53 protein-coding genes, 1 tRNA gene and 1 pseudogene (2 of these 55 running past the window's edge) are annotated in these 56012 nt (G+C 62.0%); 28 read left to right on the forward strand and 27 right to left on the reverse strand.

Annotated elements, in window-relative coordinates:
* The 5 genes from cmoB to lon all read right to left on the reverse strand — a co-directional run.
* Positions 1-190, reverse strand: partial view of a tRNA 5-methoxyuridine(34)/uridine 5-oxyacetic acid(34) synthase CmoB gene (gene cmoB / locus LIX93_RS06805; RefSeq protein WP_226503250.1) — the 5' end (the start) only. 767 nt of this gene lie to the left of the window's left edge; the window shows 190 of its 957 coding nt (coding positions 1-190); it begins with the start codon at positions 188-190; its stop codon lies off the left edge, out of view.
* Positions 187-930, reverse strand: a complete 744-nt coding sequence (cmoA, locus tag LIX93_RS06810) for a carboxy-S-adenosyl-L-methionine synthase CmoA (RefSeq protein WP_226503251.1) — start codon at positions 928-930, stop codon at positions 187-189. Before cmoA ends, cmoB begins: the two co-directional genes overlap by 4 nt.
* Before the next feature lie 202 nt (positions 931-1132).
* The gene (locus tag LIX93_RS06815; RefSeq protein WP_226503252.1) at positions 1133-1525 is read right to left on the reverse strand and encodes a protease inhibitor I42 family protein; all 393 of its coding nucleotides are present in this window, start codon (positions 1523-1525) and stop codon (positions 1133-1135) included.
* Positions 1526-1638: 113 nt separating this feature from the next.
* Positions 1639-2550 carry an RHS repeat-associated core domain-containing protein gene (locus LIX93_RS06820; RefSeq protein WP_226503253.1) on the reverse strand — a complete coding sequence of 304 codons (912 nt, stop codon included), beginning with the start codon at positions 2548-2550 and terminating at the stop codon, positions 1639-1641.
* A gap of 171 nt (positions 2551-2721) precedes the next feature.
* Positions 2722-5142 (reverse strand): endopeptidase La, encoded by a 2421-nt coding sequence (gene lon, locus LIX93_RS06825; protein WP_226503254.1) that lies wholly within the window; start codon positions 5140-5142, stop codon positions 2722-2724.
* A gap of 314 nt (positions 5143-5456) precedes the next feature.
* Here lon and LIX93_RS06830 point away from each other — a divergent pair, with 314 nt between their 5' ends.
* The 4 genes from LIX93_RS06830 to LIX93_RS06845 are packed head-to-tail and all read left to right on the forward strand — an operon-like array spanning position 5457 to position 9771.
* On the forward strand, positions 5457-6134 hold the full coding sequence (locus LIX93_RS06830) for a methylamine utilization protein (RefSeq protein WP_226503255.1): 678 nt from the start codon (positions 5457-5459) through the stop codon (positions 6132-6134).
* Positions 6118-8472, forward strand: a complete 2355-nt coding sequence (locus tag LIX93_RS06835; RefSeq protein WP_226503256.1) for an EAL domain-containing protein — start codon at positions 6118-6120, stop codon at positions 8470-8472. Before LIX93_RS06830 ends, LIX93_RS06835 begins: the two co-directional genes overlap by 17 nt.
* A gap of 1 nt (position 8473) precedes the next feature.
* Complete coding sequence (locus tag LIX93_RS06840) at positions 8474-9337, forward strand: DUF3034 family protein (protein WP_226503257.1); 864 nt, start codon at positions 8474-8476, stop codon at positions 9335-9337.
* Positions 9337-9771 (forward strand): group 1 truncated hemoglobin, encoded by a 435-nt coding sequence (locus LIX93_RS06845; protein ID WP_226503258.1) that lies wholly within the window; start codon positions 9337-9339, stop codon positions 9769-9771. Before LIX93_RS06840 ends, LIX93_RS06845 begins: the two co-directional genes overlap by 1 nt.
* Before the next feature lie 12 nt (positions 9772-9783).
* Here the strand turns inward: LIX93_RS06845 and LIX93_RS29705 are convergent, their stop codons facing one another.
* The 3 genes from LIX93_RS29705 to LIX93_RS06860 form a co-directional block, all read right to left on the reverse strand.
* Positions 9784-10734 (reverse strand): RHS repeat-associated core domain-containing protein, encoded by a 951-nt coding sequence (locus tag LIX93_RS29705; protein ID WP_346015218.1) that lies wholly within the window; start codon positions 10732-10734, stop codon positions 9784-9786.
* Between the two features lie 157 nt (positions 10735-10891).
* Positions 10892-13312, reverse strand: a complete 2421-nt coding sequence (locus tag LIX93_RS06855; protein ID WP_226503259.1) for a glucose/quinate/shikimate family membrane-bound PQQ-dependent dehydrogenase — start codon at positions 13310-13312, stop codon at positions 10892-10894.
* Positions 13313-13798: 486 nt separating this feature from the next.
* Positions 13799-16231 carry a glucose/quinate/shikimate family membrane-bound PQQ-dependent dehydrogenase gene (locus tag LIX93_RS06860; protein WP_226503260.1) on the reverse strand — a complete coding sequence of 811 codons (2433 nt, stop codon included), beginning with the start codon at positions 16229-16231 and terminating at the stop codon, positions 13799-13801.
* Between the two features lie 294 nt (positions 16232-16525).
* On the opposite strand from LIX93_RS06860, the gene LIX93_RS06865 reads away from it, so the two are divergent.
* Together LIX93_RS06865 and LIX93_RS06870 are read left to right on the forward strand one after the other, a co-directional pair.
* Positions 16526-16750 carry a VF530 family protein gene (locus LIX93_RS06865; RefSeq protein ID WP_226503261.1) on the forward strand — a complete coding sequence of 75 codons (225 nt, stop codon included), beginning with the start codon at positions 16526-16528 and terminating at the stop codon, positions 16748-16750.
* Positions 16751-16768: 18 nt separating this feature from the next.
* Positions 16769-17419, forward strand: a complete 651-nt coding sequence (locus LIX93_RS06870; RefSeq protein WP_226503262.1) for a Pr6Pr family membrane protein — start codon at positions 16769-16771, stop codon at positions 17417-17419.
* Positions 17420-17483: 64 nt separating this feature from the next.
* Here the strand turns inward: LIX93_RS06870 and LIX93_RS06875 are convergent, their stop codons facing one another.
* From LIX93_RS06875 to LIX93_RS06890, 4 genes are all read right to left on the reverse strand, one after another.
* Positions 17484-18272 carry a siderophore-interacting protein gene (locus tag LIX93_RS06875; protein WP_226503263.1) on the reverse strand — a complete coding sequence of 263 codons (789 nt, stop codon included), beginning with the start codon at positions 18270-18272 and terminating at the stop codon, positions 17484-17486.
* Positions 18269-18832, reverse strand: a complete 564-nt coding sequence (locus tag LIX93_RS06880; RefSeq protein WP_226503264.1) for a PadR family transcriptional regulator — start codon at positions 18830-18832, stop codon at positions 18269-18271. Before LIX93_RS06880 ends, LIX93_RS06875 begins: the two co-directional genes overlap by 4 nt.
* 215 nt (positions 18833-19047) lie before the next feature.
* Positions 19048-22146, reverse strand: coding sequence for a transglycosylase domain-containing protein (locus tag LIX93_RS06885; RefSeq protein WP_226503265.1), 3099 nt, complete (start codon positions 22144-22146; stop codon positions 19048-19050).
* Between the two features lie 205 nt (positions 22147-22351).
* Complete coding sequence (locus LIX93_RS06890) at positions 22352-23779, reverse strand: M48 family metalloprotease (RefSeq protein WP_226503266.1); 1428 nt, start codon at positions 23777-23779, stop codon at positions 22352-22354.
* A gap of 144 nt (positions 23780-23923) precedes the next feature.
* Here LIX93_RS06890 and LIX93_RS06895 point away from each other — a divergent pair, with 144 nt between their 5' ends.
* From LIX93_RS06895 to LIX93_RS06905, 3 genes are all read left to right on the forward strand, one after another.
* Positions 23924-24163: a sulfurtransferase TusA family protein gene (locus LIX93_RS06895; RefSeq protein WP_226503267.1), complete on the forward strand. Its 240-nt coding sequence runs from the start codon at positions 23924-23926 to the stop codon at positions 24161-24163.
* Between the two features lie 31 nt (positions 24164-24194).
* Positions 24195-25265: an AI-2E family transporter gene (locus LIX93_RS06900; protein ID WP_226503268.1), complete on the forward strand. Its 1071-nt coding sequence runs from the start codon at positions 24195-24197 to the stop codon at positions 25263-25265.
* A 104-nt stretch (positions 25266-25369) separates the two neighbouring features.
* On the forward strand, positions 25370-26176 hold the full coding sequence (locus LIX93_RS06905; protein ID WP_226503269.1) for an RHS repeat-associated core domain-containing protein: 807 nt from the start codon (positions 25370-25372) through the stop codon (positions 26174-26176).
* A gap of 55 nt (positions 26177-26231) precedes the next feature.
* Here LIX93_RS06905 and LIX93_RS06910 read toward each other — a convergent pair whose 3' ends face one another.
* Positions 26232-26705: a peroxiredoxin gene (locus tag LIX93_RS06910; protein WP_226503270.1), complete on the reverse strand. Its 474-nt coding sequence runs from the start codon at positions 26703-26705 to the stop codon at positions 26232-26234.
* 41 nt (positions 26706-26746) lie between these two features.
* Positions 26747-27307 (reverse strand): glycine cleavage system protein R, encoded by a 561-nt coding sequence (locus LIX93_RS06915; protein ID WP_226503271.1) that lies wholly within the window; start codon positions 27305-27307, stop codon positions 26747-26749.
* A 328-nt stretch (positions 27308-27635) separates the two neighbouring features.
* Here LIX93_RS06915 and dapA point away from each other — a divergent pair, with 328 nt between their 5' ends.
* The 5 genes from dapA to LIX93_RS06940 all read left to right on the forward strand — a co-directional run bounded on the left by dapA (position 27636) and on the right by LIX93_RS06940 (position 31332).
* The gene (dapA, locus tag LIX93_RS06920) at positions 27636-28514 is read left to right on the forward strand and encodes a 4-hydroxy-tetrahydrodipicolinate synthase (RefSeq protein WP_226503272.1); all 879 of its coding nucleotides are present in this window, start codon (positions 27636-27638) and stop codon (positions 28512-28514) included.
* A 17-nt stretch (positions 28515-28531) separates the two neighbouring features.
* Complete coding sequence (gene bamC / locus LIX93_RS06925) at positions 28532-29647, forward strand: outer membrane protein assembly factor BamC (RefSeq protein ID WP_226503273.1); 1116 nt, start codon at positions 28532-28534, stop codon at positions 29645-29647.
* Positions 29648-30406: an MBL fold metallo-hydrolase gene (locus tag LIX93_RS06930; RefSeq protein WP_226503274.1), complete on the forward strand. Its 759-nt coding sequence runs from the start codon at positions 29648-29650 to the stop codon at positions 30404-30406. It begins immediately after the preceding gene.
* A 28-nt stretch (positions 30407-30434) separates the two neighbouring features.
* A complete protein-coding gene (gene purC, locus LIX93_RS06935; RefSeq protein WP_226503275.1) occupies positions 30435-31148 on the forward strand; it encodes a phosphoribosylaminoimidazolesuccinocarboxamide synthase in 714 nt (237 codons plus the stop codon).
* A 94-nt stretch (positions 31149-31242) separates the two neighbouring features.
* A tRNA-Ser gene (locus LIX93_RS06940) sits at positions 31243-31332 on the forward strand.
* A gap of 134 nt (positions 31333-31466) precedes the next feature.
* On the opposite strand, the gene LIX93_RS06945 is transcribed toward LIX93_RS06940, so the two are convergent.
* Positions 31467-32750: a HAMP domain-containing sensor histidine kinase gene (locus LIX93_RS06945; RefSeq protein WP_226503686.1), complete on the reverse strand. Its 1284-nt coding sequence runs from the start codon at positions 32748-32750 to the stop codon at positions 31467-31469.
* On the reverse strand, positions 32750-33490 hold the full coding sequence (locus LIX93_RS06950; protein WP_226503276.1) for a response regulator: 741 nt from the start codon (positions 33488-33490) through the stop codon (positions 32750-32752). Before LIX93_RS06950 ends, LIX93_RS06945 begins: the two co-directional genes overlap by 1 nt.
* Positions 33491-33734: 244 nt before the next feature.
* On the opposite strand from LIX93_RS06950, the gene LIX93_RS06955 reads away from it, so the two are divergent.
* The 4 genes from LIX93_RS06955 (at position 33735) to LIX93_RS06970 (ending at position 40053) form a co-directional block, all read left to right on the forward strand.
* Positions 33735-34517, forward strand: a complete 783-nt coding sequence (locus LIX93_RS06955; RefSeq protein WP_226503277.1) for an alpha/beta hydrolase — start codon at positions 33735-33737, stop codon at positions 34515-34517.
* 228 nt (positions 34518-34745) lie between these two features.
* Positions 34746-35624, forward strand: coding sequence for an MBL fold metallo-hydrolase (locus LIX93_RS06960; protein ID WP_226503278.1), 879 nt, complete (start codon positions 34746-34748; stop codon positions 35622-35624).
* Between the two features lie 147 nt (positions 35625-35771).
* A complete protein-coding gene (locus LIX93_RS06965) occupies positions 35772-38312 on the forward strand; it encodes a glycosyl hydrolase family 28-related protein (protein ID WP_226503279.1) in 2541 nt (846 codons plus the stop codon).
* Between the two features lie 157 nt (positions 38313-38469).
* Positions 38470-40053, forward strand: coding sequence for a lactate dehydrogenase (locus tag LIX93_RS06970; protein WP_226503280.1), 1584 nt, complete (start codon positions 38470-38472; stop codon positions 40051-40053).
* A gap of 39 nt (positions 40054-40092) precedes the next feature.
* Here the strand turns inward: LIX93_RS06970 and LIX93_RS06975 are convergent, their stop codons facing one another.
* Positions 40093-40797 carry a hypothetical protein gene (locus LIX93_RS06975; protein ID WP_226503281.1) on the reverse strand — a complete coding sequence of 235 codons (705 nt, stop codon included), beginning with the start codon at positions 40795-40797 and terminating at the stop codon, positions 40093-40095.
* A 467-nt stretch (positions 40798-41264) separates the two neighbouring features.
* Here LIX93_RS06975 and LIX93_RS06980 point away from each other — a divergent pair.
* From LIX93_RS06980 to LIX93_RS07000, 5 genes and pseudogenes are all read left to right on the forward strand, one after another.
* Positions 41265-41420, forward strand: a pseudogene (locus LIX93_RS06980) (DUF6021 family protein); the annotation flags it as partial.
* Between the two features lie 214 nt (positions 41421-41634).
* On the forward strand, positions 41635-41847 hold the full coding sequence (locus tag LIX93_RS06985; protein ID WP_226503282.1) for a hypothetical protein: 213 nt from the start codon (positions 41635-41637) through the stop codon (positions 41845-41847).
* Between the two features lie 176 nt (positions 41848-42023).
* The gene (locus LIX93_RS06990) at positions 42024-42641 is read left to right on the forward strand and encodes a flavin reductase family protein (RefSeq protein WP_226503283.1); all 618 of its coding nucleotides are present in this window, start codon (positions 42024-42026) and stop codon (positions 42639-42641) included.
* Between the two features lie 119 nt (positions 42642-42760).
* A complete protein-coding gene (locus LIX93_RS06995) occupies positions 42761-42952 on the forward strand; it encodes a hypothetical protein (RefSeq protein ID WP_226503284.1) in 192 nt (63 codons plus the stop codon).
* The gene (locus LIX93_RS07000) at positions 42945-43088 is read left to right on the forward strand and encodes a hypothetical protein (protein ID WP_226503285.1); all 144 of its coding nucleotides are present in this window, start codon (positions 42945-42947) and stop codon (positions 43086-43088) included. Before LIX93_RS06995 ends, LIX93_RS07000 begins: the two co-directional genes overlap by 8 nt.
* 21 nt (positions 43089-43109) lie before the next feature.
* Here the strand turns inward: LIX93_RS07000 and hutH are convergent, their stop codons facing one another.
* The 10 genes from hutH to rutA form a co-directional block, all read right to left on the reverse strand.
* Entirely contained in the window at positions 43110-44687 is a 1578-nt protein-coding gene (gene hutH, locus LIX93_RS07005) for a histidine ammonia-lyase (RefSeq protein WP_226503286.1), read from the reverse strand.
* A complete protein-coding gene (locus LIX93_RS07010; protein ID WP_226503287.1) occupies positions 44684-45475 on the reverse strand; it encodes an ATP-binding cassette domain-containing protein in 792 nt (263 codons plus the stop codon). Before LIX93_RS07010 ends, hutH begins: the two co-directional genes overlap by 4 nt.
* Positions 45476-45491: 16 nt before the next feature.
* Complete coding sequence (locus LIX93_RS07015; protein WP_226503288.1) at positions 45492-46235, reverse strand: ABC transporter permease; 744 nt, start codon at positions 46233-46235, stop codon at positions 45492-45494.
* Between the two features lie 15 nt (positions 46236-46250).
* Positions 46251-46967 (reverse strand): ABC transporter permease subunit, encoded by a 717-nt coding sequence (locus tag LIX93_RS07020; RefSeq protein ID WP_226503289.1) that lies wholly within the window; start codon positions 46965-46967, stop codon positions 46251-46253.
* A gap of 95 nt (positions 46968-47062) precedes the next feature.
* The gene (locus LIX93_RS07025; RefSeq protein ID WP_226503290.1) at positions 47063-47926 is read right to left on the reverse strand and encodes a transporter substrate-binding domain-containing protein; all 864 of its coding nucleotides are present in this window, start codon (positions 47924-47926) and stop codon (positions 47063-47065) included.
* 316 nt (positions 47927-48242) lie between these two features.
* Complete coding sequence (gene rutF, locus LIX93_RS07030) at positions 48243-48767, reverse strand: NADH-dependent FMN reductase RutF (protein ID WP_226503291.1); 525 nt, start codon at positions 48765-48767, stop codon at positions 48243-48245.
* Positions 48768-48780: 13 nt separating this feature from the next.
* Positions 48781-49560, reverse strand: a complete 780-nt coding sequence (gene rutD / locus LIX93_RS07035; protein ID WP_226503292.1) for a pyrimidine utilization protein D — start codon at positions 49558-49560, stop codon at positions 48781-48783.
* A gap of 51 nt (positions 49561-49611) precedes the next feature.
* Complete coding sequence (rutC, locus tag LIX93_RS07040; protein WP_226503293.1) at positions 49612-49995, reverse strand: pyrimidine utilization protein C; 384 nt, start codon at positions 49993-49995, stop codon at positions 49612-49614.
* An 18-nt stretch (positions 49996-50013) separates the two neighbouring features.
* Positions 50014-50739 carry a pyrimidine utilization protein B gene (rutB, locus tag LIX93_RS07045; RefSeq protein WP_226503687.1) on the reverse strand — a complete coding sequence of 242 codons (726 nt, stop codon included), beginning with the start codon at positions 50737-50739 and terminating at the stop codon, positions 50014-50016.
* The gene (gene rutA, locus LIX93_RS07050) at positions 50739-51821 is read right to left on the reverse strand and encodes a pyrimidine utilization protein A (RefSeq protein ID WP_226503294.1); all 1083 of its coding nucleotides are present in this window, start codon (positions 51819-51821) and stop codon (positions 50739-50741) included. Before rutA ends, rutB begins: the two co-directional genes overlap by 1 nt.
* A 516-nt stretch (positions 51822-52337) precedes the next feature.
* Here rutA and rutR point away from each other — a divergent pair.
* From rutR to LIX93_RS07075, 5 genes are all read left to right on the forward strand, one after another.
* The gene (gene rutR, locus LIX93_RS07055; protein WP_226503688.1) at positions 52338-52952 is read left to right on the forward strand and encodes an HTH-type transcriptional regulator RutR; all 615 of its coding nucleotides are present in this window, start codon (positions 52338-52340) and stop codon (positions 52950-52952) included.
* 243 nt (positions 52953-53195) lie between these two features.
* Positions 53196-54209 (forward strand): 2-oxoglutarate and iron-dependent oxygenase domain-containing protein, encoded by a 1014-nt coding sequence (locus LIX93_RS07060; protein ID WP_226503295.1) that lies wholly within the window; start codon positions 53196-53198, stop codon positions 54207-54209.
* The gene (locus tag LIX93_RS07065) at positions 54209-54595 is read left to right on the forward strand and encodes a VOC family protein (RefSeq protein ID WP_226503296.1); all 387 of its coding nucleotides are present in this window, start codon (positions 54209-54211) and stop codon (positions 54593-54595) included. The genes LIX93_RS07060 and LIX93_RS07065 overlap by 1 nt, the downstream gene beginning before the upstream one ends.
* Before the next feature lie 112 nt (positions 54596-54707).
* Positions 54708-55733, forward strand: a complete 1026-nt coding sequence (locus LIX93_RS07070; protein WP_226503689.1) for a BMP family ABC transporter substrate-binding protein — start codon at positions 54708-54710, stop codon at positions 55731-55733.
* Positions 55730-56012, forward strand: the start of a protein-coding gene (locus LIX93_RS07075; protein ID WP_226503297.1) for an ABC transporter ATP-binding protein. 1232 nt of this gene lie beyond the right edge of the window; 283 of the gene's 1515 nt are visible here — the first part of the coding sequence; its start codon is at positions 55730-55732; its stop codon lies off the right edge, out of view. The genes LIX93_RS07070 and LIX93_RS07075 overlap by 4 nt, the downstream gene beginning before the upstream one ends.

A 56012-nucleotide genomic window follows, 5' to 3' on the forward strand; every position in this document is an offset into this window, starting at 1 on the left:
GGCGCAAGCCGTCGAGCAGGTCGATGTCGCTGGGTGTGACCTCGGGCAGCGCATCGAGCGCGCCTTGCCAGCGCTCCAGGTCGCCGTGGCCCTTGTCCATCTTCGCGTCGAGTTGGGCTTGCAGGGTGTTGGCCCAGTCCTGCAGTGGGGTGCCCGCCAAGCGGCGGACCAGAGGAGCGAGATCAATCATGGCAGGGCGATCATCGAGGCGAAGTTGAGGCATTGGAACCAGGGCACCACCTTGGAGAAGCCCGCGGCCAGCAGCAGGTCGCGGTTCTCTTCGAGGCTGGCGGGTTTCATGACGTTTTCAATGGCGCTGCGCTTCTGGGCGATTTCCAGCTCGCTGTAGCCGTTGGCCCGTTTGAAGGCGATGTGCAGATCGGTGAGCAAGGCGTGCTGCTCGGCATCCTCGAAACGCAGTTTCTCCGACAGGATCAGCGCGCCGCCGGGCACCAGTGCCTGACGGATGCGCCCGAGCAGGGCCAGGCGCTGCTCGGGGGCGATGAACTGCAAGGTGAAGTTGAGCGCCACGACGCTGGCGGGCTGGAAGTCCAGCGCGAGAATATCGCCGTCGATGACGTCTACGGGCAGCAACTCCTGAAACATCGAGTCCTGGGCGTTGAGGTATTCTCGGCAGCGCTCGACCATGGCCGCCGAGTTGTCCACCGCCACCACGCGGCAGTCGTCCTGGCGCACGTGGCGGCGCAGGGCCTGGGTCACGGCCCCCAACGAAGCGCCGAGGTCGTAGAGTGTGGTGTGCGGCTGGGCGAACTGCGCCGCGAGCACACCGAGGTTCTCGACGATGGTCGGGTAGCCCGGCACCGAGCGTTTGATCATGTCCGGAAACACCCGCACCACGTCTTCATTGAAGGCGAAATCGGGCACCTGGGGCAGGGGCTGGGCGAAGAGGCGATCGGGTTGTTGGCTCACGGCGGTTCCAGACGGTCACGGAAAACGGTCGCGGATTTTAGCGCAAGCGCGGCTGGGCTGCATGGATTACAGACGGGCGCCGAGCCTGCGGCGTGCCCCTGCTCCCACAGCGGTGGCTGATCTGAAGTCATGCACCCGTGGGGGCAAGGTTGCGCGTTCGGCGGCGAAGAGGCGATCCGCCGCACTACCAATCCAGCCTGTTTTACTTGACGGTCAACGCACAATCAAACGTCTGCACCGGCTTCACCTCCGGCGACCATGGCTGCTGATACACCAGCAACAAATGCCCATCCCCCGATGCCTGCGCCACAAAGCGCCACACCGATTGCCCTGCACCGCCCACCAACCCGGCATCCTCCGGATTGCTGTACACCTCTGGCCCGAGGCTTTTCAACACCCCAGGCGCAGGGTTCTGCACCAGCCAGCGATAGCCGGTGGTGGGGTTGCTGGGCAGGGTGAGGGTCAGGCGCTGGCCGGTGCTTAACTTGAGCGGACACTGGCTTTGCTTGTCGAGCGCCACGTTCTGCGGTAGTTGCTGAGCACAGGCGGCGAGCAGGGCGAGGCTGGCGGGGGCTAGCAGGCGGGCGGCGGACATGATGGCTCCTTCAAGACGGGATGGCACAAGAATAACTCAAGGTCGAAGGAATGAGGTTATCTGCCGCTTGTAAAGCACTTGGCGAAATGCGTCGTTCTTCCCTCGGTAGCTTGTCAACGCTGATTGTTTATAGCTGCGGGGTCACGTATTCGCCAAATCCCTTTACGTAAATCCTGCTCATCGATATAGGGAAGCGTCGTCAAGTCAGCATTGTGATGATCGATCTCATATTTTTTTTGACGTAACAGCGCGAGATCTGCCTGTCCTTTACGCAGACTTTTCGCCGCGGCGGACGACCGTTCCCAACGCAAGCGGAAGTACTGTTCTGCCGCGGTCATGTGCCCCGCAAAAAGCTGCAACTCACCCTGTAAGTTCCGGTAGGCAATTGGTCTGGCTGCCGGTTGAAGCGTCGTTCCCCGTGCCCGTCCAAAAGCGTCAAGCATTTCAACGTGGGCAGCGTCCAGAATATCTGGATTTGCACGGCCGTGGTCGGTAATACTCATATGCCGTATCCGGTCAAATGCTCCAGTTTCTATAAGGGATGAGTGGCTAGCAGTTTCTTCTGCTAATCGTCCTGCACTATTATAACGCTTTTTTCTATTATTTCTTGATATCAGGGTGTGGCGGTTGGTCGAATTGGGTAGTCTGGGTACCCCTCGCAGTTTTGATATATTCACTTTTAAGGGCATGTGGCCGTCCGGATCAATATGATTTACAGGATCGGCACTGCAGTAGGCATAGCTATTGAGTCCACCGCTTGCAAAGGGGCTCCAGCTATCCGGGCTCGTAAATCGCATCAGTATGGAGCTGTATCTTCGATAACCCAATCCAAGCGGGTAATGGCCGTTAAGTAGATCTGGAGGCTCCCCGTTGAAGGCCACGCGCATAGGGAGAAGACGAAGGTCATGTGTGTAGCCGAAAGACGTATAGGCCAAGGTACCTTCGTCATCGACAACTTGCTGTACCGACCGGGCCTGGTCCGTTGCTAGCAGACGACGTCTCGTGTTACTGCGGAAAATATCCATTAGCGTGTTCTCCTTTAATCAAGCGGATAGTCTGATGGGAAAACCGATAATTGTTCAGCTAGTAGAATTGATAGGTTGACGTCATGAGTATTGATGATCTGACAGGCGCTTCCCAGGGATCTTCGGAAGCCGAAGCGATTCCCGGAAAGAGCCTGTCGACCAAGGCCGGACTTAAAATAACACCTTCGCCACATCCGCAAACCGCTTGGCAAAGTGCACCGTCATCCCCGCCTTCAGATAATCCGGTAATTCATCGAAATTCCCCCGATTCGCCTCCGGCAAAATCAACTCGTTGATCTTCTGCCGCCGCGCCGCAATGACCTTCTCACGGACCCCGCCAATGGGCAGTACATGCCCGGTCAACGTCAGCTCGCCCGTCATGGCCACGCCCTTCTTCGGCGCCTGGTTGCGCGCCAGTGACAGCAGCGCACTGGCCATGGTCACGCCCGCACTCGGACCATCCTTGGGCGTCGCGCCCTCGGGCACATGCAAGTGCACGAATGCTTCGTCAAAGAACTTTGCCTCACCGCCAAACTGCTTGAGATTGGAACTCACATAGCTATAGGCGATTTCCGCAGACTCCTTCATCACATCACCCAACTGCCCGGTCAGCTTGAAGCCGCGGTTGAGAGTATGAATACGGGTCGCTTCGATCGGCAGGGTGGCGCCGCCCATGCTAGTCCAGGCCAGCCCGGTGATCACGCCCTTGCCGGACAACACCTGCTCGCTGCGGAACACCGGGGTGCCCAGCGAGGCTTCGAGGTCCTTGGGGCCGATCTTGATGGACGACTGCGGCGCGTCGAGCAGCTTGACCACGGCCTTGCGCACCAGTTTGCCGAGTTGCTTCTCCAGTTGGCGCACCCCGGCTTCCCGCGCGTAGCCCTCGATCACCGCGCGCAGAGCCGTGTCGCTGATGCTGAGCCTGGCCTTGTCGACGCCGGCCTTTTCCAGCTGCTTGGGCCACAGGTGGCGCTTGGCGATGGCGATTTTTTCTTCGGTGATATAACCCGACAGGCGAATCACTTCCATCCGGTCGAGCAGCGGCCCGGGGATCGAGTCCAAGGTGTTGGCGGTACAGATGAACAATACTTTGGACAGGTCCAGGCGCAGGTCGAGGTAATGGTCGAGAAAATCGACGTTCTGTTCCGGGTCGAGGGTTTCGAGCAGCGCCGAGGCCGGGTCGCCCTGGTAGCTCTGGCCCATCTTGTCGATCTCGTCGAGCATGATCACCGGGTTCATCACCTCGACATCCTTGAGCGCCTGCACCAGCTTGCCCGGTTGGGCGCCGATGTAGGTGCGCCGATGGCCCTTGATCTCGGCCTCGTCGCGCATGCCGCCGACGCTGAAGCGATAGAACGGCCGCCCCAGCGACTCGGCAATGGACTTGCCGACGCTGGTCTTGCCCACGCCGGGCGGCCCGACCAACAGCACGATGGAACCGCTGATCTCGCCCTTGTAGGCGCCCACCGCGAGGAACTCGAGAATCCGCGACTTGATGTCGTCGAGCCCGGCGTGGTGCTGGTCGAGCACCTTGCGCGCGTGCTTGAGGTCGAGCTTGTCCTTGCCGTAAACGCCCCAAGGCAAGGCGGTGGCCCAGTCAAGATAGTTGCGCGTGACGGCGTACTCCGGTGAGCCGGTTTCGAGGATCCCCAGCTTGCCGATTTCTTCATCCACGCGTTTTTGCGCCTGGGCCGGCAGCGTCTTGCCCTCCAGGCGTGCCTGGAACTGCTCGACGTCGGCGCTGCGGTCGTCCTTGGTCAGCCCCAGCTCTTGCTGGATGACCTTCAATTGCTCCTTGAGGAAGAATTCGCGCTGATGCTCGCCGATCTGGCGATTGACCTCGGCGGAAATTTCCTTCTGCAGCCGCGCGACTTCGACCTCCTTGCGCAGCATCGGCAGGACTTTCTCCATGCGCTTGAGCATGGGCACGCAGTCCAGCACCTGTTGCAGCTCGGCGCCAGTGGCGGAGGTCAGGGCGGCGGCGAAGTCGGTCAGCGGCGACGGATCGTTGGGGCTGAAGCGGTTGAGATAGTTTTTCAGTTCTTCGCTGTACAGCGGGTTCAGCGGTAGCAACTCCTTGATCGCGTTGATCAACGCCATGCCGTAGGCCTTGACCTCGTCGGTGGGCTCGATGGGCTGTTGCGGGTATTCGACCTCCACCAGATAGGGCGGCCGATGGTGTTTGAGCCACGTGCGAATACGCACCCGCGACAGGCCCTGCGCAACGAACTGCAACTTGCCGTCTTCACGGCTGGCATGGTGGATTTTCACCAGAGTGCCGTACAGCGGCAGCGCGGACGTATCGAAATGCCGCGGATCTTCAGGGGGCGTTTCCATGAAGAACAGCGCGAGCGAGTGATGGGGGGTCTTGGCGACCAGATCGAGGGTTTCGGCCCACGGTTCTTCGTTGACGATGACCGGCAGCACTTGCGCCGGGAAGAACGGCCGGTTGTGGATCGGGATGACATACACCTTGTCCGGCAGATTCTGGCCGGGCAAGGTCAACTCGGTGCTGGAGGTGGTGGAGTGTTCGATGTGTTCCGATTCCAGATGTTCGTCTGGAGTTTCCGCGTAATCCTGCTGGTCGCTCATGGGGCACCTGCGCAATGGTCTATGCAGGTTAGATGGGGTACCCGACCACTCGTTTCAATCCCGACCCTCCAGCTTTACCCGAAGTTGACGATAACCTGAGCAGAAGCCACTACGCTGTATTCATGCGAGCCATAGATCGGTACGGGTTCGGCCCCCTGCCCAGACGGTCTGAAGCCCGCTGGCCCATGGCTGAGGTGAATAGTGGCAATACGCCTAGTTGTGGACGTGAATGATTCGTTACTGATCGTTTCTCCGGTTTGACCGCTGTGCAGGTCAAACCGCGCGATCTTTCACTCGTTGTCAGGTGCCTTGCAATGCCTAAAATCTTCTGCGGCGCGACCATCATCGTGGGTGCACTGCTGTACACCACGTTGGCCACCGCCGCGCCGTTCATCGCCCAGGTCGTGGATCAGCAAGGCCAGCCCGTGGCGGATGCCGTGCTCACCCTGCAGGGGCCACCCGGCAAAAGCCCGATCAGCACCAAAGCGGACATGGACCAGCGCAACAAGGAGTTCGTGCCCCACGTGCTGGCCGTGCACAGCAACACCAACGTGACGTTCCCCAACAGCGACAACATTCGCCATCAGGTCTATTCGTTTTCGTCCACCAAACGCTTCGAGCTCAAGCTGTATGAAGGCATCCCTGCTGCTCAAGTCTTCGACAAGGCTGGGGTCGTGGTGCTGGGCTGCAATATCCATGACTGGATGCTCGGTTACATTTATGTCACCGATGACCCCTGGTTCGCCGTCAGCGATGCCAAGGGCCAGATCACTTTCGACCTGCCCGCCGGCCACTACAACGTCACCCTCTGGCACCCACAGCATGCCGACATGGCCACGCAAAACGGTGGCGAGCTGGTGATGGCCGACAAGGCCGTGCAAAAGAGCTACAGCATGACCCTTGAACCCCTGTCTGCCGATGCCCCGAGCGCCCCCGCGCCGAGCGCCTTCGGGGATGCTTTCGGCAAGGCTGTGCGTGAAACTGAGAAGTAGCTTTCAGGCGCGTATTGCCTGCGTCCTCATTCTCCTGCTACTGGTCGTGGTCGCAGCGCTGACGCTCGCCGTCAAAGTAGCCACCAACGAGGCCGTGCGCGGCCAGGCGGCGGAGCAACTGGAGGTGGGTACACGGGTGTTCGAGCGTTTGCTGGATGTGCGCGGGCGGCGCTTGCGTGACGGCTTGCAGATACTGTCTTCGGACTTCGGTTTTCGCGATGCGATCGCCAGTGGCGATTCGGCGACCATTCGTTCGGCGCTGCTCAACCACGGTGCGCGGATCGGCGCCAGTGACATGTTCGTGCTAGGGATGGACGGCAAAGTCATCTCCAGTACCGCTGACGATGTCGCCGATGGCACCCCGTTCGCCTACGATCAGGCCTTGCGTGACGCTCGGCGCAGCAAGCAGACCATGCTCATCGTGCCACTCAATGGCCAGCCGCACCTGCTGGTCGAGGCCCAGGTGCTGGCGCCATTGCCCATCGCCCGCGTGGTGATGGGCTTTACCATGGATGCGGCCTTTGCCCAGGAGCTGCATTCGCTGAGCAATCTGCAGGTGTCGTTCCTGACCCAGACCCGCGACGGCGTCGGCCAACTGGTCAGTACCCAGGCGCCCGAGCTGCATGCCAGCATCAGCGAGTGGATGCAGCACAACAAGGATGGCCGCCGGGTGACGCTGACCGTCCATGAGCAGCAAAGCTTCCTCAACGAACCCCTGATGCTGGCGAGCGACAGCGCCAGTGGCGGCAAAGTCATCGCCTTGCTGCAAAGCCCCCTCGACGACGCCATGAAGGCCTTCGCGCCGCTGGACCACAACATCATCTATATCGCCATGGCCTCCTTGCTGGCCTCGCTGGTCGGCGCGCTGCTGCTGGCCCGCAGCGTGTCGCAGCCCGTACAGGCCCTGGCCGAAGCCGCCGACCGTATCGGCCAGGGCGACTATCAGACGCCGGTGTTGCTCAAGCGCAGCGACGAGCTGGGCGCCTTGGCCGGTGCAATCAACCTCATGCAGGCGGGTATCGCCGAGCGCGAACTGCAACTGGCCCACAACGCCTTGCACGACAGCCTCACCGGCTTGCCCAACCGCGCCCTGGCCACCGAGCGTCTGGGCAGTGCGATTGCCGCCGAGCGGCCGGTGGCGGTGCTCTATCTCAACATCGACAACCTGCGCGAGCTGGGCGAGAACGGCGGCCCGGTGCTGGTCGACGGCATTCTGCAGCGCGCCGGGGAGCTGCTGCAGGAGGTGTTGCGCCCCGGCGATACCCTGGCCCATCTGATCGCCGGTGAATTCCTCCTGCTGCTGGAAAACTTCAACAGTGACAGCGCCGTGGCCACCGCCGACCGTATCCAGCAGTTCATGACCGTACAACAGCATGTGGGCAGCCATGACATTGCCATGGAGTGCCTGATCGGCATCGCTGCCTACCCAGTGGATGGCCAGATCGCCGAAGAGCTGCTGTCGCGCGCCTCCATTGCCATGAGCGATGCCAAAACCCTGCCCGGGCGCTTGCAGGTTTACCAGCAGGGGCGCGACCTGGCCCACCAGCGCCAGATCAGCCTGATCCGCGATTTGCGCCATGCGGCGGCCAACAACGAGCTGATCCTCAACTATCAACCCAAGCTCGACATTCGCAACGGCCAGGTGCGCCAGGCCGAGGCGCTGTTGCGTTGGCATCACCCGCAGTTCGGCATGGTCTCGCCGGCGGAGTTCATCATCCTGGCCGAGCGTACCGGCAGCATTCAGACACTGACCCGCTGGGTGATCGAAGAGGGCATTCGTCAGCTCAGCGAGTGGAATCAACGCGGGCTGCGCGTGCAGCTGTCGTTGAATATTTCTGCCGACGACCTGCACGGCCAAGACCTGCCCGAACAGGCCTCGCGGCTGCTGCGCCAGTACCGCGTACCCGCTGAGCAGATCATTTTCGAGATTACCGAAAGCGCGGTGATGCGCGAGCCGGAGGCCGCCCTCAAGGTGCTGCACCGCTTGCGCGAATGTGGCATCAGCCTGTCGGTAGACGATTTCGGCACGGGTTATTCGTCGCTGGCGCACCTCAAGCGTATGCCGGTGCAGGAACTCAAGATCGACCAGTCTTTCGTGCGCAATCTGGACGAAACCAGCGAAGACGCGGTGATCGTCCGTTCGACCATCGAGATGAGCCACAACCTGGGGCTCAAGGTGGTCGCCGAAGGCGTCGAATACGAACACAGCCTGCGCTTGCTCGAGCGCTGGCACTGCGACACGGCCCAGGGCTATCTGATCAGTCGACCGCTCACGGCAGCGGCGTTTGAAGTCTGGGTCAAGCAACCATTGCCAACGCCGTCCTTGATGGTCCACTGATATGAAACATCGAATTCCCTTGCTATTGAGTTCGTTGGCGCTGCTGTGTGCCGACCCGGTGCTGGCCGGCGACGGTCGGTTGATCGCCACCGGTGGCGCGACCAGTGTCGAAGGTGCTGCAGGCGGCGGCCTGATCCCGTGGGCGGTGATTTCCGGCTACAGCGAGCAGGGGCAGTGGAGTAGCACGGTATTCGGCACCCATGTGGACTTGCCGGATTACAACCTGGATGTGACCGGGATGTCGGCGTCCTACGGTAATCGCGTGGAATTTTCCTACGCTAGGCAGCGCTTTGACCTAGGCACTTTGGCGAAGAAGCTGAGCCTGCCAGAGAACAGCCTGAGCCAGGACATCTTTGGCATGAAAGTGCGGCTGTTCGGTGACTTGATCTATGACCAGCTGCCGCAAGTCTCGGCCGGGCTGGAGTACAAGCATCAGCGCGACTTTTTGATCCCCAGCCTGGTGGGCGCCAGGCGCGATCACGATGTGGAAGGCTATATCACCGCCAGCCGCTTGTTCATGGGCGCGGCGTTCGGCTACAACCTGGTGGTCAACGGCGGCGTGCGCTACAGCCGCGCCAACGAGATGGGTGTGCTCGGATTTGGCGGTGATCGCCGTGATACCCGCAGCGTGTTGAAGGAAGGCTCGGTGGCCGTGCTGTTCAACCCCCGCTGGGCATTGGGCGTGGAGTACCGGGAGAAGCCGGACAACCTGTCGTTCGCGGGGGAGAGTGATTGGGCGGACATGTTTTTGGGGTACTTCCCCAACAAGCATGTGGCCTTTGTGCTGGCCTATGCGCGGCTGGGGGAGATTGCCACGCTGGATAACCAGAACGGCACGTATCTGTCTGTGCAGGGGAGTTTCTGATGAAGCGCCTGTTCGTTGCAATTACCGTTTTTGCCTTGTTGGCGGCCTGTGCCAGCAAGACCTTGCCACCTGCTGCCGATGACAGCCTGTATCAGGCGTTGGGCCAGAAGCCCGGCATCAACCGGATCGTCGAGGGCATGTTGCTGATCGTGGTCAAGGATCCGCGCATCGGCGCGCACTTTCGCAACGTCGATCCGGTGATGCTGCGCGACAAGTTGGTGGAAAAGTTCTGCGTCGAGGCGGGCGGGCCGTGCACCTATACCGGGGTGGATATGGCTGAGGCCCATAAGGGCCAGCACATCGATCCGAGTGAGTTCAATGCGCTGGTGGAAGATCTGATCAAGTCCATGGACAGTCAGCAGGTGCCCGTGCCGGTGCAGAACCGGTTGCTGGCCCGGTTGGCGGCGCAGCGAGGGGAGGTCATACGTAAGTAAGGTGCCACGCAATCATTTGCGCCTGATCTGTGCACTGGCGTCTGCTGCGCTGACTTGACTGCCTGCTAACACGTGAACGGGGGCGTCAGATAATCTTTCTCTCGCGGCTATAAATCGCTGTTGAGGCGTAAGAGCATCCAGGTCAGGCAAGATATCCCTTTGGATGCCTGCTGAAGTACCTACTGGTTTGAGGTTCGCTTGCCCACCTCTAAGGATACTTGCGAGCAGGTCCCGAGGCGTACCGCCATGGTTCAGTTGCGTTCCCGTCGAGCGCACAGGGCTAGGAGGCCTTGGCGGTGGTGGTGGTCCCGCTATTACCTGGGCATAGGTCACGCCAATCTCGCGTCTCGTAACGGGATGTGCCTGAGTGGGGCTGTCAGCCCGCTGAAATCGCCCGAAAACAGGCATATCCCTATCAACCGATATCGACCCGAGGTTAGCCGGGGCACTCGTGCGCCTTCGCATCCGTGCACCCAAGGCCGAGCCTGCACCCACTGGGGCGGCTACCAATCGACCGGCATGGCGCATCTGATGAGCGACCCCCCGGCCTATCAGAACCCCAAGAAGCAACATAAAACCTGCCAAGGAACCGAAGAGGATTTCATCTCGCTTCGAGTTATCCGCGTGCCCGCTCGGATCGCTTCTGTTCACCGGCTCCGCTCGGCAGTACGCATAACAGTTCAACCCCCCACCGCCAAACGGGCTGTAGCTGTCCGGTGCATTGAAGCGTCCCAGCTTCGGTCGGTATTCCCGGTAGCCATGGCCGAGCAGGTAACCCCCATCACGCTCTAGATGTTGCCCGTTGTAGCCCGGCCCAGTGTCGTCATCCACCTCGGACGAACGGTGGCCAAAGGGGCTATGGGCGAATGCGATGGTGCCTTCGGTCGTGGTGCTGCCGGTCACGCTATTGGCCCAGTCACAGGCGAGCAGTTTGATGTGTGGAACTGGCTTGATACTGGCCATCGGATCATCCCTTTCAGGTAAATGTGAAAGATCGATCAGACGACGTTCCAGGCCACTCCACAACTCTCAGATCTGATAGGTCTGGACGTTCCTGGCCTTCGATAAAGCAAAAAAATGGCCCCCCGCAGGGAGCCATTCTCAGTCTTGCTTCAAGCCATCACTGGGCCAATTTATAGGCAATGATGTAATCGCCCATCTTGGTGCCCAGCGAGCCATGGCCACCGACGGTCGCGAGGATGTACTGTGTACCGTCCTTGCCGGTGTAGCTCATCGGCGTAGCCTGGCCACCTGCTGGCAAACGGCTGGACCACAGGTTTTTACCTGTGCGCACGTCGTAGGCACGCAGATACTGGTCAAGCGTACCGCTCAGGAAGCCGACGCCGCCGGCAGTGACCATCGAACCGCCCATGCTCGGCACGCCGAGGTTGAGGCCGATCGGCACGGGCGAGCTGTCACGGCTGGTGCCGTTCTTGTGCTTCCACACCACTTTGGCGGTGGTCATGTCGATACCGGCCACGTAGCCCCAGGCAGGTGCCTGGCACGGAACGCCGAACGGCGACATCAGCGGATGCATGATCACCGCATACGGCGCACCGGCGTTCGGCTGCACGCCGCTGGTTTCGCTTTCGCGCTTGCTGCCCGCGGCCACTTCGGCACGCGGCACCAGTTTGGACACGAACGCCATGTAGTTCGGGCTGGTGAACATCAGCTGACGAACTGGATCGATCGATACCGCTCCCCAGTTGAACACACCGACGTTACCTGGGTAGATGATGCTGCCCTGGGTCGACGGCGGGGTGTACTGGCCTTCATAACGCAGCGACTTGAACTGGATGCGGCACAGCAGTTGGTCGAACGGCGTGACCCCCCACATGGCTTTTTCATCCAGCTTGGGTGGCAGCAGGTTCAGCTCGGAGCGTGCCTGAGTCGGCGAACTGTGGTCGCCTTCTACAGCACCGCTAGGCACCGGGATTTCCTGGATCGGCACGATCGGCGTACCGGTCTTGCGATCGAGGACATACAGGCTGCCTTGCTTGGTGGGCTGGATCAGCGCCTGCTTGACGCCTTCGGCGGTCTTGATGTCCATCAGCGTTGGCTGAGCCGGCACGTCCATGTCCCACAGGTCGTGGTGAGTGAACTGATAGTTCCAGCGCACTTTGCCGGTGTCGATGTCCAGCGCGACGGTACCGGCGCTGAATTTTTCGCTGCCGGCGGTGCGGTTGGCGCCCCACTGGTCAGGCATCTGGTTGCCCAATGGCAGGTAGACCAGGCCCAGCTTCTCGTCGACGCTGGCCAGCGACCACATGTTTGGCGAGTTGCGGGTGTAGGTCTGGCCGGCTGGCAGCGGGGTGGTTTCGTCGGGGTTGCCGGCGTCCCAGTTCCAGACCAGGTGACCGTCATGCACGTCGAACGCACGGATCACGCCAGACGGTTCGCTGGTGGATTCGTTGTCGGTCACGTGGCCACCGATGATCACCAGGTTGCGGGTGATAGCGGCGGGCGAGGTGGCGTAGTAGCCGCCTGGAGTGAACGGGCCTTCGCTGGTACGCAGGCTGACAGTGCCTTTGTCACCGAAGGACTCGCAGACTTTACCGGTGTCGGCGTTGAGCGCGATCAGGCGCGCATCGGCGGTCGGCAGGAACAGGCGACGAGGGCACTCGGCAGCCATGGCCTTGCCTTGATCCGACAAAGCGGCCGGAGTGCTGATGGCGTCGGACTTGCTGAAGTTGGCTTCGTCGTAGTACGACACGCCACGACAGGTCATGTGCGCCCAGCCCGTGAAATCGTTGTTGTTAGGCCCTTGGATCTGCGGGTCGTAACGCCAGATTTCCTTGCCGGTGTCCGGGTCCAGCGCCAGTACCTTGCTGTGCGGCGTGCAGGCATAGAGCATGCCGTTGACCTTGAGCGGGGTGTTCTGGTCGGTGATTTCTACCGGGTCCTTGTCGGTCTTCATGTCACCGGTACGGATGCGCCAGGCTTCCTGCAGCTTGCCCACGTTGGCGGTGGTGATCTGCTTGAGCGGCGAGTAGCGCTCACCGAATTCGGTGCGGCCGTAGGACTGCCAGTCGCCATCAGGCTGAGCCGGGGCAGCGCTGGCGAGATCGCCACCGTCGCGGCCGATATCGCCGTTGATTTCACCGGGGTTGGTGAACTGCGAGATGAGGGCGCAGGCACCGGCCAGGATCACCGCCACGCCCAAGGCGCGGGTGGCGAACGGCGCAGGCGCGCGGCGTACCAACGGGTTGCGGAACAGCGGCAGCCACAGCAGCAGGCCGAGCACGAACCACAGCGACAGGCGCGGCACCAGCTGCCACCAGTCGAAGCCGATTTCGTACAGCGACCAGACGGTGCTGGCAAACAGCACCACGGCATACAAGCCGATGGCCGAAGAGCGCCCGGCCAGCAACAGCAGGCCGGTGACGAGGATGCCAAGGCCGGCGATCACGTAGTACAGCGAGCCGCCCAGGCTGGCGAGCTTGACGCCCAGTACCAGCAGGATCAGGCCCATCACGGCGAATACCAGGCCTAACAGGCTGGGCCACAGGCGTGTTCTACTCAAAGCACCATCAGTGCTCATAGGTCTTTTCTCCGAGGTGTATCAGCATATTTCAGTCGTTCGAGCATAGTTCAGGAATCAACCTGCGCTCGGTAAATGGGCGTCGTGCCACGTTATGGGGAGTTGCAAAATCGGCGGCGACGGAGCACCGGGGATGAAGATCGCAAAGACGAGACTGCTAACTGTTCAATGCCGTTTGCCGAGAGAGAGAAAAAGTATCCGGGCAAAATGTATGGATTATTACGAAAAGTTAAACGTTTCAGTGGTCTTCGGCGGGCAGATTATAGATATTTTTTTATTATTAACAGATCAGGTAACGGGATTCATCTTTGTTTAATTTGCAACAGTGCTCTTCGCGGCCGAGCCCGCATCGTGGCTCCCGCAGGCGTGCGACTCAGGACCTGCCGACACTGTAGGGGCCACGATGGGCGTTCGGCGGCGAAGAGGGCCGCATGGACACCATCAAAAACGGCCCCCGAAGGAGCCGTTCATTTATCGCAGCGCTGCTTATTTTTTCGGCAGCGCGTAGGCGATCACATAGTCGCCCTGTTTGGTACCCAGCGAGCCGTGACCCCCAGCCATTACCAGCACGTACTGGCGGCCATCCTTGCCGGTGTAAGTCATCGGCGTGGTCTGGCCACCTGCGGGCAGGCGGCCTTCCCACAGCTGCTTGCCGTTGCGCATGTCATAGGCGCGCAGGTACTGGTCCAGGGTGCCACTCAGGAAGCCCACGCCACTGGCGGTGACAAAGGTCCCGCCCAGGCTCGGCACGCCCATGGTCAGCGGGATCGGTACCGGCGAGCTGTCACGCACGGTGCCGTTCTTGTGCTTCCAGATCGTCTGGTGGGTGGTCAGGTCGACGGCCGCCACGTAACCCCAGGCCGGAGCCTGGCAAGGCAGGCCCATGGGCGACAGCAACGCTTCGAGGATCACCCCGTACGGCGCGCCCTTGTTGGGCTGCACGCCTTCGGTTTCGCTCTTGCGGCCAGGGCCGCTGGCAGCATCGGCAGCCGGTACCAGCCTGGAACGGAAGGCCATGTAGCTCGGGTTGACGAAGGCGATCTGGCGCACCGGATCGACCGAAATACCGCCCCAGTCGAACACCCCGAAGTTGCCGGGGTAGACGATCGAGCCCTGCAGCGATGGCGGGGTGAACGGCCCGTCATAGCGCAGCGACTTGAAGTCGATACGGCAGAGCATCTGGTCGAACGGCGTCACGCCCCACATGTCGCGCTCCTTGAGCGGCGGCGGCATGAAATTGAGCTCGGACTTGGGTTGCGTCTGCGAGGTGTGGTCGCCTTCCACCGCGCCCTGCGGCACGGGCACTTCATCGATCGGTACGATGGGCTTGCCGTTGCTGCGGTCGAGCACGTAGATGCTGCCCTGCTTGGTCGAGGCCAGCAGCGCCGGCTTGATGCCCTCGCTGGTTTTCATGTCGAGCAGGCTCGGCTGGCCGCCGACGTCCATGTCCCACAGGTCGTGGTGGGTGAACTGGAAGGTCCAGCGCACGTGGCCGGTGTTGATGTCCAGAGCGGTGACGCCGGCGCTGTATTTCTCGGATTCAGGGGTGCGATTGCCGCCCCACTGGTCGGGCATCTGGTTGCCCATGGGCAGGTAGAGCATGCCGAGTTTTTCGTCGACGCTCATCAGCGACCACATGTTCGGCGAGTTGCGGGTGTAGTGCTCGCCCGCCGCGATCGGGGTGGTGACGTCGGGGTTGCCGCTGTCCCAGTTCCACACCAGGTGGCCGTCGTGCACGTCAAACGCGCGGACCACGCCGGAAGGCTCGTCGGTGGAGACGTTGTCGGTGACGTGACCGCCGATGACTACCAGGTTGCGCGTCACGGCCGGTGGTGAAGTGGAATAGTAACCGCCGGCGGCGAAGCTGCCGATGTTGGTGCTGAGGTCGATCTGGCCTTTGTCGCCGAAGTCTTCGCACATCTTGCCGGTATCGGCGTTGAGGGCGATCAGGCGGGTGTCGGCGGTGGGTACGAAGATGCGTTTAGGGCAGCTGCTGGCGACCGGCGTACTGGCCTCGACCACAGGGACCGGGCTGGCCTCGGTGGTGCTCGGTGCGCTGGCGGCGTAGGCGGCGTCATCATAGTAGGAGACGCCGCGGCAGGTCATATGTGCCCAGCCCTTGAAATTAGCGGCTTTCTGGGTGCTGATTTTTGGATCGAAGCGCCAGATTTCCTTGCCGGTGTCCGGGTCCAGAGCGATCACCTGGCTGTGCGGCGTGCATACATAGAGCATGCCGTTGACCTTGAGCGGGGTGTTTTCGGCTGTGGTTTCCATCGGGTCGTTAGGCCCGGGGATGTCGCCGGTACGGAAGGTCCAGGCCGGCTCGAGCTGGCTGGCGTTGTCCGGTGTGATCTGCGCCAGCGGCGAATAGCGATCGGCAAAACCGCTGCGGCCGTAAGACTGCCAGTCGCCCTCGGGCATGGCCGGTGCGCCACTGACGGTGCCGGCGCTGTCGCGGTCGAGTTGGCCTTTGATTTCGCCGGGGTTGGTGAACTGGCTGGCCAGGGCGGTAAGGCCGGCCAGCACCACGGCGACGGTCAGGCCCTTGCTACCCAGATTCGAGGTTTGATCCCACAGCAGCGGGCGACGGAACCACGGCAACAGCAGGACGATGCCCAAAGCGAACCACAGCGCCAGACGCGGCACCAGCTGCCACCAGTCCAGGCCAACTTCCCACAGCGACCAGAGGTTGCTGGCGAACAGTACGATGGCATACAGGCCCAATGCGGCGGCGCGTCCGGCCAGCAACAGGAAGCCGACCAGCAGGATGCCGATGCCGGTGATCAGGTAGTAGAGCGAACCGCCGTTGCTGGCAAGCTTGATGCCGCCAACCAGCAGGGCCAGGCCCATGAGTAGAAACACCAGCCCCAAGAGGCTAGGCAGTAGCCGCTTGCGACTGTTTGTCCCGTCGTTGTTCATCGTGGGGAAACTCCATCGTGCGTTAATTATTGGTATCGGGTTCGAATGTCCCGAGTCATGCGTAGAGCCGTTAGGGGGCTATTTAGTTTCAGAATATGTCGCCGCGAGGCGCAAAATCCCTTCACGAGCCCGCCGCCGGCAGCGGCGCGGTGCTATGAGAACGTGCGCGCCGGGTGAAGATTTATTGGCGACACCCCCGTTCAGCGCTTTGCGCTATCGTGGCTCTAGGCTAAGGTTGCCGCTTTGCCGAGACTGGACCATCAAGATGACCCTTTGCCCATCGAGCGCCGCGCTGTGACTGCTTCCGATTCCGATCCGCTGCACGGCGTTACTCTCGAGCACATCCTCACCACGCTGGTCGAGCACTACGCGTGGTCGGGGCTGGCCGAGCGTATCGATATCCGCTGCTTCAAGAGCGACCCCAGCATCAAGTCGAGCCTGACCTTTCTGCGGCGCACGCCGTGGGCGCGGGAGAAGGTCGAGCGCCTCTACGTCAAACTGCAACGCACCAAGCGCTGAGTGGATAACGGACATCGCATGTGTGGGCTATATGGCGAGCGTTTGCGTCTTGCCGTGCTGACGGTGGCCTGCGTGGCCTGGTTCGGGCTGGGGTTGCAGTTGTACCTGATACTGTTCTCCCGCTGGCAGGAGCAGGCCAGTCTGCTGGGCGGGTTGATGGCCTTCCTGAGTTTTTTCACCGTGTTGAGCAATACCCTGGCGGCGGCGGTGCTGACGGCTGCTACCAGTCGGCATCAGGGCTGCATGGCTCGTTGGTTTCGCATGCCGTGGGTGATTGCCGGGGTGACCACCAGCATCGTATTGGTAGGGATTGCCTACAACGCGTTGCTGCGCGACCTCTGGGACCCGCGTGGCTGGCAATGGCTGGCCAACGAGATTCTTCACGATGTGATGCCCTTGGTGTTTCTGGGGTATTGGCTGGCATGGGTGCCCAAGGGGCATCTGCGGGTGTGGCATCTGCCGCTGTGGGCGCTGTACCCGACGGCGTATTTCGCCTGCATCCTGATTCGCGGGGATACGCTGGGGGTTTACCCGTATCCGTTCGTGGATGTGCTGAAGCTGGGGTATTGGCAGGTGTGGATGAATGCGTTCGGGGTGCTGGGCGGGTTTTTGGCGATCGGTGGGTTGGTCATTGTGATTGACCGTCTGATCGCCAAGCGGCTTCGGTAGGCGGGTGTGGCCTCTTCGCGTCAGGCCGCGAAGGGGCCAGCGAGACTGGCCTCGATCTTTCCGGTTACTCCTCGTCATCCCCCTCGACGCGCCAGTAACCGGCGACCTTCAGCGCCTGGTCATCGACCTTGTGCTCATCCAGCAAGATCCGCCGCAGTTTGCGAGACAACGAAGCTTCGGTGGCCACCCAGCTATATAGCGTGCCCGCAGGCAAGGTCAGCTGGCTTACCACGTCGGTCAGTTGCGCGCTGTGCCGCTCCACCCAGATCACTTCGACATCAGCCGCGCTGAGCAGCGGCTGGCGCTCGCTGGCGTCTTCGATTTCTATCACCGCGATTGCCCGGCGCCCGGCCGGCAGTTCTTCCAGTCGACGGGCGATGGCGGGGATGGCGGTTTCGTCACCGATCAGCAGATAGCTGTCAAAGCTGTCCGGAACAATGTTCGAGCTGCGTGGGCCGCCGATGTACAGCGATTGGCCGGGCGCCGCCTGGGCTGCCCAGGTGGAGGCAGGTCCGTCGCCATGCAGGACGAAGTCGATGTCCAGCTCGCCGGCTTGCAGATCGATGCGCCGCGGGGTGTAGTCGCGCATCGCAGGTTTCGGGCCGTCGCCCTTGGCGCCGAGCGTCATGGTCTCCAGCGCGGCCTGCTCCTCGGGCGTGGTCGCGAACAACAACTTGATGTGGTCGTCGGCGCCCAGGCTGAGGAAGCCGGCCAGCTCGGCGCCGCCGACGGTGATGCGGCGCATGCGCGGGGTCAGGTCGGTGACCCGCAGCACATCGAGGCGACGGCGTTTGATGTCGTGCATGACGCGGTGGATGCCATAGGGGCTTTCAGCGTGTTGATCGGCTTTCATTGGGCAGAGTCCTGAGCGGGGGAATTCATGTCGGGGCCGTCGACGATGGCCTGGGCGGTGGTGTTGAGCAGGTCGCGCACGCGGCGGATTTCTTCTGCGCTCCAGCGCCCATGGTGCAGCTGCAGGGCGTGGCGCAGGTTGTGCACCGCTTCGTGGATTTGGGGTGGGCGATCATGGCCGCGCAGCGAGCGCTTGCTGACATCGATACGGGTGCGAACACCTTCGAGGGCCACGGCTTGCTCGATCAGCATCTGGTGACCGGCGTCGGTCGCGGTGTAGAGCTTCTTGCCGCCCTGGGCGTCGCCGGTGACCAGCTCGCTCTCTTCCAGAAACGTCAGGGTTGGGTAGATGACTCCGGGGCTGGGGCTGTAGGCCCCGTCGAACAGGCCTTCGATGCGGCGGATCAGGTCGTATCCGTGGCAAGGCTGTTCGGCGACCAGCGCCAGCAACAGCAGTTTGAGGTCGCCTGATGCGAATACGCGGGGGCCGCGGCCACCGCCTTTGTGGCGGTCGAAGCCATCGCGGCCACCGCCGAATTCCTGGGGTCTGTGTTCTCTCATGTGCGCTTCTCTCGGGTCGTTAAGATATACCTTAAGATATATCTTAGCGCTCGGCAAGAGGATAGTGAGAATTGTTATCAATCTGATGGTTGGTGGGTGAATGTACCGGCCTCTTCGCGGGCAAGCCCTGCTCCCACTGGGCAGGCTGATCCAGCGGCGTACACCTGTGGGAGCAGGGCTTGCCCGCGAAGAGGCCCTTCAAGCCGCAGAAAATCCTATTGAATAACCCCATTGTCCGCAGTACACAGGCTGCGGGCCCCCGGCTGCACGTAAGGCGCCAGCATCGGCGCCATGCCCTTGAGTACCTGCACCGGCAAGGCTGAGGTGAAGCTGAAGTTCTGCGCCGTGCGCCCCGGCACGAAGGCAGTCAAGGTGCCGAAGTGATGCTCGCCGATGAAGAACACGAAGGTCGCCGTGCGGTTGATCGCCTTGGACGCGATGATCCGCCCACCCGCGCCGAAGCTCTGCAGGCGGTTGTCACCGGTGCCGGTCTTGCCGCCCATGGCCAGTGGCGTGCCGTCGGCTTGGGTGAAGCTGCCGTTGACGCGCCTGGCCGTACCGTCGCTGACCACCTTCGCCAGCGCGCCGCGCAACGCCGCTGCGACTTCGCTGGGCATTACCCGCTCGGCCTGATCGGGCGCGCTGCTCAGTTGCGTGTCGTAAGGGGTGCCGGCGGCGAAGTGCAGGCTGTCGACGCGCAATGTCGGCAAGCGCACGCCATCGTTCTGAATGATCCCGAGCAGTTCGGCCAGCGCCGCCGGGCGATCGCCCGAGCTGCCGATGGCGGTGGCCAGCGATGGCACCAGATGGTCGAAGGGGTAGCCGACGCTTTTCCAGCGTTGATGGATATCGAGGAACGCTTCGATCTCGACCATGGTGCGGATGCGGCTGTCGCGGGCGCTCTTGTGCTTGCTCTTGAACAGCCAGCCATAGACTTCCTGGCGCTGCCGTTCGCTGGCCTTGATCGCGTCATTGAGGCTGGCGTCAGGGCGCTGCAGCAAAAAGCCCAGCAGCCACAGGTCCAGCGGATGGGAGCGCGCGATATAGCCTTGATCCGGCAAATCATAGGCGCCCGGGCCGTAGGTGCGGTACATCTCGCCCAGGCGCTTGTCGGTGACAGTAGTGGTTTTCAGGTGGTCGCGCACAAAGGCGTTGAAGGTCGCCTGATCGGCGCTGGGGAACAGGTAACGATGCACGGCCGCCAAGCGAATCGGCGTGACGTTCATGCCGTCGATGAAGGTATCGAGGCGATCGTCCGAGCTCTTCTCCTGATACTTGCGCCAGAAGCGCCGAAGAAATTCCGTACCCTCACGATCGGCGAAACGGGCGAGGTATTCCTGGCGACGCGGGTCGCCATCGTCCTTGAGCAGCTGCGCACTGTTGTTATCGCCCTGGTAGGTGCTGTAGCGCACCAGGTCGCGCATCAAGCGAATGAACGACAGGTTGATGGATTCCTGCAGCGCGACCTTGAGGGTGGGATTCTGGCTGTCGTCCTGGCGGCGAAAGTTCTTGAAGGTGTGCACGCCGCCACCGGTGAAGAAACTTTCGGCGGGGCTGGCCGAGTACTGGCGGTCCAAGGCGGCATCGAGCATGGCCGGCAAGTTACGGTCTGCGTGCTGGATCAGGTAGTCGATCGCCCAGCGGGTAATGCGGTCGGGCTCTGCCACCGGTACTTTGCGCAGTTGCGCGGGGGGCTGCCCGGCGAAGCGATCGTGCAGCTCGGCGATAATCTGCAGGTAACTGGTGAGCACGCGCACCTTGGCGGTGGAGCCCAATTCCAGTTTGCTGCCCTCGTTGATGTCGAACGGCTGGTCGGTGCTGTCGGTCTGGGCCCTCACGCGAAAACCATCGCCGGTGGTTTCGAACAGGGTAAAGCTGTAGCTGACCTTGGCGGTGTCGGCGGCGCCGAGCAGATGGTCGCCGAGCAGGCCGATCTGCTGAGCGAAGGCGGGGTCGGCGAGTTTTTTCAGGTAGGCGCTGGCCTGCTGCTGCAAGTCGCCTTGCAAGGTGCTGGTGGCGGCCAGGTCGAGGCGGTCGAGATCATACAGCGGGCGTTCGAGCAGAAAGCCCAGGCGGCTGCGGGCGACGCTGATGCCTTTGTTGGTTTCATTGGCTTGCAGGGTGGGCTGTTGCGCCCAGTCGCGGAAGGTCAATTGGCTGGCGAGGGCTGCCTGGGCCAGGTCCGCCGTGATGACGTTGTTCTGTTGCAGCAGGCGGATGTGGCTGTCGGTGAGTTGCGCCAATTCCTTGTGGCCCTTGGCAAGAAAGTGCGAGGGGCGGCGCTGGGCGATCATCAACGACAGCACCTCGCGCAGAGCCTGGCCGCGTTCGGCGATCGGCGCGGTGGTGTCGCTCAACACCCGGTTGATCTGCTGGAAGTCGGCGCCATACCAGACCCGCAGACCTTCGGCCAGGCCATGCACTTCGCCATGCCCCGGCACCGCTGACAGCGGTACGCTGTTGAGGTAGTCGCGCACCACGATCTGCCGCGCGGGCAGGGTCTGCGGGCCGCCTTGATAGGCGCGCACGCTGGCGGAAATCATCTGACGAATCTTCTCGGCGCCGGACAGCGTCAGGCCGTCGGGCGAGTGGCGGTATTTTTCCAGCTGCGTGGCCAGGGTGCTGCCGCCGGCCGACTGCCCCGGCAGGGCAAGGAGCTTGGCGACCTGGGACCAGGCGGCCTTGAAGAAGCGGGGCCAGTCGACCGCCGGATTGAGCTGCGGCGCGTCGACGGACAGCAGGTCGCGGTTTTCGATAAACAGCAAGCTGTCGACGATCACCGGCGGGATATCGCTGAACTGCTCGTAGAGCTGCTGCGGGTAGCGGTACTGATACAGCGTGTCTGCCTTGCAATCGGTGATCAGCAGGCCGCCCTGGCTCTTTTCGGCGTAGGGCACGAACAGGCCGTGGTCGGTGTAGCTCATCAAGGCGGGCGAGAAGCGCACCTGCCGGGTGATACGGTAATCGTGATCCAGCAGGCGTGGCAGGAAGGTGCCCAGGCTGCTGTAGCCCAGACGTTTGTCGAACGGCCCGTCGCCAGGGTAGACGATGGCATCGCTGGGGCCGTTGTCGAGGTGCCAGGTGAGGGTGCTGGCCAGGCGGCTGAATTGCTGGGCTTGCAGGCGTGAGGTGCGGCTTTCGATCAGTGCCGCGTAGGCAAGAATGGCCATGAGTACCAGCAGCACTGCGCTTGTGACCCACAGCCAGGTGGCGCGTCGTTTGGGCTGGCGAGGAAGATCAGGGCGACGAGGCGTTTGCAGATCGTCGGCCGGTGCCGCGGTCTTTGGGGGTTCGGTTTGCCACAGCGCGCCCATAGTGTTCAACCCGGTTACGGAAAATCATCGCACCTGGTTGGAGTCTAGACGCTGGGCGGTGAGTGGGCGGGAAATGTGGATTGGCTGCTGGATCTGAGTTGGCGGCTCGGGCCCCTTCGCCAGCAAGCTGTGCTCCCATAAGCGTGCGGTTTCAGCAGCCCCGCTGTACATTCGGCCCGCAAGGGGCCAATGCGGGCAGAGCGATCTACATCATGTCCTTGACCGTGCGTTGCAACTCGCGCAGGTCCTTCTCCCGCGCATCGATGCGCGAAGCCAGCTGGAAGTTCGGGGCCTGGCGCTTGGCAATCTCGAGTTGCTGCATGGCCTGGTCGAAGTCCCCCACCAAGGCAAAGTACTCGGCGCGGGCCTGGTGCAGCCCGATGATATTGCCGTTCAAGCCACGCGTATCAGCCACCATGCTCCATACATCCGGATCGTTGGGGCGGGTCTTGAGCAAGGCGTCCAGGCCTTTTTCGGCCTCGGCATTGCGGTTCTGCTTGAGCAATACCGTGATGCGCATCTGGTTGAGCGGATAGTTGCCCGGGTATTGCACGAGCATCTTGTCGACTCGCGCCTGGGCGTCGGCCAGGCGGTTGTTGGTGACGTCCAGCTCGATCTGGGCGAGGTTGAAGGTCACGTCATCGGGCGCCTTGTCGAGCAAGCCCTTGAGGCCCGCGCGGGCTTCGTTGAGCTGGCCAGCCTTGATCTGCGCGATCGCCAGGCCGTAACGCGCCGGTATCGAGCCGGGTGTCTCGTCCAGCTGCGCGCGGAAACGCTTGGCGGCGATGCCTGGGGTTTCCTCATAAAACAGCTGGGTGCGCGCTTTCATCAGCTGAAACCACTGGCTGTCCTCTTTGCCGCCCTTGGGCATCTGTTCGGCGCGGTTACGGGTGTCGGCGATACGCTCATCAGTGACCGGGTGAGTGGAGAGAAATTCCGGTGGCGAGGCATCGAACTTGTAGACCCGCGCCAGGCGCTCGAACATCTCCGGCATGTTGCGCGGATCGTAACCGGCCTTTTCAAGGTTGAGGATGCCGATACGGTCGGCTTCGGCTTCGTTCTGCCGCGAAAACGTGCGCTGGGCCTGGATGGCAGCCGCCTGGCTGCCAGCGATGAGACCGATGCCCGCATCGCCGCCGCCCGCCGCCGCCAGCACCACGCCGGCCAGCAGCGCGGCCATGACCGGTATCTGCATGCGCTGGGAGGCTTCCACCCCACGGGCAAAGTGGCGTTGCGACAAGTGCGCCAGTTCGTGGGCGAGCACGCCGGCGAATTCACCCTCGGTGTCGGCGTTGAGAAACAGCCCGCCGTTGACGCCGACGATGCCCCCAGGCGCCGCGAAGGCGTTGAGCTCCTTGCTGTTGATCAGGATGAATTCGAGCCGACGATCCTGCAGTTGGCTGGTCTCGGCCAGGCGGTACACGGTGGTTTCGACGAAATCCTTGAGCTGCGGGTCGGACAGCTGCCCGACCTCGCTGCGCAGCAGGCTCAACCAGGCGCGGCCCAGGTCGTGTTCCTGTTGCGGGGAGACGATGGCTGAACTGGCGTCGCCGAGCGATGGCAGATCGTCAGCGTGGGCAGGTACCGCCAGCAGGCAGGCCAGGGCGATCACCAGGGGGCGCAATGAATTCATGCACACTGCTCTTGTCGGCAAATGGGCTACTGTAGCCGGGACCGTGCGTGGCGACCAGCGCTGTGCGCTTGCGGTATGCTTGGCAGTCGCTGGCCGCGTGTGCCTCGTCAGCGCACCAGAGCCCCCCCGCAGGAGAAAAAACCGATGACCGACCTCCCGGAATGTGACGCCGAGCTCGACGCCAGCGGTCTGAACTGTCCATTGCCGTTACTCAAGGCCAAGTTGCAGCTCAATCAGCTGGCCAGCGGCGCAGTGCTCAAGGTCATCGCTACCGATGCCGGGTCGCAGCGCGATTTCCGTACATTTGCCAAACTTTCTGGCAACCTGCTGTTACAAGAAAAGGCTGAAGCCGGCGTCTATCGCTATTGGTTGCAGAAGGCCTGATCGCCGTACGTGCATTCATAAGGGATTTTCGATGTTCAAGGTGGCTCAAGACTGGATTCAGCGGTATTTCTCCGACGAGGAGGCCGTCGTCCTCGGCGTATTGCTGGTGCTGGCCTTCACCGCCGTGCTGACGCTGGGCGGCATCATGGCGCCAGTGCTGGCGGGCATGGTGCTGTCGTTCCTGATGCATGGCCTGGTCATGACGCTCGAGCGATTGCGCGTCCCCAGCTGGCTGGCGGTGGCTACCGTGTTCGCCCTGTTCATCGGCGCCCTGGCGCTGTTCGTGCTGGTGCTGGTGCCATTGCTCTGGCACCAGTTGATCGCCTTGTTCAACGAACTGCCGGGCATGCTTGGCAAGTGGCAGTCGCTGCTGTTGCTGTTGCCCGAGCGCTATCCGCATCTGGTCTCGGACGAGCAGGTGCTGCAGGCCATCGACGTGGCAAGGGGCGAGGTCGGCAAGTTCGGCCAATGGGTGCTGACCGTCTCGCTGACCAGTCTGCGCCTGGCGGTCAACATCATGATCTACTTCGTGCTGGTGCCGATTCTGGTGTTCTTCTTTCTCAAGGACCGCGAGATCATCGGCCGCTGGATGCGCGGCTACCTGCCGCGCAACCGGGCCTTGCTGACTCGGGTCGCGAAGGTCATGAACCGGCAGATCGCCAACTATATCCGCGGCAAGGTCATCGAGATCTTCATCTGCGGGATCGCCACCTATATCGGCTTCATCGCCCTGGGCCTCAATTACGCTGCCTTGCTGGCGCTGCTGGTGGGCTTATCGGTGGTGGTGCCTTACGTCGGCACCGTGGTGGTCACCGTACCGGTGGCGTTCATCGCGTTGTTCCAGTGGGGCTGGAGCGACCAGTTCATCTACCTGATGGCGGTGTACGGGATCATCCAGGCACTGGACGGCAACGTGCTGGTGCCCCTGCTGTTCGCCGAGGCGGTGAGCCTGCACCCGGTGGCGATCATCTGCGCGGTGCTGCTGTTCGGTGGGCTGTGGGGCTTCTGGGGGGTGTTCTTCGCGATTCCGCTGGCGACCCTGGTGAAGGCGGTGCTGGATGCCTGGCCGCGCAACGAGCCGACGGTTTCGCCGATGATCTGAGGCTTCGCAGTGTGCCCGCCAGCGATACCTAGCAGTTCTGATAGCTAGTGCGTCGGGTTTTAGCTGCTTATGGTGAAGTGCCTTGAGACAACAGGTACTTCACCATGAAATCGAGCTCTGCAAATGTGTTGGTCACTGACGCCCCAGGTACTGTATTGCGCAATGCGCGACGGTCTCAGGCATTTGCCCCATTCGGTGCTGGCGGGCATCCAGGCCCCGCCTTCAACGGTGAATGGCTTGAGCCAACGCTAGGGCAATATCTGCTAGGTCAGGGCTATCGTACGTTCAATCCGCAGTTGATGCGATTCACCAGCCCGGACAGTTTCAGCCCTTTTGACGCAGGGGGCTTGAATGCATATGTGTATTGCCTGGGAGACCCGGTGAACAGGGTGGATCCGACGGGGCATATTCCGTATCTATCCAAATTCTGGGCTTGGTTGCGTAGACGTGGTAGATCCAAGGCCACTATGGTGAGCAAGCCTACCGCGGGTTCTGCGATCATTAATAGCAGTTCTGCACTGCCTCGTAACGTCATCAGCTTCAAGCCCATGGCGTCTGGCAATACCGTGGCGGCGCCCCTATCCGCTAACACCTTACCAGCCCCGGCATTAAAGGCCCCCCCTCTACCATCGAGCTCAAACGGTTTCAGAGCGGGCAGGGCTTACGAGGTGGGCGATATCAATTATGTCGTTCAGACCGCAAGAACGGATATCCATCTGAAGAACGGAACAACGTTCACGACTGAAAGAATAACTACCCATCACTCGAGCGGTCCTGCCGCAAAAATCGTCCGAACTGAAAACGGTCAGGAACTTGTGGCGGTTGGCAGAGCAGATATGAACCAGTTTCAATCAGTGCCCGGCTATATCTACAAGAAGAGCACCGCAGTACGGCGCACTTCATGGAGCTGACCATTTACAATTATATTCCCAGGCTAGACGGCATCACGTGAGCCTGGTTCAGCGCTCAACCCTTGTTCAACGCCTGCGCCGCCGCCAGCACCGCATCCACATGCCCTGGCACCTTCACCCCGCGCCATTCCTGGCGCAGCACGCCGTCCTTGTCGATAAGGAAGGTGCTGCGGTCGACGCCCATGTATTCCTTGCCATACAGCTTCTTCAACTTGATCACGTCGAAGTGCTCGCACAACTCTTCGGTCTTGTCGCTGATCAGTTCGAAGGGGAAGCCTTGCTTGGCCTTGAAGTTCTCGTGGGTCTTGAGGCTGTCGCGGGACACGCCGATGACTTCGGTGTTGACGGCCTTGAAGGCGTCGTACTGGTCACGGAAGCCCTGGCCCTGAGTGGTGCAGCCCGGGGTGTTGTCCTTCGGGTAGAAATACACCACCACCTGACGGCCCTTGAGCGCGGCGAGGGTGACGGTCTGGCCGCTGGTGGCCGCGGCGGTGAAGTCGGCTACCGGCTGGTCGACGGATACGGTCATCGGTTGTTTCCTTTTCAATTGCAGATTTGATTCGAGCGGGCTCACGCAGGATTCTGTGGGCGCCAAGGCTCGATCAATGCGTCGAGGTTGAGCGCGTCGGCGAAGTCCAGAAACTGATCGCGCAGCCAGCTGATCTGCACGCCCGGCGGCAAGGTCACGGTGAAGGTGGCGTTGAGCATGGTGCCGCCGGTTTGCGGTGCCTGATAGGTGTCGCAGGTCAGGTTCTCGAGCTCGACGTTGTGGTCGATGAAGAACTGGCACAGCTCGTTGACGATGTCCGAGCGATACGCGGCGCTGATGTAGGCCACGTACGGCAAGGCCTGCGGGCGGTTTTCCAGCGGCGCACTGCGCACCACGTTGACCGTGAAACCATGCTTTTTAGCCATGGGCGCCAGGCCGGTTTCGAGGCGGGCGAGGGCGTCCCAGGTGCCGGAAATCTCCAGCACCAGCGCGCTGCACTCGCCGTGGCGGGTCAGGCGTGAGGTCACGACCGAGCAGCGGCTGTCGTGGGCCGCACGGCACAGGACGTTGGTCAGCTCCATCGGATTAGGGCCAAGAGCACTGATGACAAGGAATTGTTCGCGAACGGTGGGGGTGGACATGCAGCCTCTCTAAAACGATGAGCGGTCGACACGGGAGTCATGAAGCTGAGTTGCTGTGCGCGTGTCGGTCGTCTCCCGATCGCCGGCGCCAAGGCCGGCCATTGCCGCCAAAGCACTGCTGTGGCGGGCCGCAAGGCTCAGGATCAGGGGTCTGGAGGACGATTGTTCACGCCGCAAGCGAGTCAGCGGGCTTGCCCGTACCGATCAAAGTCTGAAGGGTAGCGAAATCCGGCGCTGAGGGGAATGCTCGTAGCGCGGTACTTCGCTTGTGCAAGCCCGAAGGCGCCAGTACCATTACCGCTCTCTTTTTCCGGCAGGAGCGGTTGGCATGATTTCGGGCAGTATGGTGGCATTGGTCACACCCATGGATGCACAGGGCCGTCTCGATTGGGACAGCCTGAGCAAACTGGTGGACTTCCACCTGCAAGAAGGCACCCATGCCATCGTTGCGGTCGGAACCACCGGTGAGTCGGCAACCCTTGATGTCAATGAGCACATCGAGGTCATTCGTCGCGTCGTCGATCAGGTCGCCGGGCGCATCCCGGTCATCGCCGGCACGGGCGCCAACTCCACCCGCGAAGCCGTCGAGCTGACCACCAACGCCAAAAACGCCGGTGCCGACGCCTGCCTGCTGGTAACCCCGTATTACAACAAGCCGACCCAGGAAGGCCTGTACCAGCACTTCAAGCACGTCGCCGAGGCCGTTGCGATCCCGCAGATCCTCTACAACGTGCCGGGCCGCACCGCCTGCGACATGCTCGCCGACACGGTCATACGCCTGTCCACCGTGCCGAACATCATCGGCATCAAGGAGGCCACCGGCGACATCGACCGCGCCAAGGCCATCATCGCCGGTGTTGCCAGCGACTTCCTGGTGCTCTCAGGTGACGACCTGACCGCTGTCGAGCTGATCCTGGCCGGTGGCAAGGGCAACATCTCGGTCACCGCCAACGTCGCGCCGCGCGCCATTGCCGACCTGTGCACCGCCGCCCTCAACGGTGACGCCGCGCTGGCCCGCGCCATCAACGACAAACTGATGCCGCTGCACAAGAATCTGTTCCTCGAAGCCAACCCGATCCCGGTCAAGTGGGCTTTGCATGAAATGGGCCTGATGCCCGAAGGCATTCGCCTGCCGCTCACCTGGTTGAGCGCTGACTATCACGAACCGCTGCGGCAGGCCTTGCGCCAGTCCGGCGTCCTGGTTTGATTGAGGAAGAACGACGCATGAAGCGATTGGCCGGTCTTAGTGCTCTTGCCGTGGTTATTTCGAGCACGAGCGGTTGTGGATGGCTCTGGGGCGACCAGGGTTATTTCCGCGACCGCGGCAATGATTATCTGGAGGCCAATCAGGCCCCAGCGATGCAAGTTCCACCCGACCTGACCCTGAGCAAGCGTCTCGACCCTCTGCTGCCGATCCCGCGCAACGTCGCGGACGATACCGACAAGCTCCACTTCGAAGTGCCGCGTCCGCTGCCCCTGCAAGTGGCGGCTGCGGCCAGCGACTACTCGCTGCAACGCACCGGTAGCGGCAGCTGGATCCTGGCCCAGAAAACCCCCGCCGAAGTCTGGCCCGTGGCGCATCAGTTCTTCGAGGACAACGGCTTCCGTATCGCCGACGATCACCCGCAAACCGGTGAGTTCAGCACCACCTGGCAGCGTTTCGACGAGCTTTCTGCTGGCATGGCCGACCGCCTGCGCAGCAGCGCCAGCAGTGCTGATGGCCAGGCGCGCGTGCACGTGCGCATCGAGCCCGGCGTGCAGCGCAACACCAGCGAGATCTATGTGAGCAGCGCCGAGCGCCCGGCCGGCAGCACAGCCGACACCGCGTTCCCGGCACGCAGCGCCAACACCGGACTGGATTCGGTGCTGGTCGACCAGATGCTCGCCAACCTGACCCGCGAAGCCGAGAAGGGCGGTTCGGTGTCCTTGCTCGCCGCCCGCGATTTCGACGCCCCGAGCCGCGTCAGCCTGGTCGAAGACGGCAACGGCAGCCTGGTGCTCAACGTCGGCTCCGACATCGACCGCGCCTGGTCGAGCGTCGGCCGTGCATTGGACAAGGGCCAATGGCGCGTTGAAGACATCAACCGCAGCCTGGGCCTGTACTACATCAACCTCGCGGAAAAAGCCGACACGCCAGACAACAAGCCGGGCTTCTTCGGTCGTCTGTTCGGCCACGAGGCCAGCAAGGAAGAGATCGAGGCTCGTGCCCAGCGCTATCAAGTGCGCCTGAGCAAGGTCGGCGACAGCGTTCAGGTCACCGTCGAGAAGAACATCAACACCTTGGCCCCGGCCGATATCGCCCGCCGTGTGCTGAGCGTGATTCAGGACAACCTGGGTTAAGTGCGCTTCGCCGTACTGGGAAGCGGAAGCCAAGGGAATGGCACACTGATCGCGAGCGAAGACACTCTGGTGCTGGTCGACTGCGGTTTCTCGTTGCGCGAAACCGAACGGCGGCTGGCCCGCCTGGGCGTTGCAGCGGCACAATTGAGCGCCATCCTGGTGACCCACGAACATGCCGACCACGTGCATGGCGTGGGTTTGCTGTCTCGGCGCTACAATATACCGGTCTACCTCAGCCAGGGGACCTTGCGCGGGATGCGCAAGCCGGTCGAGGCGGCAGGCCATGTGGTCTGCGGACAGCAACTGGAAATCGGTGCCTTGCGCATCGACGTGGTCCGCGTGGCGCACGATGCGCTGGAGCCGACCCAATATGTATTCAATGATGGTCGGCGACGTTTTGGTCTGCTCACGGATCTGGGCTCCTGGTGCCCCCGTGTACGGGACCACTATGAGGGCTGTGATGCCCTGATGATCGAAGCCAACCATTGCCGCGATCTGCTCGCGCGCGGCCACTACCCGAACTTTCTCAAGCTGCGGGTAGGCGGCAGCGAAGGACATCTGAACAACCACCAGGCCGCCGACCTGGTGGCCGAGCTGGGCTGGAAACACCTGCAACACCTGGTACTGGCCCACCTCAGCAGCAAGAACAACCTGCCGCAGCTGGCCCGGCAACAATTCGTCGACACCCTCGGGTGCGACCCGGCCTGGCTGCAACTGGCCGATCAAGATTCAGGGCTCGACTGGCGCCACATCGCCTAGCCCACCTACTTAGCAAGCGGAGCCCATCATGGAAAAACGTGAAGAACTCTACCGCGGCAAAGCCAAATCGGTATACAAGACCGACGACGCCGACCGCTTGATCCTGCTGTTTCGCAACGACACCTCGGCGTTCGACGGCAAGCGCATCGAACAGCTCGACCGCAAGGGCATGGTGAACAACAAGTTCAACGCGTTCATCATGCAAAAGCTCGAAGCGGCCGGCATCCCGACCCAATTCGACAAGCTGCTGGCCGACAACGAAGTGCTGGTCAAGAAGCTCGACATGATCCCGGTCGAATGCGTCGTGCGTAACTACGCCGCCGGCAGCCTGGTCAAGCGCCTGGGCGTCGAGGAAGGCCTCAAGCTCAACCCCTACACCTTCGAGCTGTTCCTCAAGGACGACGCCAAAGGCGACCCGTTCATCAACGAATCCCACGTAGTGGCGTTCGGTTGGGGTACCGCCGAGCAGTTGGCGAAGATGAAAGAGCTGTCCCTGAAGGTCAACGAGGTGCTCAGCAAGCTGTTCGACGACGCCGGCCTGCTGCTGGTCGACTTCAAGCTGGAGTTCGGCGTGTTCAGCGACGGCTCCATCGTCCTGGGCGACGAATTCAGCCCTGACGGCTGCCGCCTGTGGGACAAGGACACCAAGAAGAAAATGGACAAGGACCGCTTCCGCCAGGGCCTCGGTGACGTTATCGAAGCCTACGAAGAAGTCGCCCATCGCCTCGGTGTGCCGCTGTAAAGTGTTGTCTGCGCGCAAGCATTTGATAGCACGGAAATTTTTTTGCATTGGGGGCTTCGCTTCCGGGCAATAGCTTGATATGATGCGCGCCGTTGGAGAGATGCCGGAGTGGCCGAACGGGACGGATTCGAAATCCGTTGTACTGGTGACAGTACCTAGGGTTCAAATCCCTATCTCTCCGCCATACATAGAAACCCCTGTAATTCCCTGAATTACAGGGGTTTTTTATTTTCCGGCGTACTGCTCCGGCGTCACTGTATGTGACGAGTCTTCGGAGGTACGCGTGCTGCGGAGGAGGGCGCTGTATGGTGGTTTCGATTACCCAGCTACCCCACGCAAGCACACCTCCACACAAAGCCCGCCACCTTCACGCTCACTCAGCGTCAGCCTGCCACCCAGCGCAGTCGCCAACTGCTCAGCAATGGCCAGCCCCAGGCCGGTGCCTCCCGTTTCTCGGCCGCGCGAACTTTCGATCCGATAAAAGGGTTTGACCACCTCGGCCAATTCATCACTCGCAATACCCGGCCCTCGGTCCAGCACCTTGATCGACAGGCTGCCATCCCCCCCCCGACTCACCTCGATCTCGGCACCCCCGGCAAATTTCACGGCGTTATCCAGCAGATTGGCCAGTATCCGCCGCAGCCCCTGTGGCCGGGTATCCAGCAGCGCCGCGGTACTGCCACGCAACTCGACGTTCTGACCGACATCCTGATAGTCAAACACCAGACTCTGCAAAAACGCATCCACATCAATCCGCCGACTCGCTTCAGTCGCCCCATGGCTGCTGCGCGCATAGGCAATACCTTCACGCACCAGATGCTCGATCTCCCCTAGATCATGGGTGAGTTTGTCTTTTTCCACTGACTCATCCATGAACTCGGCGCGCAGTTTCATGCGGGTGATGGGGGTCTGCAGGTCGTGGGAAATCGCCCCGAGGATCTGCATGCGCTCCTTGAGGTAGTCGGCGATGCGTTGCTGCATGGCATTGAACGCCGTGGCAGCGTGGGCGACTTCTCGCGGGCCGGTTTCTTCCAGGGGCTTGCCGGGGGTGTTCGGGTCTAGCGCTTCGGCGGCCCGCGCCAGATTGGCCAAGGGCCGTATGGCGATGCGCACCGCCACCCAGATCAACAGCAACAGCAGGGCGAACTGAATGGCCAGTGCCACCGGTAGCCACAAGGCGACGGGCAGGTCGCGGGGCTCGACATCAAGGCTGATCGACTGGCCGTCGTGCAGCGCCAAATGGACCCGGAAATGCGCGGCTGAGCCTGTAAAGGTGGGCTGGTATTGTCTCAACGCATTGGCGATGGCCTGGGCCGCGGGGGGCAGCGGATCCAGCGCGGGTCCTGCTTCAGTGGTGCCCATCTCATAGCGATAACTACGGCCTTGGAGGCGCTCCAGCCAAGCGCCACGCTCGCTGGCGGGCAAGCGATCGAGCACCGCCACGCTGACCCCCACTTCGCGCTCGATGATCGAGTTGATCATGCTCGACGAGCTTTGATAGCGCTCGTAGAACTGCGAGCCGAAGGACAGCCCGTAGGCAAGGACCAGGCCGATGAAAAAGATCAGCGACAGCTGGGCGGTGAGAGTGCGCGGCAGGCGCATCATGGCGTGGCGCTCAGGGTTTCGACACTCATGGAAAACACATAACCCTCGCTGCGCACCGTCTTGATGTAGGCGGGCTCGCGGGCATCGTCCTGCAAGCGTTGGCGCAGACGGCTCACCAGCAGGTCGATGGAACGATCGAACAGGTCGGCGTCCCGGCCTTGGGTGAGATTGAGCAGTTGGTCGCGGTTGAGCACTCGCTGCGGGTGATCGAGAAACACCTTGAGCAGCCGGTATTCGGCACCGCTCAGGGCCACCAGGGTGTCCTGGGCGTCGAGCAGATGGCGGGCGACGGTGTCCAGGCGCCATTTGCCGAAGGCCAGCAGATGTCCTTTGTCCGTGGCCTGCAGGTTAGGTGGCAACATTCGAGTACGGCGCAGCACGGCATTGATACGCGCCAGCAGTTCGCGGGCCGAGAACGGTTTGGTCAGGTAGTCATCGGCGCCCATCTCCAGGCCGATGATGCGGTCGGTCTCGTCGTCGCGCGCGGTCAACATCAGGATCGGCGTCGCTCGGTGCTTGCCCGCCCGCAGCTCGCGGCACAGCAGCAGGCCGTCGTCGCCGGGCATCATGATGTCGAGCACGATCAGGTCGACCGGCGTGCCGTCCAGAAACTTGCACATCGCACGGCCATCGGCCGCGACGCTGGTGCGCAGTCCGTTCTTCTTCAGGTAATTGCCGATCAGCTCGCGGATTTCGCGGTCGTCGTCGACGATCAGAATGTGGTCCACATGGTCCATGGGTGACGCCTCTCAGCCCTTGCCGGGCGGTTACGCACTACAAGGTGACGGCAAAGGCGGGGAATTTCCAGCGGCTTTGTATCGAACTGTATCTGGGTGCCTCGTCGATACGTTGTGATTGATTGCCGACCCGCCACGACACATTGCAGATACGTCCAGAGCATTCAATGGCTCCACGGCGAAACGCAGCGCCACGGCCTGCCAAGCCTCTCCCGAACCCTGAACGCACACCGAGGAAACCCCCATGAACATCTTCAAGAAAACCTTGCTGTCGAGCGCTTTTATCGCTGCCGGCCTGGCCTTGGGCATCAGCAACGCCAGCGCCGCGCAAGCCGCGCCGGTAAAGAATATCGTGCTGGTGCACGGCGCCTTCGTGAACGGCTCGGGCTGGAAACCGGTCTACGACATCCTGGTCAAGGACGGCTACCACGTGTCGGTCGCCGAACACCCGCTGACCTCGTTTGCCGATGACGTGACCGCGGTCAAGCGCATCGTCGACCAGCAAGACGGCCCCACTATTCTGGTCGGCCACAGCTATGGCGGCGCGATCATCACCGATGTCGGCAATGACGAGCATGTCACCGGCCTGGTCTATATCGCCGCCCATGCCCTCGATCAGGGGGAGACCGAAGCGCAGAACGGCAAGCTGTACCCCAACGCGACCAAGGCCGTGAAGAAAACCGACGACGGCTTCCTCTATCTGGACCCGGCCTTCTACCCCGCGGATTTCGCCGCCGACCTGCCCAAGGCTCAGGCTGAATTCGAAGCCAACGCCCAAGAGCTCACCGCCGCCTCGGTGTTCACCACCCCAGCTGGCGTACCTGCGTGGAAAACCAAGCCTAGCTGGTACGCCGTCGCCCAGGCCGACCGCATCATCAACCCGGACCTGGAGCGCATGTATGCCAAACGGGCGAACAGCCATACCATCGAGATCAAGGGCGCCAGTCACTCGGTGTATGAATCGCATCCGAAGGAAGTGGCGGCGTTGATCGAGCAAGCGGCGCTGCATGCGGCGGACAAGGGCTGAGCGGCTATCAGTTCTGCCGAAATAGCGGGGTTACGGTGAGTTGAAGTGATTTGAACCCCAGCGCAGTGCTGGGGTTTTTGTGATCATTCGACGGCGATGTAGCCAGCGGTCCACCCCCATGCTTGGCTGATCATCTGCGGAAATGATTTGGGCCACTCGCCAGTATGTTTCGGTCCCCCAGCCTGACCTACTCTACCCGGCACTCTGGTCACTGGAAGGGAATTGCTCATGTGGAAACACGCCATACCACGGCTGCTCGTCTGTATTGCTTTGCTCGGCACCGCCGTCGTGAGTCTGGCAGCGCCACCGCTGCAACTGGACGTCTATAACCCAGGCGCGACGGCAGCCTTCCCCGTGAGTTCGGTGCTGGTCAGCGGCGAGAGGGACGCCATCCTCATCGATGCGCAGTTCGCCAAGCCCCAGGCTGAGCAATTGGTCGCGAAGATCCGCCACAGCGGCAAGAACCTCTCCACCATCTACATCAGCCATGGCGATCCGGATTACTACTTCGGCCTGGAGGCGCTCACAGGGGCCTTCCCCCAGGCCAAGGTCGTCGCCAGTGCGCCGACTGTCGCCCATATCAAGGCTACCATGGCCGCCAAACTGGCGTATTGGGGGCCGCAGATGGGCGATGGCGCACCCGACAAAGTGATCGTCCCTGAGTTGATGCAGGGTAGTGCGCTCACCCTGGAAGGCCATGAACTGCAGGTCATTGGCCTGGATGGGCCGCAACCGGAGCGCAGCTTCGTATGGATCCCTTCGATAAAAGCCGTGGTGGGTGGGGTGGTGCTGTCAAACAACATCCACGTGTGGATGGCCGACACCCAAAGTGCGGCTTCCCATCAGGATTGGCTGGCGACCTTGGCCCGGATCGAAAGCCTCGAACCGGTCACGGTCGTCCCTGGCCACTTCCTGCCTGGCAAGCTCGATTCCCGCGACGCTGCCGAGTTTACAGCGGGCTACATCAAGGCCTTCGACGCCCAGGCCGCTCAGGTTAAAGACGCGGCAGAGCTGATCGTGGCGATGAAGGCCCTGTATCCCGATCTGGCCGAGGAATCGTCACTCGAGATCAGCGCCAAGGTGGCCAAGGGTGAAATGCAGTGGTGAGTTGACGCCACCCGATACCGTCCGTGGAAGCGACTGGCAGCCCAAAGCGCTTACCTCCCATCGATTGCCATTGAATGATCAAGCCATTCTCAGGTCGATTCCTCCTGCAAGCGATGAATCCTCGACTCTCTTTAAAGGAATGACCAGATGGCGAATTCATTCAATGTCAAAGACTTCGGCGCCGTGGGCGACGGGCACAGTGACGACACCCTGGCGTTGCAAGCTGCGATCGACGCCGCATCGGCCGCAGGGGGCGGAACGGTGGTGATCCCCAGCGGCACCTATATCGTCAGCGCCCAGGCCTCCGGCAACGCGCTGATACTCAAGGACAACGTTCTGCTCGAAGGCGACACCACTGATCGGCCGACGCTGAAACTGGCAAACGGTTCCAGCGCTGATATCGACGGCATCCTGCGCGCTGATGGTAATGCGGTCGGCGTCAGCAGTCTGGTTATCGACGGCAACCGCGCGCATACCACGGGCGTGGTCAGCGATTTATCGCTGGGCGACGGCGCGCAACTGACGCTGAATTACGTCCAGGCCACCAACGCGTCCGGCTACGGCCTCGATCTACGCGCTGAGGGCGGTCAGGTCCAGTCCGACAAGGCCTACGTGGATTACAACGGGCAGGGTGGCGTGATCACGGCGGGGCTGGTCGGCAGTGCGCTCGATGACCTGATCGTCACGGACAACGATGGCAACGGTCTCACCACTCAAGGTGCGGTGAGGGTGCAGGACATCACCAGCACCAGTAATCAGGGCTATGGCGTCGCCGTTGTGGGTGACGCTGATGGCCATGCGGCGCAGTTGATCAGTGGATCGATCACCAGCAACCGCACCAGTGGAGTATTGATCGACAAGGCCAGCGACGCGGTGGTCGATCACCTGTCCATCTCGTACAACCGCCTGTTGGCCATCGAGGTACGCGATTCCCAGGGTACCCAGATCAGCACCAATCATATCGATGGCAGCTACCTGGACGCCAACCACTCCTACGTGCTTGTGCAAGACAGCACCGGCACCGAAGTGCGTGGCAACGTGATTGGCGCAACGGGCTATTATGACGGCGCGAGGTCCACCTACGGCGTCGAGGAGCGCGGCCAGAGCAACGACAACCGTATTGGTGACAACTTCATCGGCAACGCCACCGAGGGCGACGTCAAGGTGGTCGGCGCCACGACCGCAGTGTTCGATAACACCGACGCGTTGACCACCTACGGCTCCACGGGTGACGACGTGATCTCCGAATATGCCCGGGCTTACAACACTGTGTTGTATGGCGGTGCTGGTGACGACGTGATAATGGGTGGGGACCTCGACAATGAGTTGATCGGCGGTGCCGGCGTGGACCAGCTCGTGGGTGCGCAGCGCCACGATACCTTCCGATTCACCCAGCTGACCGACAGCTATCGCACTGCAAGCGCGAGCTTTGCCGATACCATCAGCACGTTCGATGTCAGCAAGGACAGCATCGATGTCACCAGCCTGGGGCTTAGCGGCCTGGGCAATGGCCACAACGGCACGTTGGACCTGACCTACAACGCCGACAAGGACCTCACCTACCTCAAGAACTATGACGCCGACGCTCAAGGCCAGCGCTTCGAGCTGATCCTCAAAGGCGACTACCGCACCAGCCTGACCGCGGATAATTTCCTCCCGCTCACCAACGGCACGTCCGGCGACGACAGCCTGCAAGGCACCACTCACGGCCGTGACACTCTGGTAGGCGGCGATGGCCGCGACGTGCTTTCGGGCCGCGGCGACGATGATCGCCTGGACGGCGGTGGCGGTGCCGATCGGCTGATCGGCGGTCAGGGCGCGGATACCTTCGTCTATAACCACCTGACCGACAGCCAGGTCGATGCCGCCGGGAAGGATCAGGGCCGCGACCTGATCGTCGACTTCAATAGCGCCGAGCATGACCAGATCGATGTCTCGGCCTTGGGGTTCACCGGTTTCGGCGATGGGTACGGCACCACACTGAGCCTGACCTACGACAGCGCCAACGACATCACTCGCCTCAGCTCAAAAGAGCTGGACAGCGCCGGCAATCGTTTCCAGATCGCCCTGAACGGCGACCATGTGCTTGACCTGGGCGCCAACGCTGTCGAGTTCGCCCGGGCTGACAGCCCGCAAGAAACCAGCACCTATCCGGGGCAGATCTTGACCACCGGCACGGCGGCGAGCGACAGGCTCATCGGCTCGGCAGACGCGGACCGTCTCTATGGGCTGGACGGTGACGATGTGCTGCAGGGGGGCGCCAATAGCGACTTCCTGCTCGGTGGCCATGGCGCAGACAAACTTACCGGCGGCAGCGGTAGTGATTACTTCGTGTTCCAGAGCGTCGAGGACAGCTACCGCACCGCTGACCAGAGCCATACCGACCTGATCACCGATTTCAATCAGGGCTACGACAGCCTCTCCGTCAGCGCACTGGGCTACACCGATATCGGCGATGGCTTCAACGGCACCTTGAAGATCGACTACAACGCCGCCCTTGACCGCACCTATGTCCGCGACCTGCAGGGCGACGACCAGGGGCGGTTTTTCCAGATCGCCCTGAGCGGCGATCAGACCCAGAACCTGCGGTACAACAACATGGGCTTCGCGGATCGCGATGTGTCGGCGGATGTCGCGCCGATCGAGGTGGTGGGTGTGGCTACTCATGCCGATCATGCTGTTGGGTGATCAAGGCGCAACCCCGCTGACTCAATGATGCGGGGTTCACTGGTCACGACTGCACACTTTCTCGGCATTACCACCCTTTAATCCCCTCAAGCTTTCCCACCCCCGGCCGTTAAATGTACAGGACCCGATACATTCATATAGAGAATGGACAAATCTCATGACGGCCATCACATCTGCCAGCCTGCCCCTGACGACCAGCCTCTCCGCCATCACGCCGATCACCAGTGCGCCGGCGGCCACGACCCTGATCTCCACCACGGCGAACACAGCCACGGATTCACCCGCGGCGGTGGTATCCCTGGGCAACGCCATCACCACGGCAGTGGACCTGTACTCCTCCCGGGGCACGCTAGCTGATGCGCCGCCCGCTCTGATGTGGGAAAACACCACACAGAACAAGGTCACCAGCACCATTGCCGGCAACCTGAACTCGCAGGACGCATCGACGCGCTTCAAGGGCCTCGGCGCGGCACTGTTGACGCAGTTCGCCAACAGCGGCAGCGGTTTTTCGCAGTCGGTGCTGCAGCCGACCGGTAATGCCACGCCTTCTGCTTCGGCGCTGACCGCCCTGCAGTCCAACCTGCATGCCAATGCCGAAAACGCCGTGAGCCTGACCATCAAGACCGCCAGCGGCGCCACGGTGACGCTGAGCCTGAGCAGCAGCGACACGGGCCTGGGGGCGCAGGTCAGCGTGACGGGTGGCAAGCTCAACGACAGTGAACTGGCGGCCGTGAGCAAGCTGGCAGATGGGTTTCAGAGCGCCATCGACGGCCTGGGGGCCAAGCCGCCCAAGCTGAATCTGGACGGGCTGACCCAGTTCGACAAGAGTGCGCTGACCTCCGTGGACTTCACGGCCAAGCTGGCGGGCGGTGATATCCAGACGCTGAGTTTTTCGGCCGACGCCAATAAACGCAGCGTCAGCATGACCGGTGTGGTGGGCGATCTCAACTTGAGCGTCGACACCCGCAACACCGCGATTCTGGGCAACGCCGCGCAGCAAGCCAAGGCGTTGCAGACCTACCTGACGAAGTTCGATTCAGCCCGTGCCCGCGGTCACGGCGACGAAGAGTTGATGAGCATGTTCAAGGACGCGTTCACCACCTTCAATACCAATGTCGGTAGCGCGGCGGCTACCACGAGCGGGGCGGTGTTGAGCGATACCGACCATGCGATGTTGACCGGCCTTGCGGATTTCAGCGCGTCGATCAGCCAGCACGCGCAGTCGGTCAACCCGATGCGCACCAACGAGGTGGACACTTTCGCCTACACCGTGTCGCAGTCGACCCAGGCCAAGGGCGCGCAGGCCAATCGCAGCATCGATCAGCAGCAGCAGTCGCAGCTCAGTGCCAGCTATCACCAGGCTCTATACCCGGGCACCAGCTTGAACCTGACCCTGGACAAAGACTCGCAGAACTACACCTATTTCAAGATTGCCGACAGCGCCAGCAGCTCGTCGAGCATCGCCTACAGCAAGAACGCAATCATTTCGGCGGCACTGTCGCAGTCGTCCACGCAGTCCAAGACCGCGCTTACCTATGTGCTCGGGCAGCTGCAGTCGACCGTCACCACACCCAAGCAGGTGGCGCAGGCGAGCAGTGTCAAGGACTTGCTGGAGGATGCCCTCAAGCAGGACAAAGCCTCGGGCTTTGGTGGCAGTGGCAATGGCCCGGCATACAAGGCGGCCATCAACGGCATTCACGAGCGCGTGCTGGGTGCGTTGGACATCGCTACGTCAAATTGACAGCGTATGCGCCGGGGCACAGGGCCCCGGTGCGGCGTGTCAAGCCAGGGTGCAGCCGGCGAACGCGGTCTGTTCCTGAATCGCGGTGGCAATGCTCTTGCGCGTGGCCACATGCTCGACGCCATGGCTGTCGGTAAACACCGCAGGCACCAGCACTTCTTTCTCTTCTTCGTCCATTTCGATGCTGAAACCCAGCAGCGCGAACGCTTCGCCATCCTGGCTGAGATTGGCTGCCGGGCGCCCGACGCGGATCGGGAACGGCAGGCTGACCTCACCGTTGCTGAGGGTGAAGACTTCCATCTCTTTTTTCGGGCGCGAGGCCTTGGCCTTGCCGCCGGGCTCTTTCATGGCCAGGTGGGTGTGGTTGAGCACCTTCAGGGCCAGACCGTAGATGATGTTCTCGAACGCCGGGTCGTTACGGAAATTGTGCAGGATCTGCGAAATCGAGAAACGGCTGCTCAGGTCTTCCAGGGCCGTGGCGTTGGCTTGCTCGATGTCCTTGATCTGCTTGAGTTCGCCCATCAGCTCATGGGCGCGATCGTCGTCGGTATCGTCCATCGCCTTGCGGATGGCGGCCCGCAGTTCACGGATCTTCTCGCTTTCGCCACTGGTATTGAAGGCATCGAGCACCATCTCGCTGATGTTCTTGGCCTGTGGCAGATGCTCGGAGCGATTGATCGCGTGTTCGTATTCGTCTTTGGGCGCCAGGGCGTGTGCAGCGGTCTCGGTGTTCGTGCTTTGCATTGTCGATCCATGTATCGGGTGAAGGGCGTGCAAGGTCGCGATGCCGGGTCGCGACGGTGCCGGGCAGGCATTAAATTCGCTTCTGGCCAGGAGTGCAATGGTGGCGGTGGTCGCAGTGCACTGGCCGAGACCAGTGGGCACCGCCCATCCATTGCGCTGCACTTTGTGCCGCCTTTGCCACTCACAACTTCATGAACCCATGATCGAGTGAGGATTGTATGGCTACGCACAAGCAAGAACATCGCCCGGTAGACGACGTATCCCAGGACCTCAACGAGGTACCACCCGAAGGCATCGAGCCGGACCTGACCCCCGCGCCGGGCACTCAGCGCGGGATTCCCGACGCCGAGCCGGCCCGTACTCAGCACGAGGCTCCAGCCTCGGCTTCAAGCCCGGCGCCTGGCTTTAGCCAAAGCCAAGGCCAAGGCGAGAGTCAGAGCCAGAGCCCCGGCCAGACCCAAAGCCAGACGCAGAAAGATCTAGGTTTTGACCCGGACTCGCCGGATGTCGCCGATCCCCAGGTCGATCCGGTCGGGCCCGCGCAGATTCCTGATGATGCCCCCGGCATGCAAGTGAAGAAGCGCGTCAATGACGACGAATATCCGCCTTATAACAAGCCGTAAGCGGCCGTCATTGTTACAAGATCAAGTCCCGACGACCCTTGTTTGTGTCTTGGCGATAACCGGTATATGCCACGCAGCCCACGAAAACCGCTGCCTGGCGCCGCGAGCCGCAGCCCAGACGCCTGGCGATGCCGGCCCAGGGCTGTACACGGACGCAGCCTGTTCTACACTCAGGCTGAAAACAACAAGAGTCCCAACCATAAGGGAAATCGTCATGATCGATTACAAGACCGAAAACCGTTGCTTGCTGTCCACCATCGCATCCGGGGAGATGCAGATCACTGGCAGGACTTCTCAGACTGTCACCGCGCTTATCCTGGCGGGTTTTCTGGCGGACCAGAAGACCTGCGAACCTGATGGCATGATGATGCATCGCGTCAGCCTGACGCCGGCAGGGCACCGATTACTGGAGGGTTTGTGGTACTGAAGCGTTTGATGATTTTGCGCTGACTGTACCGGCCTCTTCGCGGGCAAGCCTTGCTCCCACGGTGTTTACTGCTTCATCTTCATTCACCAGTGGTAGCAAGGCTTGCTCGCGAAGAGGCCCAAAACATCACCTCGTTGACTGCGGTTATACTCGTGTTTTTTCTCCGCAGGCTGCCCATGACCGACCCCCATCGCCTTCCCGTTCCCCTCGCCAAAGCCTATCGATTGCTCAACCATGGCCCGACCGTACTGGTCAGCGCTGCCCATGACGGCGCGCGCAATATCATGGCGGCCGCCTGGTCGGTGCCCATCGATTTCGACCCGCCCAAGGTCGCGGTGGTGCTCGACAAGTCGACCTGGACCCGCAAGCTGCTGGAAGCCTCGGGCACCTTTGTGCTGCAGGTACCGGTGGTGACCCAGGCCAATCTGGTCGAAACCGTCGGCTCGGTGTCCGGCCTGGCGCTGGATGATGCCGGCGATGGTGACAAGTTCGAGCGCTACGGTCTGCAGACATTTGCCGGCGCGGTGATCGATGCGCCGTTGCTGGAAGGCTGCGTGGCCTGGCTCGAATGCCGACTGATCCCTGAGCCGCACAATCAGGAGACCTACGACCTGTTCCTCGGCGAAGTCGTTGCCGCCCATGCCGACTCGCGGGTGTTCAAGGAGGGCCACTGGGACTTTACCGGCCACGATGAGCTGCGCACCCTGCACCATATCGCCGGTGGGCATTTCCTGGTGATTGGCGAGGCGGTGCAGGGCAGTGAGCAGCCGCCGTTGCCTCCCAGCGGAGCCTGAACGGGCCGGACGGTACAGAGAATTTTGTAACCAAGGCTGTCCAATACCGCATGTTGGAGGCCTCAGCGCTATGCTCCGCAACGTCAAACGGAATTAATCATCACTACAGGGCGCTTTTCATGTCTACCTATTCTTTCTTCGATCGCGAGGTTGTAGAGCGCGCGGCAAAAAAAATGATGGAACACAAAAATGGCGCGAGTGCGCCGGGTTTGTCCCTCGAGCTTAAAGTCGCTATTGGCTGGAAGGAAAAAACAGAGGAACAAATTCAGGCAGCATTCCGCGAAGCGGTGCTAAAGCTGCGTCGTGGCTGATTCGGTACCGGATTCCTCGAACGGCGAGGGCGATTACAATTTCATCTACACCAAGTTGGTGGACAACGAGAACGACGTTATCGGTGTCGTCGCCTATTCAGTTTCAGCTGGCAGCGAGATCACCGAAGCAGGCTGATCTCTCATCCCCGCTCGATATTCACCACTCAAACGCCGGCCGCCGCACCATCTGCGCGGCCCGTTCGATATCGGGTGCAAGCCAGCGATCCTCGTCATAGGCCGGCACCTCGCTGCGTAACAGTCGCCAGGCCCGGTCGGTTCCCATCCCCAAACGCTGCGGCTGAAGAAACTCGAACGCCTGCGCCGCCAGCAAATACTCGATGGCCAGCACCTGAGTGGTGTTGTCGATGACCTTGAGCAGCTTCAGCGTGGCACCGGTGCCCAAGCTCAAGTGGTCTTCCTGCAGTGCCGAGGTGACGAAGTTGTCGACCACCGCCGGCTGTGCCAAATGGCGATTTTCCCCGACCAGCGCGGCCGCCACATACTGGGTGATCATCATCCCCGAATTGACCCCCGGCTGGCTCACCAGAAACGCCGGCAGGCCACTGACCAACGGGTTGATCAGCCGATCCAGACGGCGCTCGGCCACGCCTGCCAACTCCGCGACCGCAATGCACATCAGGTCCGCCGCCATGGCCAGCGATTCGCCGTGGGGATTGGCCTGGGACAGCACGCGATACGCCTCTGGAGTACCGACCACCAGCGGATTGTCGGTGACCGAGGCCAGTTCGGCATCGATCTGCCGCTCGGCGTGTTTGAACTGATCACGGCAGGCGCCGTGAATCTGAGGGATGGAGCGAATGCTCATGGCGTCCTGGGTGCGGATCCCGCGGCTGTTGGCGATGACTTCGCTGCCCGCCAGCAGGGTGCGCAGGTTTTGGCCGACGGTCTGCACGCCGGGATGCACCTTGAGCGACAGCACGGCCTCGTCGAAGGCGTCGATCTGCCCGCGCAGAGCCTCGAAGCTCATGGCGCCGATGATATCCGCCCATTGCGCCAGGTTGCTGGCATCAGCCAATGCCAGGCTGGCCAGGCCGGTCATGCAGGGCGTACCGTTGACCAGGCTGAGGCCGTCCTTGGCTTGCAGTTCGACCACCGCGAGGCCCGTCTGATCCAGCGCCTGGGCGGCGCTCATCAGCAGGCCGCCGTGGGACACCTGGCCGATGCCGAGCAGGGCGATGCCGATATGGGCCATATGGGTGAGGTAGCCGACCGAGCCCTGGGACGGCACGCAGGGGGTGATGTCGTGGTTGAGCAGGTCCAGCAGACGTTGCACCACCGCCGGGCTGATGCCGGAGCGGCCGTGAGCATAGTTGTTGATGGCGGCGCAGATGATCGCGCGGGTCTGCTCGACTTTCAGCACCGGGCCGACCCCGCAGGCGTGGCTGAGCAGGGTGTTGCGCGACAGTTTGGCCAACTGCGGGCCTTGCAAGGCGATATCGCTGAGGGCGCCCAGGCCGGTGCTGATGCCGTAGGCACGCTCGCCGCGCTCGACGATATGGTCGACGATGGCGCGGGCATTGGCGATCTGCGCCCACACGCTGTCGGCCAGTTCGAGCCGCGCACCGTGCCGCGCTACGGCCACGACCTGGCGCCAATCAAGAGGCTGATCGCCGCGTTGCACCGGCGGGCAATGCGCGCTGTTGGCAGCCGGACGCGCGGAAGTGGGGTCCTGGAGGGTCACGTTAGGATCCGTAGCAAGGGGAACCGCGCTCATTCGGCGTTCCTCTGTTGATGACTGGAAACGAACTGGCGAAAGCGCTCGGTGGGCAGGCCTTCGAACAATTCTGCCGGGCTGCCTTGGGCATCGATCACGCCGTTGGCCATGAACACCACGCGGTTGGAAACGTGGCGAGCGAAGCCCATCTCATGGGTGACCACCAGCATGGTGCGGCCTTCTTCGGCCAGCGAGCGCATGACCCGCAGCACCTCGCCGACCAGTTCCGGGTCGAGGGCCGAGGTGGGCTCATCGAACAGCATTACCTGCGGGTTCATGGCCAGCGCCCGGGCAATGGCTACACGCTGCTGCTGGCCGCCGGAGAGGTGCGCCGGGTAATAGTCGCGGCGGTCGAACAGCCCGACCTTGTGCAGCAGTTGCTCGGCTTCTTCACGGCACTCGGCCGCCGAACGCTTGAGTACCCGCAGCGGGCCTTCCATGACGTTCTGCAGCACGGTCATGTGCGACCACAGGTTGAAGCTCTGGAACACCATGCCCAACTGGCTGCGCATGCGCTCGACCTGGCGCTTGTTGCCGGGCACTTGGCGGCCGTCGCGCTGGCGTTTCATTTCGATCAACTCGCCGTCGAGGCTGATGCTGCCTTCATCCGGGGTTTCGAGCAGATTGATACAGCGCAGGAAGGTACTCTTGCCCGAGCCGCTGGCGCCCAGGATCGATACCACGTCGCCCTTGTGCGCTTCCAGCGAGATGCCCTTGAGCACCTGCACCTGGCCAAAGGACTTTTGCAGGTTGGCGACCGACAATGCGGCCGATGAAGGCGTATTCATGAGGGCTCCAGGTGATTTATTCGGGGGAGGGGCTGGCGGTGTCGGTGGCGAGCGCGGCGCCCGGGCCATGCGGGCGCTCGCGCAGATGCGGCGTCAGGCGATGCTCGAGCCAGCCAATGGCCCGCACGATCAGGAAATTGAGCAGCAGGTAGATCACCGCCGCGCAGGCGAATACTTCCATGGTCCGGTAGGTGCGCTGGATGATCTGCTGGGCCACGCCAGTCACATCCCACACCGTTACCAGACTCGCCAATGCGGTGGACTTGACCAGCAACACGGCCTCGGTGGAATACGCCGGCAGGGCCTGGCGCAGTGTCACCGGGGCGATGATCCGGCGCAGCAGCGTCCAGCGCGACATGCCGATGGCCAGGCCTGCTTCGATCTGGCCGTGAGGTACGCTAAGCAGGCCGCCGCGGATGATCTCAGCGGTGTAGCCGGCGGTGCACAGCGCCAGCGACACCACCGCACAGCCATAGGGCGAGCGCAGCACCACCCAGGCGAAACTGTCACGGATGGCCGGGAACTGCCCCAGGCCGTAGTAGATGAGGAACATCTGGATCAGCAGCGGCGTGCCGCGAAACAGCATGATGTAGAAGCGTGCCGGGTAACTGAGCAGCGGCCAGCGGCTGACCCGCAGGCTGACGATACCCAGCGACAAGGTCAGGCCCAGCGCCAGCGAAGTGAAGAACAACGTCAGCGTGGTCGGCAATGCCGCCAGCAGCTTGAGCATGGTGTCGGCAAGAAAGGTGAAATCGATCATGGCAGGCGTCCGCAGTCAGGGGATCTGGCGACGCTGGGTGCGTCGTACGCGGGCTTCGGCAAAGCCGAACAGCCGACCCGAAAGGCCCGTCAGGATCAGGTAGAGCACCGCCCCGACGATGTAAAAGGTGAAGTACTGGCGCGTCGAACCGGCAGCCACCTGGCTGGCGCGCATCAGCTCCACCAGGCCGATCACCGAAATCAGCGCCGAGTCCTTGAGGCTCATCTGCAGCACATTGCCCAGGCCCGGTAATGCGTAGCGCATGACCTGCGGCACCAGCACCCGGCGAAAGCGCATCGCCGTGCTCATGCCGATCGCCAAGGCAGCCTCCAGCTCGCCCTTGGCCACTGCCAGATACGCACCGCGAAACACTTCGGCCTGGTATGACCCGGAGATCAGCCCCACCGCCAGGGCGCCGACCAGGAACGGCGGCACATTGATGTAGCCTTCGCCGCCAAACCAATGCCCCACCGCCGACACCACGCTGGCGCCGCCAAAATAGAACAGATAGATCACCAGCAACTCGGGAATGCCGCGGAACAGGATCGAATACAGGTCGCCCAGCCAGCGCAGGCTGCGCCGCCGTGACAGCTTGGCGGCAGCCACGAGGCTGCCGAACACCGCGCCGACCAACAGCGCGGCGAACGTCAGCAGGATGGTCATGCCGGCGGCCTTGAGCAGGGCCATGCCCCAACCGGTATCACCGAAGCTGAGCAGTTGCAGGATATTCATCAGGGTTGCCTCTCAGGGCGCTGGCTATGCACCCAAACGTGGGCGAGCCGAGGAACTGCCTCGCCAGCACAGGGCTGGCGAGGCGCCAGGGCGACTCAGGACTTGGGTGTCAGGTCGACCTTGAACCACTTCTCGCTGAGCTTCTTCACCGTGCCGTCGGCCAGGGCGTCCTTGAGGGCTGCGTCGAACCGAGCCTTGAGGTCGGCGTCCTGCTTGCGAAAGCCCAGGGCTTCGCCGTCGCCGAAGATCGGCCCTTTGATTTCCGGACCGGTGTAGGCCAGGCCTTTGTTCTCGTCCTTGGCCATCAGCGAGTTGAGGAAGGTCACGTCGTCGAACACCACGTCGATACGACCGGCTTGCAAGTCGAGCACCGCTTCGGCGGACGAACCGTATTCGCGCACGGTGGCGATGTCCTTGAACTGCTCGTCGATAAACGGCGTGTAGACGGTGCCCGAAGCGATGCCGATGGTCTTGCCTTTGAGCGCTGCCTTGACGCTGGCCATCGCAGCGCTGGTCTTGGCACTGTCGGTACCCAGGGTCAGGGCGGCGGCCTCGCCCGGTGTGCCGGGGAGGGCCTTGGCATCGAGGGCAACGAAGCTGGCCGGGGTGCTGGCGTAGGGGATGGAGAAGTCCATCACCTGCTTGCGCTCGTCAGTGATGACAATGGCGTCCATCAGCACATCGAACTTGCCGGCGTTGAGGCTGGCGATCATGCCGTCCCAGTTCTGCACCGCGATGTTGCATTTGAGCTTCATGCGCTGGCAGAGAATATCCATCAATTCCGGCTCGAAGCCGCTGATCTTGCCACCGGGCAGGGTCAGGTTCCACGGCTCGTAGGAGCCTTCGGTGGCGATGTTGACGCTGGTCCAGTCCTTGGCCTGCGCCATCGGCAGGAACGCCATCAGCGCGGCGCCCAGGGTAGCTGCTGTAAACCAACCGGTTTTGCTGGAATGTGTCATGTGTCCCGCCCTGATTATTGGTCTGGTTGTAAGGGGATGACTGAGTCCCCTATGCTTGTACATACAAGTACTAGCAATTAAAAGGCCAGAATCGCCCGGGCGTTGGACAAACTCCTAACTCGTTGTTTCACATTGTTTTGCCGCGGTGCGATGCCTTGCCTGCGCAATGCTGAAGCTGCGCGCGTGTGCACTTTCGGAGCGGCTTTATGACCAAGTGTTACCTGCTGGTGCGCTAAGCCGGCGCTAAGCCGGTGCTAGGTCGGCGCTACTTCGACGCAGAGTTGCCGCCGAGTCGGCGCCCAATCCGCGTCGGTCCTCAAACCGGCCGGGCAGTCACCCCATGGTACTGGCGATCGAAATACACCAGTCCCGCAGCCGCGCCTTGGCGTTCCAGCGCCACCACCTCGCAGAACAGGATGTCGTGGGTGCCCACGCTTACCGTCTTGCTGACTCGGCAATCGAACGACGCTGCCGCACCCTCCAGCACTGGCGCCCCGGTTACCCAGGTGTGCCACTGCGCGGCGGCGAAACGCTCGGTCATGTCCGTCTTGCCGCCGAACAGATTGGACAGCTCGTGTTGACCGTGGGCCAAGGTATTCACACACAGCGTAGCATTGGCGCTGAACGCCGCATGCACCGAGGCCGAGCGGTTCAGACACACCAGCAAGGTGGGCGGATCGTCGGTGACGCTGCACACCGCCGTGGCGGTAAAGCCCGCGCGTCCGCCAGGGCCATCGCTGGTGATCACATTGACCGCTGCTGCCAGGCCGGCCATGGCGTGACGAAAATCGTCGCGGGTTACGACTTCCTGAATAAACGGCGTTGATTCTGACGCTTGCATGACAAGGCTCCCCTCACGCCTGACGCGTGAGATAGTCCAGTAGAACGCGATTGAAAGTGGCTGGATCGCTGACGCTGGAGGCATGGCCGCCGTATTCGAGCAGTGCCAGTTCACCGTTAGGCAATGCATCCGCCAGATGCTGGGAGCGCTGCCATGGCACGAGCATGTCGTCGCGGTTGGCGATCAGCAGGGTCGGGGTTTGAATGGCGCTCAAGTGCGCTTCGACATCGAAGCCCTGCAACGCGGCAATGCGCTTGAGCAAATTCTGTGGCTCGGGGAAGTGCGCCAGGGCATGGGCATCGTCCTCGGCCAATTGCGCGCTGTTGGCGGCGATCCAGTCGGCGGGATACAAAAACAGCGCCTGGGCCTGCACATAGGCCGCCGGGCCGCTGTCGCGCAGCAGGTTCTTGCGCACCGCAAAGCAGCGTGCACTGTGCGGATTGGGGCTGCTCCAGGCGTTGATCAGCACCTGGCTTTGCAGCAACTGCGGGCGCTGCAGGGCCAACTGCAGGCCGACCAGCCCACCCAGGGCGTGACCGATGAAATGGCAGCGCTGCACTTCGATGCCATCGAGCAGCGTCAGCAGTTCGCGGGCCATATCGGCGATCGAATAATCATCCGCCAATGTCGCCGGGCTGCGGCCGCTGCCGGCCTGATCGTAGACCACCACGCGATAGTGATCGGTCAGCACCGGCAATTGCGGGCCCCAGAAACGTGCCGAGCCACCCAGGCCCGAGCTGAGCACCAGGGTCGGCGCAGCGGCGTCTTGGCGACCGAGAATTTCGTGATACATGCAAGGCTCCAGTGCGGGCCCTCAGGGCCCGTCCAGGTGGAAGAGGGCGCTTTAGCCGATATGGGCGATGCTGGCGATTTCGATCAGCGCCTCGGGTTTGACCAGGCCGCATTGGATGCAGTAGCGCGCGGGCTTTTCGCCGGCGAAGTACTCGGCGTACACCGCGTTGATCTTCGGATAGTCGGCCCAGTCGCGGAGCATGATCATGTTGAAGGTGACGTCGTCCATCGTGCCGCCGGCGGTCTCGATTACCCCTTTGATGGTCTCCAGCACGTGGCGGGTCTGGCCGGTGGCATCGCCTACATGCACCACGTTGTTGTCCTTGTCGAAGGGCAGGGTGCCAGACACGTACAGAATGCCGTCGGCCATGGAACCCGGCACGAACGGGGCGATGGGCACGCCGGTGCCGGCAGGGATGATTGCTTTCTTGCTCATGGTCACACTCCTTGATGATCAGTCTTGAGGGGTAAAGGTGGCGCAGAAGTCATCGACGCTGGCGACCCAGCCGAAGAAGGTCTCGATGTTGAACAGCGCGGCCTGTTGAGCAAATGCCGGGCCAGCCTGATGGGTGGCATCGGCGAGCACCACGCCGAAGTACTCGAGGAAAAACCCATCGCGCAGGGTCGATTCCACGCACACGTTGGTGGCGATGCCGGTGAACACCAGATTGCGAATGCCGCGGCTGCGCATCAGGCTGTCGAAGTTGGTGTTGAAAAAGCCGCTGTAGCGGGTCTTGGGCACCACCATGTCGCCGGGCTGCGGCTTGAGCTCGTCCACCAACTCATAGTCCCAGCCGCCCTTGGCCAGTAACGTGCCGTGTAGCTCAGGGCGCGAGCGCATGGTTTTCAGCGCGTTGGACTTGTGCCAGTTGGGCGAGCCGGGGCCGCCGGCCTCGACGTATTCCGGGTCCCAGCCGTTCTGGAAGAACACCACCGGCATGCCGGCAGCGCGAGCGGTGGTCAGGGCTTTCTGGATATTGGCGATCACTGGGCCCGTGGTGCTGACGTCGAAGCCGGCCAGGTCCAGGTAGCCACCCAGGCTGGAATAGGCATTCTGCATGTCGACCACCACCAGCGCGGTTTCGCTGGCCTTCAGGCTCAGGGCCTCCGGGCGTGCGGGCAGGGTGCGGGTGGGCTGGCTGTCCTGGGGCAGGCTGTAACCGGAAACGGGGGCATTCATCATGCGGACTCCTGCAAGGTATTGATGTGTTGGCGCGAGTGCATCAGGGGCTGGATCTTGCTGCCGAAGTCCTCGACGCCCTTGATGAAGTCGTCGAACACCAGCATCACGCCCTGGGTGCCGGGCACGGTGGCGACCTCATCGAGCATGCGTGCCACCGAGGCCCACGAGCCCACCAGGGTGCCCATGTTGATATTCACCGCTGAGGTCGGGTCGGCCATCTGGCGCATGTTCGAGCCCGGGCTCTGATCGGCGGCGCCTTTTTCGCCGAGCCAGGCGATGGCTTCCTGATCGGCACCGGCCTTGATGAATTCCCAGCGCTCGCGGGCGGCGTCATCGGTGTCGTCGGCGATGATCATGAACAACGCGCAGGCGGTGACGTTGCGCCCGGTCCTGGCATTGGCTTCGACCAGCTTGGCAGCGGTCGGGGCGAAGGCGGTGGGGGTGTTGACGCCCTTGCCGAAGCAGAAGTTGTAGTCCGCGTACTGCGACGAGAAGGCCATGCCGGTTTCGCTCTGGCCAGCGCAGATGATCTTCATGTCGGCCTGGGGCTGCGGGCTGACGCGGCAGTCGTCCATGGTGAAGTACTTGCCCTTCAGGTTGCTGTGCCCGGTGGTCCACAGGTCGCGCAGCACCTGAGTGTATTCGGCGAGGTAGTCATAGCGCGTCGAGAAGAACTCGTCGCCGGGCCACAGGCCCATCTGCTCGTACTCGGGCTTTTGCCAGCCGGTCACCAGGTTGACGCCGAAGCGGCCGTTGGAGATGGAGTCGATGGTCGCCGCCATGCGCGCGACGATCGCCGGCGGCAGGGTCAGGGTGGCGGCGGTGGCGAACAGCTGAATGCGACTGGTGACCGCTGCCAGGCCGGCCATCAGGGTGAAGGATTCAAGGTTGTGCTCCCAGAACTCGGTCTTGCCCCCAAAGCCGCGCAACTTGATCATCGACAGGGCGAATTCAAAGCCGTAGTGCTCGGCCTTTTGCACGATCTGCTTGTTGAGTTCGAAACTGGGCATGTATTGCGGTGCGTTTTCCGAGATCAGCCAACCGTTGTTGCCGATCGGGATGAAAATGCCAATGTCCATGTGCGTGGCCTCTTTGATACGGTGCTTCGTTCGATTTAAGGCGCCTCTGGTGCAGCAGGCGATTGACGAGAGACACAAAGCATTAAGCAGGCCAGTTTTTTAAATCTGTTATTAAACAATGGCTTGTATAATTTTCAGGTTTGTTTCGGACCATTTGGTCTGAACTAGAGCACTTGGTTTGTGCGTGCTGCACAGCAATGGGGCAATTTGGGCGTGATGGGTATCAATACCAGCCCGAGGATGTCGCCGCCGCTGCGCTCGGGTTAGAGTGCGCGGGTATTCCAGCTGGAAATGGTCATCGACGTGAATAACGAAACCCCTGCCAAGGCATCGGATGCTGGCAAAGCCGGCACTCGCAAGATCAAGTCCGGCGTGGCTAAAAGCGCGCCTGCGCCCAAACCCCCTGCGCCCAAACCCAAGACGCCTGCCTCGCGCACTGCCAAGCCCGCCGCAAAAGCCAGGCCCGCCGCTTCAGCCAAGGTCGCAAAGACCCCGCGCGAACCCAGCGCCACCACGGTGAGCCGGCGCATGCGGCTAGTCGAGGGCAAGCGCACAGCCATTCTGGAGGCCGCGCTGGAGATCTTTTCCCGCTTCGGTCTGCACGGCACCAGCCTCGACCAGGTCGCCAGCATGGCCGACGTGTCGAAGACCAACCTGCTGTATTACTTCAGCAGCAAGGAAGAGCTCTACATCAGTGTGCTGCGCCAGTTGCTGGAAGTCTGGCTGCTGCCGTTGCGCGGCTTCAGCGTCGACCAGGATCCGGTCCAGGCGATCAGCGAGTACATCCGCGTCAAGCTGGAGTTGTCTCGCGATCATCCGGCCGAATCGCGGCTGTTCTGCCTGGAGATCATCCAGGGCGCGCCGTTATTGCTGACCGAGCTGGAGCAGCCGCTGCGCGATATCGTCGAAGCCAAAGTGGCGGTGATTCAGGCGTGGATAGATGCCGGCAAGCTGGCGCCGGTCGAGCCGCATCACTTGATATTTTCGCTCTGGGCGACGACCCAGCATTACGCTGACTTCCGCGCGCAGATCGACGCGGTGACGGGCAAGACGCTGGACGATCCGCTGTTCTTCAATGAGGTGCTGGAGAATCTGCAGGGTTTGATTCTGAACGGTATTCGGCCGCGCTGAATCAGGGGGATTGGCGGCGAAGGGGCCGGTGCGGGTAACCTCGATACAAACACCGCCCGCTTTTCGTGCTCCCATGCACGAACCAAGTGCTCTATTTCAGACCATTTGATCCGCCAAAATAACTAACCATCTGATACAGATCACTATTTAGAGAGTGGCACAGTTTCTGCTTTTCTCCGGACACCAACTCTGCCGGGTGTCCCGGTGCATCGTCCACGTTGCATCAAGAGAGAGGATTGTCGAATGACCCTGCAATACGTGCCCATCATCGATCTCGCTCCATACTTCTCCGGCCAGCCCGAGGGCAAGGCCGCCGTGGCACAGGCCGTGCGCCAGGCGTGCAAGGACATCGGTTTTCTGGTGATCACCGAGCACCAGATCCCGGCCGAGTTGATCCAGCGGGTGTCCGCGCAGACCCGCGCGTTCTTCGACATGCCCCTGGCTGAAAAGCGCAAGGTCGATCGCCCCAGCCCCGAGATGGTGCGCGGTTACAGTGCAGTCGCCGAGGAAAGTCTGTCGTATTCGCTGGAAGAAAGCGCGCCGGGCGACCTCAAGGAATCCTTCTCCATCGGCCCCAGCGACGTGCCCGCCGATGACTACTACCACAACGCCGTCGCCGGTCCGCATTTCGCCCCCAACGTGTGGCCGGCCGAGCATTTGCTGCCGGGTTTCCAGCGTGCCTATCGCGAATACTTCAGCGCCATGAGCGAACTGGCGCAGTCGCTCATGCGCCTGTTCGCCTTGGCGCTCGATCTCGACGAGCATTTTTTCGACGACAAGATCGACCGCCACATCAGCATGTTCCGCAGCCTCAGCTATCCGGACATCAAGACCGAGGTCGAGGCCGGGCAGATGCGCGCCAGTGCCCACACCGATTACGGCAGCCTGACCATCGTGCGCCCGGACAACGCCCTGGGTGGCCTGCAAGTGCGCAACCGCCAGGGCGAGTGGGTCGACGTGCCCTATGTGGCCGACGGCTTTGTGGTCAATATCGGCGACCTGATGATGCAGTGGACCAACGACGAGTGGATCTCCACGCTGCACCGCGTGGTCAATCCGCCGCTGGCCAGCGCCACCGACAACCGCCGCCAGTCGCTGGTGTTCTTTCACCAGCCCAACTACGACACCCTGATCGAATGCCTCCCCGGTTGCCTGCCCGCGGGTAGCGTGCCGCGTCATGCGGCGGTGACCTCGGGCGATCACTTGCTGGCGAAGTTCGTCAAGCAGACTACTTTCGGCGGCAGCAAGGTGGCGTGATGAATACCCTCTCGTACGTCAATGTTTTCGCCCAGGACATCGAAGCGCTGAGCGGTTTTTATGCGCAGCTGTTCGGCTTCGAGGAGATCCAGGCGATCCGTTCGCCGATCTTTCGCGGCCTCGACACGGGCAAGTCGTGTATCGGCTTCAATGCTCCCCAGGCTTATGCATTGTTGGGTCTGGAACAGTTCGCCGGCAGCACCGGCGCCAGGTTCCTGCTCAACATCGACGTCGCCAGCCAGGCCGAAGTGGATCGCCTGGTACCCCTGGCCGTGGCCAGTGGGGCGACGTTGGTCAAGGCGCCTTACCAGACTTACTACCACTGGTATCAGGCGGTGTTGCTCGATCCCGAACAAAACGTATTCCGCATCAACTTCATGGGTTGAATGCCGGTAATTGCCTTCGCTGTCCAACCATCAGGAAATAGACTCGATGCTTAACGGATTTCGTAAAAATGCTGTGGCGGTTGCAATCGGCCTTGGGGTGGCCAGTGGCGCGATGGCGGAAGGCCTGACCCTGGAAAAACCAGCGAAGATCGCCATGGTGTACATCAGCCCGCGCAACGACGGCGGGTGGACCCAGGCGTTCGACGAAGCTCGGGTCAAGCTGGAAAAAGACCTCGACACCAAGATCCAGTACGTCGAAAGCGTCCCGGAAAACGCCGCCGCCATCACCCCCGTGGTCGACCGCCTGATCGCCCGTGGCGCCAACGTCATCATCGGCACTGCGTTCGGCTACTCCGACACCTTTCTGGAACTGGCAAAAAAATACCCGAAAGTGGCCTTCCTCAACGGCTCGGGTACCACCAATGCGCCGAACCTCGAATCCTTCTACGGCCGCACCTACGAGAGCCAGTACCTGTGTGGCATGGCCGCCGGCGCCGCGTCGAAAACCGGCAAGCTGGGCTTCGTCGCCGCCAACCCCTTCGGCCAGGTCAACTGGACCGTCAACGCCTACGAACTGGGCGCCTTGCAGATCAACCCCAAGGCCACCGTCAACGTGATTTTCACGGGTGCCTGGAACGACCCGGTCAAGGAGCGCGCCGCGAGCATGGCGCTGATCGACAGCGGCGCCGATGTGATCGGCCAGCACGTCGACACCCCGACACCGCAGATCGTCGCTCAGGAACGCGGCGTGCTCGGCACCGGCCATCACCGCGACCTCAGCGAGTTCGCCCCCAAGGCCACGGTGTGCTCGTCGGTGTGGGTGTGGGATCGCTTCCTCGGCCCTGAATTGAAAAAAATCATCGCCGGCAACTGGGTGCCGCCAGCCAATGGCGCGCTGCTGTCGATGCAGCAGGGCGGTACCGACATCGCGCTCAAACCCGGCGACAAGATCTCCGCCGCCGATCAGGCGAAAATCATGGCTGCGCGCGACAAGCTGCTCAAGGGCGAACTGCTGATCTACAGCGGGCCGATGAGCGACCGTGATGGCAAGGAACGCATCGCCGCCGGTCAGCACCTGGCCGATCCGGACTTGTGGAAGATGGACTGGTTCGTCAAGGGAGTGATCTCCCAGCAATGAGCCAGATCAACGCGATTCAGCTGACCGGCATCAACAAGTCGTTCGATGGCTTCCAGGCGCTGAGCGATGCCAGTTTTACCGCCTGCTGGGGCGAGGTGCATGCGTTGCTCGGCGAGAACGGCGCGGGCAAGTCCTCGCTGATGAACATCGCTGCCGGTCTGTATGCGCCGGAAAGCGGATCGCTGTTGATCAACGACAACCCGGTGCGGCTCAAGGGCCCGAGCGATGCCAGTGGGCATCGGATCGGCATGGTGCACCAGCATTTCAAGCTGGTGCGGC

Origin of the sequence: Pseudomonas sp. MWU16-30317, from assembly GCF_020515695.1 — a bacterium.
Classification (GTDB): Bacteria; Pseudomonadota; Gammaproteobacteria; order Pseudomonadales; family Pseudomonadaceae; genus Aquipseudomonas.

What these genes read in the sequence shown, in the direction of transcription:
- LIX93_RS06815 (WP_226503252.1), bottom strand. Translation starts at nt 1,525, where the DNA reads ATGTCCGCCGCCCGCCTGCTAGCCCCCGCCAGCCTCGCCCTGCTCGCC.
- LIX93_RS06820 (WP_226503253.1), bottom strand. Translation starts at nt 2,550, where the DNA reads ATGGATATTTTCCGCAGTAACACGAGACGTCGTCTGCTAGCAACGGAC.
- lon (WP_226503254.1), bottom strand. Translation starts at nt 5,142, where the DNA reads ATGAGCGACCAGCAGGATTACGCGGAAACTCCAGACGAACATCTGGAA.
- LIX93_RS06830 (WP_226503255.1), top strand. Translation starts at nt 5,457, where the DNA reads ATGCCTAAAATCTTCTGCGGCGCGACCATCATCGTGGGTGCACTGCTG.
- LIX93_RS06840 (WP_226503257.1), top strand. Translation starts at nt 8,474, where the DNA reads ATGAAACATCGAATTCCCTTGCTATTGAGTTCGTTGGCGCTGCTGTGT.
- LIX93_RS06845 (WP_226503258.1), top strand. Translation starts at nt 9,337, where the DNA reads ATGAAGCGCCTGTTCGTTGCAATTACCGTTTTTGCCTTGTTGGCGGCC.
- LIX93_RS29705 (WP_346015218.1), bottom strand. Translation starts at nt 10,734, where the DNA reads ATGGCCAGTATCAAGCCAGTTCCACACATCAAACTGCTCGCCTGTGAC.
- LIX93_RS06855 (WP_226503259.1), bottom strand. Translation starts at nt 13,312, where the DNA reads ATGAGCACTGATGGTGCTTTGAGTAGAACACGCCTGTGGCCCAGCCTG.
- LIX93_RS06860 (WP_226503260.1), bottom strand. Translation starts at nt 16,231, where the DNA reads ATGAACAACGACGGGACAAACAGTCGCAAGCGGCTACTGCCTAGCCTC.
- LIX93_RS06870 (WP_226503262.1), top strand. Translation starts at nt 16,769, where the DNA reads ATGTGTGGGCTATATGGCGAGCGTTTGCGTCTTGCCGTGCTGACGGTG.
- LIX93_RS06875 (WP_226503263.1), bottom strand. Translation starts at nt 18,272, where the DNA reads ATGAAAGCCGATCAACACGCTGAAAGCCCCTATGGCATCCACCGCGTC.
- LIX93_RS06880 (WP_226503264.1), bottom strand. Translation starts at nt 18,832, where the DNA reads ATGAGAGAACACAGACCCCAGGAATTCGGCGGTGGCCGCGATGGCTTC.
- LIX93_RS06885 (WP_226503265.1), bottom strand. Translation starts at nt 22,146, where the DNA reads ATGGGCGCGCTGTGGCAAACCGAACCCCCAAAGACCGCGGCACCGGCC.
- LIX93_RS06890 (WP_226503266.1), bottom strand. Translation starts at nt 23,779, where the DNA reads ATGAATTCATTGCGCCCCCTGGTGATCGCCCTGGCCTGCCTGCTGGCG.
- LIX93_RS06895 (WP_226503267.1), top strand. Translation starts at nt 23,924, where the DNA reads ATGACCGACCTCCCGGAATGTGACGCCGAGCTCGACGCCAGCGGTCTG.
- LIX93_RS06900 (WP_226503268.1), top strand. Translation starts at nt 24,195, where the DNA reads ATGTTCAAGGTGGCTCAAGACTGGATTCAGCGGTATTTCTCCGACGAG.
- LIX93_RS06905 (WP_226503269.1), top strand. Translation starts at nt 25,370, where the DNA reads ATGAAATCGAGCTCTGCAAATGTGTTGGTCACTGACGCCCCAGGTACT.
- LIX93_RS06910 (WP_226503270.1), bottom strand. Translation starts at nt 26,705, where the DNA reads ATGACCGTATCCGTCGACCAGCCGGTAGCCGACTTCACCGCCGCGGCC.
- LIX93_RS06915 (WP_226503271.1), bottom strand. Translation starts at nt 27,307, where the DNA reads ATGTCCACCCCCACCGTTCGCGAACAATTCCTTGTCATCAGTGCTCTT.
- dapA (WP_226503272.1), top strand. Translation starts at nt 27,636, where the DNA reads ATGATTTCGGGCAGTATGGTGGCATTGGTCACACCCATGGATGCACAG.
- bamC (WP_226503273.1), top strand. Translation starts at nt 28,532, where the DNA reads ATGAAGCGATTGGCCGGTCTTAGTGCTCTTGCCGTGGTTATTTCGAGC.
- purC (WP_226503275.1), top strand. Translation starts at nt 30,435, where the DNA reads ATGGAAAAACGTGAAGAACTCTACCGCGGCAAAGCCAAATCGGTATAC.
- LIX93_RS06945 (WP_226503686.1), bottom strand. Translation starts at nt 32,750, where the DNA reads ATGCGCCTGCCGCGCACTCTCACCGCCCAGCTGTCGCTGATCTTTTTC.
- LIX93_RS06950 (WP_226503276.1), bottom strand. Translation starts at nt 33,490, where the DNA reads ATGGACCATGTGGACCACATTCTGATCGTCGACGACGACCGCGAAATC.
- LIX93_RS06955 (WP_226503277.1), top strand. Translation starts at nt 33,735, where the DNA reads ATGAACATCTTCAAGAAAACCTTGCTGTCGAGCGCTTTTATCGCTGCC.
- LIX93_RS06960 (WP_226503278.1), top strand. Translation starts at nt 34,746, where the DNA reads ATGTGGAAACACGCCATACCACGGCTGCTCGTCTGTATTGCTTTGCTC.
- LIX93_RS06965 (WP_226503279.1), top strand. Translation starts at nt 35,772, where the DNA reads ATGGCGAATTCATTCAATGTCAAAGACTTCGGCGCCGTGGGCGACGGG.
- LIX93_RS06970 (WP_226503280.1), top strand. Translation starts at nt 38,470, where the DNA reads ATGACGGCCATCACATCTGCCAGCCTGCCCCTGACGACCAGCCTCTCC.
- LIX93_RS06975 (WP_226503281.1), bottom strand. Translation starts at nt 40,797, where the DNA reads ATGCAAAGCACGAACACCGAGACCGCTGCACACGCCCTGGCGCCCAAA.
- LIX93_RS06985 (WP_226503282.1), top strand. Translation starts at nt 41,635, where the DNA reads ATGATCGATTACAAGACCGAAAACCGTTGCTTGCTGTCCACCATCGCA.
- LIX93_RS06990 (WP_226503283.1), top strand. Translation starts at nt 42,024, where the DNA reads ATGACCGACCCCCATCGCCTTCCCGTTCCCCTCGCCAAAGCCTATCGA.
- LIX93_RS06995 (WP_226503284.1), top strand. Translation starts at nt 42,761, where the DNA reads ATGTCTACCTATTCTTTCTTCGATCGCGAGGTTGTAGAGCGCGCGGCA.
- hutH (WP_226503286.1), bottom strand. Translation starts at nt 44,687, where the DNA reads ATGAGCGCGGTTCCCCTTGCTACGGATCCTAACGTGACCCTCCAGGAC.
- LIX93_RS07010 (WP_226503287.1), bottom strand. Translation starts at nt 45,475, where the DNA reads ATGAATACGCCTTCATCGGCCGCATTGTCGGTCGCCAACCTGCAAAAG.
- LIX93_RS07015 (WP_226503288.1), bottom strand. Translation starts at nt 46,235, where the DNA reads ATGATCGATTTCACCTTTCTTGCCGACACCATGCTCAAGCTGCTGGCG.
- LIX93_RS07020 (WP_226503289.1), bottom strand. Translation starts at nt 46,967, where the DNA reads ATGAATATCCTGCAACTGCTCAGCTTCGGTGATACCGGTTGGGGCATG.
- LIX93_RS07025 (WP_226503290.1), bottom strand. Translation starts at nt 47,926, where the DNA reads ATGACACATTCCAGCAAAACCGGTTGGTTTACAGCAGCTACCCTGGGC.
- rutF (WP_226503291.1), bottom strand. Translation starts at nt 48,767, where the DNA reads ATGCAAGCGTCAGAATCAACGCCGTTTATTCAGGAAGTCGTAACCCGC.
- rutD (WP_226503292.1), bottom strand. Translation starts at nt 49,560, where the DNA reads ATGTATCACGAAATTCTCGGTCGCCAAGACGCCGCTGCGCCGACCCTG.
- rutC (WP_226503293.1), bottom strand. Translation starts at nt 49,995, where the DNA reads ATGAGCAAGAAAGCAATCATCCCTGCCGGCACCGGCGTGCCCATCGCC.
- rutB (WP_226503687.1), bottom strand. Translation starts at nt 50,739, where the DNA reads ATGAATGCCCCCGTTTCCGGTTACAGCCTGCCCCAGGACAGCCAGCCC.
- rutA (WP_226503294.1), bottom strand. Translation starts at nt 51,821, where the DNA reads ATGGACATTGGCATTTTCATCCCGATCGGCAACAACGGTTGGCTGATC.
- LIX93_RS07060 (WP_226503295.1), top strand. Translation starts at nt 53,196, where the DNA reads ATGACCCTGCAATACGTGCCCATCATCGATCTCGCTCCATACTTCTCC.
- LIX93_RS07065 (WP_226503296.1), top strand. Translation starts at nt 54,209, where the DNA reads ATGAATACCCTCTCGTACGTCAATGTTTTCGCCCAGGACATCGAAGCG.
- LIX93_RS07070 (WP_226503689.1), top strand. Translation starts at nt 54,708, where the DNA reads ATGGCGGAAGGCCTGACCCTGGAAAAACCAGCGAAGATCGCCATGGTG.